General features: G+C 58.9%; 54 protein-coding genes, 3 tRNA genes and 1 other RNA gene (2 of these 58 only partly in view). 19 read left to right on the top strand and 39 right to left on the bottom strand.

Annotated features, from left to right (window positions below):
- Positions 1 to 390: the end of a transaminase gene (locus K7R21_RS06240; protein WP_224982413.1), read on the top strand. Its footprint begins 999 nt before the window's first position; the window shows 390 of its 1,389 coding nt (coding positions 1,000-1,389); its start codon lies beyond the left edge, outside the window; the stop codon is at positions 388 to 390.
- A gap of 65 nt (positions 391 to 455) precedes the next feature.
- On the opposite strand, the gene K7R21_RS06245 is transcribed toward K7R21_RS06240, so the two are convergent.
- The 6 genes from K7R21_RS06245 to K7R21_RS06270 form a co-directional block, all read right to left on the bottom strand.
- The gene (locus K7R21_RS06245; RefSeq protein ID WP_224982414.1) at positions 456 to 2,099 is read right to left on the bottom strand and encodes a fatty acid--CoA ligase; all 1,644 of its coding nucleotides are present in this window, start codon (positions 2,097 to 2,099) and stop codon (positions 456 to 458) included.
- A 26-nt stretch (positions 2,100 to 2,125) separates the two neighbouring features.
- Positions 2,126 to 2,650 (bottom strand): PaaI family thioesterase, encoded by a 525-nt coding sequence (locus K7R21_RS06250; protein WP_224982415.1) that lies wholly within the window; start codon positions 2,648 to 2,650, stop codon positions 2,126 to 2,128.
- Between the two features lie 31 nt (positions 2,651 to 2,681).
- Positions 2,682 to 3,134: an SRPBCC domain-containing protein gene (locus tag K7R21_RS06255; RefSeq protein ID WP_224982416.1), complete on the bottom strand. Its 453-nt coding sequence runs from the start codon at positions 3,132 to 3,134 to the stop codon at positions 2,682 to 2,684.
- A gap of 163 nt (positions 3,135 to 3,297) precedes the next feature.
- Positions 3,298 to 3,543, bottom strand: a complete 246-nt coding sequence (locus K7R21_RS06260) for a hypothetical protein (RefSeq protein WP_224982417.1) — start codon at positions 3,541 to 3,543, stop codon at positions 3,298 to 3,300.
- Positions 3,544 to 3,620: 77 nt separating this feature from the next.
- Complete coding sequence (locus K7R21_RS06265; protein WP_224982418.1) at positions 3,621 to 4,643, bottom strand: cytochrome d ubiquinol oxidase subunit II; 1,023 nt, start codon at positions 4,641 to 4,643, stop codon at positions 3,621 to 3,623.
- Positions 4,636 to 5,955: a cytochrome ubiquinol oxidase subunit I gene (locus K7R21_RS06270; protein ID WP_224982419.1), complete on the bottom strand. Its 1,320-nt coding sequence runs from the start codon at positions 5,953 to 5,955 to the stop codon at positions 4,636 to 4,638. The genes K7R21_RS06265 and K7R21_RS06270 overlap by 8 nt, the downstream gene beginning before the upstream one ends.
- Before the next feature lie 224 nt (positions 5,956 to 6,179).
- Between K7R21_RS06270 and K7R21_RS06275 the strand changes: the two genes are divergently transcribed.
- The 4 genes from K7R21_RS06275 (at position 6,180) to K7R21_RS06290 (ending at position 9,553) form a co-directional block, all read left to right on the top strand.
- A complete protein-coding gene (locus K7R21_RS06275; RefSeq protein WP_224982420.1) occupies positions 6,180 to 6,950 on the top strand; it encodes an MBL fold metallo-hydrolase in 771 nt (256 codons plus the stop codon).
- Between the two features lie 39 nt (positions 6,951 to 6,989).
- Positions 6,990 to 7,958 (top strand): GlxA family transcriptional regulator, encoded by a 969-nt coding sequence (locus K7R21_RS06280; protein WP_224982421.1) that lies wholly within the window; start codon positions 6,990 to 6,992, stop codon positions 7,956 to 7,958.
- An 83-nt stretch (positions 7,959 to 8,041) separates the two neighbouring features.
- Complete coding sequence (locus K7R21_RS06285) at positions 8,042 to 8,650, top strand: hypothetical protein (protein WP_224982422.1); 609 nt, start codon at positions 8,042 to 8,044, stop codon at positions 8,648 to 8,650.
- A gap of 423 nt (positions 8,651 to 9,073) precedes the next feature.
- Positions 9,074 to 9,553: a class II SORL domain-containing protein gene (locus K7R21_RS06290; RefSeq protein ID WP_224982423.1), complete on the top strand. Its 480-nt coding sequence runs from the start codon at positions 9,074 to 9,076 to the stop codon at positions 9,551 to 9,553.
- Between the two features lie 131 nt (positions 9,554 to 9,684).
- On the opposite strand, the gene K7R21_RS06295 is transcribed toward K7R21_RS06290, so the two are convergent.
- Positions 9,685 to 12,396: a PAS domain-containing sensor histidine kinase gene (locus K7R21_RS06295; protein ID WP_224982424.1), complete on the bottom strand. Its 2,712-nt coding sequence runs from the start codon at positions 12,394 to 12,396 to the stop codon at positions 9,685 to 9,687.
- 387 nt (positions 12,397 to 12,783) lie between these two features.
- A complete protein-coding gene (locus tag K7R21_RS06300; protein WP_224982425.1) occupies positions 12,784 to 14,463 on the bottom strand; it encodes a hypothetical protein in 1,680 nt (559 codons plus the stop codon).
- A gap of 294 nt (positions 14,464 to 14,757) precedes the next feature.
- Between K7R21_RS06300 and K7R21_RS06305 the strand changes: the two genes are divergently transcribed.
- From K7R21_RS06305 to K7R21_RS06315, 3 genes are all read left to right on the top strand, one after another.
- The gene (locus tag K7R21_RS06305) at positions 14,758 to 15,498 is read left to right on the top strand and encodes a response regulator transcription factor (protein ID WP_224982426.1); all 741 of its coding nucleotides are present in this window, start codon (positions 14,758 to 14,760) and stop codon (positions 15,496 to 15,498) included.
- Positions 15,495 to 16,922 carry a sensor histidine kinase gene (locus K7R21_RS20815; protein WP_224982427.1) on the top strand — a complete coding sequence of 476 codons (1,428 nt, stop codon included), beginning with the start codon at positions 15,495 to 15,497 and terminating at the stop codon, positions 16,920 to 16,922. Before K7R21_RS06305 ends, K7R21_RS20815 begins: the two co-directional genes overlap by 4 nt.
- Positions 16,923 to 17,023: 101 nt before the next feature.
- Positions 17,024 to 17,401, top strand: coding sequence for a VOC family protein (locus K7R21_RS06315; RefSeq protein WP_224982428.1), 378 nt, complete (start codon positions 17,024 to 17,026; stop codon positions 17,399 to 17,401).
- Positions 17,402 to 17,474: 73 nt separating this feature from the next.
- Here K7R21_RS06315 and K7R21_RS06320 read toward each other — a convergent pair.
- From K7R21_RS06320 to cysK, 26 genes are all read right to left on the bottom strand, one after another.
- Positions 17,475 to 17,551, bottom strand: a tRNA-Met gene (locus tag K7R21_RS06320).
- 159 nt (positions 17,552 to 17,710) lie between these two features.
- Entirely contained in the window at positions 17,711 to 18,373 is a 663-nt protein-coding gene (locus tag K7R21_RS06325; protein ID WP_224982429.1) for an FKBP-type peptidyl-prolyl cis-trans isomerase, read from the bottom strand.
- Positions 18,374 to 18,518: 145 nt separating this feature from the next.
- Positions 18,519 to 19,109: a MucR family transcriptional regulator gene (locus tag K7R21_RS06330; protein ID WP_224982430.1), complete on the bottom strand. Its 591-nt coding sequence runs from the start codon at positions 19,107 to 19,109 to the stop codon at positions 18,519 to 18,521.
- A 249-nt stretch (positions 19,110 to 19,358) separates the two neighbouring features.
- On the bottom strand, positions 19,359 to 20,339 hold the full coding sequence (gene glk, locus K7R21_RS06335; RefSeq protein WP_224982431.1) for a glucokinase: 981 nt from the start codon (positions 20,337 to 20,339) through the stop codon (positions 19,359 to 19,361).
- 60 nt (positions 20,340 to 20,399) lie between these two features.
- On the bottom strand, positions 20,400 to 20,993 hold the full coding sequence (locus K7R21_RS06340; RefSeq protein WP_224982432.1) for a PqiC family protein: 594 nt from the start codon (positions 20,991 to 20,993) through the stop codon (positions 20,400 to 20,402).
- 2 nt (positions 20,994 to 20,995) lie between these two features.
- Positions 20,996 to 22,675, bottom strand: coding sequence for a PqiB family protein (locus K7R21_RS06345; RefSeq protein WP_224982433.1), 1,680 nt, complete (start codon positions 22,673 to 22,675; stop codon positions 20,996 to 20,998).
- Positions 22,668 to 23,306: a paraquat-inducible protein A gene (locus K7R21_RS06350; RefSeq protein ID WP_224982434.1), complete on the bottom strand. Its 639-nt coding sequence runs from the start codon at positions 23,304 to 23,306 to the stop codon at positions 22,668 to 22,670. The genes K7R21_RS06345 and K7R21_RS06350 overlap by 8 nt, the downstream gene beginning before the upstream one ends.
- Positions 23,303 to 23,935 (bottom strand): paraquat-inducible protein A, encoded by a 633-nt coding sequence (locus K7R21_RS06355; RefSeq protein ID WP_224982435.1) that lies wholly within the window; start codon positions 23,933 to 23,935, stop codon positions 23,303 to 23,305. The genes K7R21_RS06350 and K7R21_RS06355 overlap by 4 nt, the downstream gene beginning before the upstream one ends.
- A 556-nt stretch (positions 23,936 to 24,491) precedes the next feature.
- On the bottom strand, positions 24,492 to 25,223 hold the full coding sequence (locus K7R21_RS06360) for a substrate-binding periplasmic protein (RefSeq protein WP_224982436.1): 732 nt from the start codon (positions 25,221 to 25,223) through the stop codon (positions 24,492 to 24,494).
- 129 nt (positions 25,224 to 25,352) lie between these two features.
- Positions 25,353 to 25,429 (bottom strand) — tRNA-Pro (locus K7R21_RS06365).
- 14 nt (positions 25,430 to 25,443) lie between these two features.
- A complete protein-coding gene (locus K7R21_RS06370; protein ID WP_224982437.1) occupies positions 25,444 to 25,782 on the bottom strand; it encodes a MerR family transcriptional regulator in 339 nt (112 codons plus the stop codon).
- A 2-nt stretch (positions 25,783 to 25,784) separates the two neighbouring features.
- Positions 25,785 to 26,063, bottom strand: coding sequence for an integration host factor subunit alpha (locus K7R21_RS06375; RefSeq protein ID WP_199393570.1), 279 nt, complete (start codon positions 26,061 to 26,063; stop codon positions 25,785 to 25,787).
- A gap of 86 nt (positions 26,064 to 26,149) precedes the next feature.
- On the bottom strand, positions 26,150 to 28,555 hold the full coding sequence (pheT, locus tag K7R21_RS06380) for a phenylalanine--tRNA ligase subunit beta (RefSeq protein ID WP_224982438.1): 2,406 nt from the start codon (positions 28,553 to 28,555) through the stop codon (positions 26,150 to 26,152).
- Positions 28,556 to 28,672: 117 nt separating this feature from the next.
- Positions 28,673 to 29,689 (bottom strand): phenylalanine--tRNA ligase subunit alpha, encoded by a 1,017-nt coding sequence (pheS, locus tag K7R21_RS06385; protein ID WP_224982439.1) that lies wholly within the window; start codon positions 29,687 to 29,689, stop codon positions 28,673 to 28,675.
- Between the two features lie 76 nt (positions 29,690 to 29,765).
- On the bottom strand, positions 29,766 to 30,119 hold the full coding sequence (gene rplT / locus K7R21_RS06390; RefSeq protein ID WP_015720525.1) for a 50S ribosomal protein L20: 354 nt from the start codon (positions 30,117 to 30,119) through the stop codon (positions 29,766 to 29,768).
- 192 nt (positions 30,120 to 30,311) lie between these two features.
- On the bottom strand, positions 30,312 to 30,509 hold the full coding sequence (gene rpmI, locus K7R21_RS06395) for a 50S ribosomal protein L35 (RefSeq protein ID WP_129128247.1): 198 nt from the start codon (positions 30,507 to 30,509) through the stop codon (positions 30,312 to 30,314).
- 28 nt (positions 30,510 to 30,537) lie between these two features.
- Entirely contained in the window at positions 30,538 to 31,056 is a 519-nt protein-coding gene (infC, locus tag K7R21_RS06400; RefSeq protein WP_224983420.1) for a translation initiation factor IF-3, read from the bottom strand.
- 11 nt (positions 31,057 to 31,067) lie between these two features.
- Positions 31,068 to 32,978, bottom strand: coding sequence for a threonine--tRNA ligase (gene thrS / locus K7R21_RS06405; RefSeq protein ID WP_224982440.1), 1,911 nt, complete (start codon positions 32,976 to 32,978; stop codon positions 31,068 to 31,070).
- Positions 32,979 to 33,072: 94 nt separating this feature from the next.
- A tRNA-Val gene (locus K7R21_RS06410) sits at positions 33,073 to 33,147 on the bottom strand.
- 113 nt (positions 33,148 to 33,260) lie between these two features.
- Positions 33,261 to 34,337 carry a glycosyltransferase family 9 protein gene (locus tag K7R21_RS06415; RefSeq protein WP_224982441.1) on the bottom strand — a complete coding sequence of 359 codons (1,077 nt, stop codon included), beginning with the start codon at positions 34,335 to 34,337 and terminating at the stop codon, positions 33,261 to 33,263.
- A 231-nt stretch (positions 34,338 to 34,568) separates the two neighbouring features.
- Positions 34,569 to 36,089: a sigma-54-dependent transcriptional regulator gene (locus tag K7R21_RS06420; RefSeq protein ID WP_224982442.1), complete on the bottom strand. Its 1,521-nt coding sequence runs from the start codon at positions 36,087 to 36,089 to the stop codon at positions 34,569 to 34,571.
- A 28-nt stretch (positions 36,090 to 36,117) separates the two neighbouring features.
- A complete protein-coding gene (locus K7R21_RS06425; RefSeq protein ID WP_224982443.1) occupies positions 36,118 to 37,785 on the bottom strand; it encodes an ATP-binding protein in 1,668 nt (555 codons plus the stop codon).
- 24 nt (positions 37,786 to 37,809) lie between these two features.
- Positions 37,810 to 38,958 carry an iron-containing alcohol dehydrogenase gene (locus tag K7R21_RS06430; protein WP_224982444.1) on the bottom strand — a complete coding sequence of 383 codons (1,149 nt, stop codon included), beginning with the start codon at positions 38,956 to 38,958 and terminating at the stop codon, positions 37,810 to 37,812.
- A gap of 443 nt (positions 38,959 to 39,401) precedes the next feature.
- Positions 39,402 to 39,980, bottom strand: coding sequence for a thermonuclease family protein (locus K7R21_RS06435; protein WP_224982445.1), 579 nt, complete (start codon positions 39,978 to 39,980; stop codon positions 39,402 to 39,404).
- 84 nt (positions 39,981 to 40,064) lie between these two features.
- Positions 40,065 to 41,318 (bottom strand): Ni/Fe-hydrogenase cytochrome b subunit, encoded by a 1,254-nt coding sequence (gene hybB / locus K7R21_RS06440; RefSeq protein WP_224982446.1) that lies wholly within the window; start codon positions 41,316 to 41,318, stop codon positions 40,065 to 40,067.
- Between the two features lie 322 nt (positions 41,319 to 41,640).
- Positions 41,641 to 42,594 carry a cysteine synthase A gene (cysK, locus tag K7R21_RS06445; RefSeq protein WP_224982447.1) on the bottom strand — a complete coding sequence of 318 codons (954 nt, stop codon included), beginning with the start codon at positions 42,592 to 42,594 and terminating at the stop codon, positions 41,641 to 41,643.
- 828 nt (positions 42,595 to 43,422) lie between these two features.
- On the opposite strand from cysK, the gene K7R21_RS06450 reads away from it, so the two are divergent.
- The 5 genes from K7R21_RS06450 (at position 43,423) to mnmA (ending at position 47,233) form a co-directional block, all read left to right on the top strand.
- On the top strand, positions 43,423 to 44,235 hold the full coding sequence (locus K7R21_RS06450; protein WP_224982448.1) for a HesA/MoeB/ThiF family protein: 813 nt from the start codon (positions 43,423 to 43,425) through the stop codon (positions 44,233 to 44,235).
- 1 nt (position 44,236) lies between these two features.
- Complete coding sequence (locus tag K7R21_RS06455; RefSeq protein ID WP_224982449.1) at positions 44,237 to 44,638, top strand: M67 family metallopeptidase; 402 nt, start codon at positions 44,237 to 44,239, stop codon at positions 44,636 to 44,638.
- Between the two features lie 118 nt (positions 44,639 to 44,756).
- Entirely contained in the window at positions 44,757 to 45,707 is a 951-nt protein-coding gene (locus tag K7R21_RS06460; protein ID WP_224982450.1) for a 4Fe-4S dicluster domain-containing protein, read from the top strand.
- 21 nt (positions 45,708 to 45,728) lie between these two features.
- A complete protein-coding gene (locus K7R21_RS06465; RefSeq protein WP_224982451.1) occupies positions 45,729 to 45,953 on the top strand; it encodes a sulfurtransferase TusA family protein in 225 nt (74 codons plus the stop codon).
- Between the two features lie 209 nt (positions 45,954 to 46,162).
- On the top strand, positions 46,163 to 47,233 hold the full coding sequence (gene mnmA, locus K7R21_RS06470; RefSeq protein ID WP_224982452.1) for a tRNA 2-thiouridine(34) synthase MnmA: 1,071 nt from the start codon (positions 46,163 to 46,165) through the stop codon (positions 47,231 to 47,233).
- A gap of 12 nt (positions 47,234 to 47,245) precedes the next feature.
- On the opposite strand, the gene modC is transcribed toward mnmA, so the two are convergent.
- The 3 genes from modC to K7R21_RS06485 form a co-directional block, all read right to left on the bottom strand.
- A complete protein-coding gene (gene modC, locus K7R21_RS06475) occupies positions 47,246 to 48,301 on the bottom strand; it encodes a molybdenum ABC transporter ATP-binding protein (protein ID WP_224982453.1) in 1,056 nt (351 codons plus the stop codon).
- Position 48,302: 1 nt separating this feature from the next.
- The gene (modB, locus tag K7R21_RS06480) at positions 48,303 to 48,986 is read right to left on the bottom strand and encodes a molybdate ABC transporter permease subunit (protein ID WP_224982454.1); all 684 of its coding nucleotides are present in this window, start codon (positions 48,984 to 48,986) and stop codon (positions 48,303 to 48,305) included.
- A gap of 324 nt (positions 48,987 to 49,310) precedes the next feature.
- Positions 49,311 to 50,090 (bottom strand): tyrosine-protein phosphatase, encoded by a 780-nt coding sequence (locus tag K7R21_RS06485; RefSeq protein ID WP_224982455.1) that lies wholly within the window; start codon positions 50,088 to 50,090, stop codon positions 49,311 to 49,313.
- Between the two features lie 153 nt (positions 50,091 to 50,243).
- On the opposite strand from K7R21_RS06485, the gene K7R21_RS06490 reads away from it, so the two are divergent.
- From K7R21_RS06490 to ssrS, 5 genes are all read left to right on the top strand, one after another.
- The gene (locus K7R21_RS06490; protein WP_224982456.1) at positions 50,244 to 51,209 is read left to right on the top strand and encodes a 4Fe-4S dicluster domain-containing protein; all 966 of its coding nucleotides are present in this window, start codon (positions 50,244 to 50,246) and stop codon (positions 51,207 to 51,209) included.
- Positions 51,206 to 52,057, top strand: a complete 852-nt coding sequence (locus K7R21_RS06495; RefSeq protein ID WP_224982457.1) for an FAD/NAD(P)-binding protein — start codon at positions 51,206 to 51,208, stop codon at positions 52,055 to 52,057. Before K7R21_RS06490 ends, K7R21_RS06495 begins: the two co-directional genes overlap by 4 nt.
- Positions 52,058 to 52,062: 5 nt before the next feature.
- Positions 52,063 to 52,812, top strand: a complete 750-nt coding sequence (locus tag K7R21_RS06500; protein ID WP_224983421.1) for an NADH-quinone oxidoreductase subunit B family protein — start codon at positions 52,063 to 52,065, stop codon at positions 52,810 to 52,812.
- Positions 52,796 to 54,067 (top strand): Ni/Fe hydrogenase subunit alpha, encoded by a 1,272-nt coding sequence (locus tag K7R21_RS06505; protein WP_224982458.1) that lies wholly within the window; start codon positions 52,796 to 52,798, stop codon positions 54,065 to 54,067. Before K7R21_RS06500 ends, K7R21_RS06505 begins: the two co-directional genes overlap by 17 nt.
- Positions 54,068 to 54,398: 331 nt before the next feature.
- A non-coding RNA gene (ssrS, locus tag K7R21_RS06510) (6S RNA) lies at positions 54,399 to 54,587 on the top strand.
- A gap of 552 nt (positions 54,588 to 55,139) precedes the next feature.
- On the opposite strand, the gene K7R21_RS06515 is transcribed toward ssrS, so the two are convergent.
- Together K7R21_RS06515 and K7R21_RS06520 are read right to left on the bottom strand one after the other, a co-directional pair.
- Positions 55,140 to 55,397 carry an Hsp20/alpha crystallin family protein gene (locus tag K7R21_RS06515; protein ID WP_224982459.1) on the bottom strand — a complete coding sequence of 86 codons (258 nt, stop codon included), beginning with the start codon at positions 55,395 to 55,397 and terminating at the stop codon, positions 55,140 to 55,142.
- Positions 55,398 to 55,435: 38 nt separating this feature from the next.
- The gene (locus K7R21_RS06520) at positions 55,436 to 56,278 is read right to left on the bottom strand and encodes an NAD-dependent epimerase/dehydratase family protein (RefSeq protein ID WP_224982460.1); all 843 of its coding nucleotides are present in this window, start codon (positions 56,276 to 56,278) and stop codon (positions 55,436 to 55,438) included.
- A gap of 177 nt (positions 56,279 to 56,455) precedes the next feature.
- Between K7R21_RS06520 and K7R21_RS06525 the strand changes: the two genes are divergently transcribed.
- On the top strand, positions 56,456 to 56,886 hold the 5' portion of the coding sequence (locus K7R21_RS06525; protein WP_224982461.1) for a tetratricopeptide repeat protein. The gene runs 136 nt beyond the window's last position; 431 of the gene's 567 nt are visible here — the first part of the coding sequence; its start codon is at positions 56,456 to 56,458; the stop codon falls past the right edge of the window.

Here is a 56,886-nt window from a genome sequence, read left to right on the forward strand (position 1 = left end):
GGCAACATGTTCGCAATCCGGGCCATGGAGGCAACCCTAAGGCACGTGGCGACCGAAGAGGCATTCGAGCGGATGATCGCCGGGCAGAACAGGCTATCTGACCGGCTCGACGCTACGCTGAAAAAGTACGACATCCCCTGGAGCGTGACCAGGAGCGGAGCGCGTTGCGAACTGCAGTTCATGCCGCGCCTGCCGGTGAACGGCTCCGAGGCAAAGGCTCATTTCGACTGGGAGCTCATCTACTACACCCACCTCTACCTGGCTAACCGCGGGGTGCTCATTACCCCCTTCCACAACATGATGCTGGTCCCGCCTATGGCGACTGACGAGCAGATCGATACCCTGGCGCAGGTCTGGAGCGACTGCATCGCCGAATTGGCAGCCAGGTAGGCCCTGCCGACAAAAAAAGGGGGCGCTTCGCCGGCGCCCCCTTCCTGCGTCTCCTATCCTATCGGTTACCCCAAGTGCTTTTCCCTGAGCGCCACCTTGTTGATCTTGCCGACACTGGTCTTGTCGATGGCATCTACGAACTTCACCTTGACCAGCACCACCTGCTTGCTGACTACCCCCTTGTCGGCGTACTGCCTGACGTGATGGGAGATGTCCTTCTCGGTGATTTTCACGGACGGTTTTGGAACGACGAGGGCCAGCGGGCGCTCACCCCACTTCTCGTCGGCCTTGCCGATCACGGCCACCTCGGCGACCGCCGGATGATGCGCGATGATGTCCTCGAGTTCCAGCGAGGAAACCCACTCCCCGGCGACCTTGATGACGTCCTTGCTCCGGTCGGTGATGCGCAGGTAGCCCAGTTCGTCGCGCACCGCCACGTCGCCGGTGTGCAGGTACCCCCCGATCCAGAGACGCTCGGAAGCCTTGTGGTCCTTGAGATAGCCCTGGGTGAGCCAAGGAGAGCGGACCACGACGTTGCCGGCGCTGGCGCCGTCGCGCGGCAGTTCGTTGAGGTCGGCGTCGACCACGCGCAGGTCGACCAGCGGCAGCGTGAGGCCGGTCTTACAGCGGATCTCGGCCTGCTCCCCGTGGGAGAGTTCCAGCATCGCGGGGGTCAGTTGCGAAATGGTGAGGATGGGGCAGGTCTCGGACATGCCGTAGCCGGTGAAGACATCCATGCCCGCCTTGAGCGCCTCGACACAGAGGTTACGGGAAAGGGCGGCGCCGCCGATGATAAGTTTCCATCCCTTCAAGTCCATGCGCGCTGCGTGCGGGTGTTTCAGGAGCATGTGCAGGATGGTAGGGACACAGTGCGAGAAGGTGGCTCCTTCCCTCTCTTTCAGCTCCAGCAGGGTTTCCGGAAGGTAGCGCCCGGGGTAGACCTGCTTCAGCCCCATCATTGTAGCGATGTAGGGAACGCCCCAGGCGTGGACGTGGAACATCGGGGTGATGGGCATGTACACGTCATCACGGTGCAGGCAGCCGTGCGCGGTGGCGGTGCCGAGCGTGGTCATCAGGGCCATGGTGTGCAACACGAGCTGCCGGTGGCTGAAATAGACCCCCTTGGGCATGCCAGTGGTGCCGGTGGTGTAGAAAGTGGTGGCGCGGGTGTTCTCGTCCAGGTCCGGGAAATCAAACTGGGGGGAGGACTGTGCCAGCAGCGATTCATACTCGCCTGCGAAGGGAACCGTGTCGTCTTCCTTGGACTCCTCGTCGCTGATCAGGATATAGGTGCGCACGTTGTCGATCCTGCCGCGGATCTGCTCGAGGATGGGAAGGAACTCGGCATTCACCAGCAGCACGTCATCTTCGGCGTGGTCGATGGTGTACAGGATCTGCTCTGGCGACAGGCGCACGTTAATGGTGTGCAAAACCGCGCCGATCATGGGCACGGCGAAGAAGAGCTCGAGGTAGCGGTGGCTGTCCCAGTCCATCACCGCGACGGTCTGCCCGGGACGAACCCCGAGGCTGGTCAGCATGTTGGCTGCCCGACCTACCCGCTCCTTGAGCTGCCGGTAGTTGCCACGGTAGAGGTCGCGATAGACGATCTCCTGCTCGGGGTTGTCGACCACCGGGTACAGCAGCATGTTCTTGATCAGCAGCGGATAGTCGTACGCGGACGGGGTGCGGGGAATAAGTAAATCACTCATCTATGGCCTCCTCATTGAAGCGATGGTCAAAGTTTTTGGCAGTCATCAAGGAACGCCTGCAGCACCCCTTCTTCGACACCAGCCAGGGCCGCGATGCGCGACAGGCGCGGGAACGACCATTGGGTGCGCCCCTCGGCGAGTCGCTGGCCGCCTACATCGTAAATGGCCATGGCCACCTCGGCCTCCGGGGGATCGAAGTTCAGCACCTGGCCGACGACGCGGATCTCGGTACCGGTGGCGACCGGTTTCAGGAAGCGGACGGTTATCTCGCGGGTCACGCCGAGCTTGCCGTGGCGGGCGAAAAGCGCGTAGGCGGCCGCCTCGTCCATGAGCGCAGAGATGATACCTCCGTGCACCATGCCGTCGAATCCGCAGTAGCCAGCGGGGACGGTGGTCAGACAGGCGACACCATCGGCGGTATGGTGAAAGCGAAGGCCAAGGCCGTGGGGATGCCCCTCGGAACAGACAAAGCAGGAGCCGGGCCAGCGTCCCTGAACCGGCGGCAGGTTAAGAACGGACGCATGCTGGTCCGCAGTGCAGCATTCCTTCATAGATCCCTCCTGGAAATAACATTGGTGACTGTCAGCACCGCATGCAGCGCACGTTTCCTTTTTCGCCCCAGCGGCGCAGTGCCTGGCTCAGTTGCTCCATCCCCTCTTCCATCGACTTGGCGAAGGCGAAACGGAACAGCGGCGCTAAGATGCCGCAAAACTCCGAGTCCAGCCGGATCTTCAGGCGCTCGGGGGCAACCGGCTCGATGCGGCAGGAAAAGGTCCAGGCGAGCATGGGACGCCCCAGGAAGGCGGTGTGCCACGACACCCCCCCCTCCCCTTTGTCACACAGGGTTGCCTGCACGGTGAACGGGTCGATGCCGGGGAGATGGACCGTGACTTCGTGGCGCTCTCCAGCCGTCCCTGGGCCGGTGACCTTGGGGAACAGGGGATTCCACTGCGGGTACAGCGAAAAGTCACTAAGTAGTTCCCATACCCTCGCACTGGTCGTCTGCAGAACTATTTCGGTGTGGAAAGGTTTCATTGAGCCTCTGGGCCTGCTCCAGTCACAAGACCAGGAATATTACAATTTTTCGGGTCCGGATGCCATATTTGTTTGTATACGAAAGGCAAAAAGTTTGACTGGATAAACAAAAGGCCGCCCTTTTTGTGGGCGGCCTTGCGTGAAGATACTGGTTGTGTATAAGCTACCTCTGGAAAAGAGATCCTTTCTCGATCTGGTTTTTGCGAATCTCGTATTCTCTCCGGTCGATCCTGCCTGCCTTGTAGTCGGCATTCAACTGCTCCATCTGCCGATGGGCACTGTATTCGTAAGCACCGACGCCAACCGCCGCGCCACCCAAGGCACCACCGACCGCACTCCCCTCTCGGGATGCACACCCGGAGGCGAACGCACTCAACACCATGCTTACTATAAGAAGTATCCTTTTCATGGTTGCACTCCTGTCGTAGTAGGCACATCGCCCAGACCAGCATAGCATAATGTTAAAAATTTCACATCCTTTCCAGGCTAGGGCTCCTTGCCCGCCGGGGGAAGCTCCGATGCCGGTTCGCCCCTGAACGTCCAGTAAAGAAACCACAGAGAAGGAACAAGTATCGCCGCGCCGATAGGGAGCACGGTGAGGTAGGCGATGAGCGTAGTGCGCGGTGCGGCGGCGGACCGAAGGGGCATCTCCTGTATGATGAGGTCCGGATGCAACGCGGCAGCGAAACCAGCCAGGGTAAAGACAACAGTGGCGCCAGTCATCAGCTGCGCGAAACGATAGTGCCTCAACAGCAGCGCAAGCTGCGTGGCGACCCCTGCCAAGACGGCCAGGCCGACGCACAGCATCGGCCACGACCCGAGTAGCCGGTGGGAGAATTCGGGGGCCGTCTGCAAAGCCAGCGGGATCATCACGGCGGTCGTCACACCAAGTACCACGCCGGCGGCTATCGAAGCATTACGGAAATCCTCCTGGAGCGCACCCTTTACCCGAACCGTCATGTACACCGGAGCAAGATAGGCACAGATGCAGAGCCCGATCACGCCCCCCATTAGGGTGAAAGGGTTGAGCCAAACCGCGGTCCCGGTGGCGACAACGTCGTTGTCGATGGTGATGCTGCCCGCAGCTGTTGCCGACACCGCCATGCCCAGGGCAAAAGGAGTCAGTATGCTGGCGATCTCGAAAATGCGTGCGGTGAAGGGGAGCTCCCGGCCCGATGACCTGCCGTAGTGCCGGAAGGCATAGGCCGCGCCCCTGAAGTTGATGCCGACCAGAGCGACCACCAGTGGCGTCATGAGCGCGATGAACAAAGCGGCAAATCCGGCAGGAAAGGCGGTGAAGAGCGTAACCACCACGAAAATGAGCCAGACATGGTTGGTCTCCCACACGGGACCAATTGCGTTGAAAAGCGCCTCGCGCTGTTCCCGTGCCCGTGGGCCGAAGGCCAGCGCGGTCCAGATGCCACCTCCGAAGTCGGCGCCGCCGAAAAGCGCGTACAGCACCAGGGCAAGCGCTGCCACCAGCGCGGCCAGCGATACCGGATCAAGCATGTCCCACCTCCTTACCGCCCGCCTCGTAACGCCCCCGGTGACGCAACAGCAGCTTCAACATCCCTGCAGTCAGGCAAAGATAGACAATGACGAAGGTGGTAAATACCGCGACCATGCCGCTGTTTGGGGTCACCGATTGCGAGGTGCGCAGGTATCCCTGCACCACCCAGGGCTGCCGGCCGAACTCGGTCACTAACCAGCCGCTCTCGAGCGCAATTATGCCGAAGGGAGAGGCGAATATGAGGTACTTCAGCAGGCGCGGCTGATCCGGCACTGCCTTGCGGCGCCAGTGTAGCCACCAGAACCATCCCAGGCCAATGGTCATAATGAAGAAAGAGCCCACCATCAGGTCGAAGAAGGGGTGTACCAGCCTCGGGTCAGGCGTCGTCCCCTGCGGGAAGGCGTCCAGTCCCTGCACAACGGCATTGGGGTCGTCCTGGGCGAGAAGGCTCAGTAGCTTCGGGATGCGCACGGCGTACAAGACCTGCCTGGTCTCCGGGTCCGGCCACCCTCCGATCACCAGTGGCGCAGCAGCGGAGGTTTTGAAGTGAGCCTCCATCGCCGCCAGTTTCGCCTTCTGGTACTTGGCCACCGAATCGGCAGCCCAGTCCCCCGTTACCAGCATCAGTGGCGCGATTACCGCTGCAACGGCTAACGATAACGCCAGCGCTTTTTTCCCCTCGACGGTATCGCGCCCCTTGAGAATCAGGGCGGCATAGTAGCCTGCAACGGCAAATGAAGTGGCAACGTAGGCAGCGAGAGTGCCGTGCAGCGCCTCGTGCGGCCATGCCTCGTTGGCGAAGGCACGTAACGGCAGTACGTCCGAAGGGGTACCGTTCACCATCCGGAAGCCGGATGGACTGTTCATCCAGCCGTTGGCGCTAATCACGAATATGGCGGAAATGGCAGCCGCAAGGGTGAGGGGTATGGTGCAAAGGAAAAGACCACGCCTGGAAAGCCGTCGTTCACCGTAAAAGTAAAGAGAGAGAAAGATCGCCTCGGTGAAGAAGGCGAACCCTTCCATGGAAAAGGCAAGGCCGATCATGGCACCGCTGAAGGCCATGAAGCGCGGCCAGAGGAGCCCCAGTTCGAAGGAGAGGATAGTCCCGGATACGGCACCGATGGCAAAGACGACCCCGGCCGGCAGCACCCAACGCCTGGCGATCCGGTGCCAGCTCTCATCGCCGGTTTTGAGCGCCAGCCCCTCGGCCAGCATGAGCAAGAACGGCAGGCCGATCCCCAATGTGGCGTAGATGATATGAAAGACAAACGAAACGCCCATCAGGGCCCTGGCTGCGACAAGCTTGTCCATGATTGCTCCGCCTATGAATTAGAATATATTTAAGTGTGCTGATCGGCGGAGTCTTGTCAAGAAACGACGACGGGGGAATTCCCCCTCCCCTTGCGTCAGGGAACATCTCCTCCTGAACCAAACCCGCTCGCTGTCCCGCATCTTGCGCAAAAAGTCCTTCGGGACACTCGCAACCAGAAAAGAAATGGGCGATAATGCGGCCATTCACTCAAGGAGGGAACGCGATGAAGTTCATGCAACTGCGCAACGCCACATCCATCATCGAATATGCCGGAAGGAGGTTCCTGATCGACCCTGTCTTGGCCGACAAAGGTGCCTACCCTCCGTTTGCCGGAACTGTCAACGCGCACCTGCGCAACCCGCTGGTCGATCTGCCGGTCCCTGTCGAGATCTTGTGCGAGGTCGACGCCGTCATCGTCACTCACACCCATCTCGATCACTGGGACGAAGACGCTGAAAAGCTCCTGCCAAAAGGCTTGCCCCTATTCGCACAAAACGAGAAGGATGCAGCAAAGTTCCGCTCGGCCGGGTTTCTCCGCGTCACCGTCCTCACCGGGGAGACCACCTTCGAGGGGATAACCCTCAGCAAGACGCAGGGGCAGCACGGCAGCGACGAGACCATGGCCAAACTGGGGGACCGCCTGGGTGAGGTATGCGGGGTGGTATTACGACATCCTGACGAGAAGACACTCTACCTGGCGGGAGATACGGTCTGGAACCGGCACGTTGCGGAATCCTTACAAAAGTACGCGCCCGAGGTGATCGTGGTGAACTGCGGCGATGCCCAGATCATCGGCTGCGGCTCGATCATCATGGGGAAGCGGGACGTTATGGAAGTGTGCCAAGCTGCGCCCGACGCGACCATCATAGCCAGTCACATGGAGGCGATGAACCACGCGGTGCTGACACGGAAAGAATTGCGTGACTACCTGGAGGGAAATGGCATGATGCGGCGAGTGCTGGTGCCCGAGGACGGCGAAACCTGCGTGCTGTGACGGCCGGGCAGACAGATACTAGCGGAAAGCGAGGTGCAGATGTCGATCCCTTCTGTCGCAGTTGTGGCATTCAACCGCTTCAGCCCCTTTCACTTCTCGGTGCCGTGCATCGTCTTCGGGGACGTATTGCCCGGCCACAGGCTCTTCGACCTCAGCATCTGCGCGGGGGAACCGGGTGAAATGCGCTCGCGCCAGGGCTTCAGCATCGAGACACCTTTCGGGCTGGAAGCGCTGACTCAGGCGGATATCGTCATCGTCCCCTACTGGCGCGACCCCGCTGAAAGGCCCAACCTGGAAATGCTCGACGCCCTGGTGGCGGCGCACAAGCGAGGCGCTGTGGTGGTAGGTCTTTGCCTTGGGACCTACGTGCTGGCTTACGCGGGCCTGCTGGATGGACACAAGGCTGGGACGCACTGGGAATTCGAGCAGGATTTCCTCACCCGCTTCCCGAACGTCCGCTTGGACACCAACGCGCTCTACGTCGAGGATGACCGACTGGTCACCTCGGCGGGAACCGCGGCGGGGTTGGACTGCTGCCTGTACCTGGTGCACAGGGTGCACGGCCGGTCCATTGCCAACAAGGTGGCCCGGCGCATGGTTATCCCGCCGCACCGCGAAGGCGGCCAGGCACAATTCATAGAGTACCCCCTCCCCGTTTCCACGCGAGACGCCAACATCAATAACCTGCTTGACTACCTGAGAAACAACCTGGACAAGTCGCACACTCTGGACGAGTTGGCGGACTACAGCCTTATGAATCGCCGCACCTTCACAAGGCACTTCCAAAAAGCCACCGGCAGGTCAGTGGGTACCTGGCTCATGGGGGAGCGCCTGCAGCGCAGCCAGGAACTCCTGGAGACCACCAGCCACTCTATCGAACGCGTGGCGGAGTTGGTCGGTTTCCAGTCCGCCGCATCATTGCGTCAGCACTTCCGGGCCAGGTTCAACGTGACCCCCACCGAATGGCGCAGAACGTTTCAAGCTGGCGACAAGGTTGTGAAGCCGTAAGTCCTCATTGTGTTGCGAAGGTGTGAAAGGGTGTTATGGTTAGCGAGAATTAATACTAACCATTTCCGAAAAGGAGGTCGTCCATGCCCCACAGCAACCTTCCCCATCCAGAGATGCTGGCGAAATCAGAGGAGATGCGTCAGATATGGACGCCTGAGCTGTACGCATATCTGCTCTCGCTTCTCGTGACACCGGAGAAGTATGGCGAACTGCATAACCGTTTCGAGAACAGTGTCACAGGTTTTCTTAAGGGTGACCCTGAGAAGGTCAAGGAATGCGAAGAGGCACGTGGCAATTTGGACAAGGCCATGTCTATCGTGCAGGGACTCGGTAAAGCCGTGAGCCCCATCGACCCGACCGTGCAGCATAAATTCGGCGTCCCCCCACCCAAAGCCCCTTCGGCGGCTGCGGAATTGACCGCTGCCAAGGATTTGAGGTTGTTTTTTGACAAGAGCGGCCAGCCTTATTGCTCGGTGTCGAAGCTGGCCGGTGCCAAAGGGTACGACCTTTGGTTTTGTGAAGGGGAACCAAGCGTTGACAGCAACTGGAAATTATTGACATGGTCAAGCAGTTGCCAAGGGATCTACCTTAACGGATTGAACAGGACCAAAACGAACTATCTAAAGCTCAGGGGCAAGCGTGGCAACGAAGTTGGGCCGTGGTCCAACATGGTGATCTTACCCCCAGTATAACCTCATTCTTGCGCCCCCCCTGGTGCGATCAAGGGGGGGCACCCTCTCGGAAGTCACTATCACTTCGTCGCATCCGCCCACCAGCCAATTCGTCGAATCCAATCTCAATTCGTCGAATCCAATCTCAATTCGTCGAATCCAATCTCAATTCGTCGAATCCAATCTCAATTCATCGAATCCAATTTCAATTCGACGAATCCAATCCCAATTCGACGAATCCAATCCCAATTCGACGAATCCAAACCAATTAAAGCATAAACCAGAGGGCTCGTTTTTTATTGTGAGGCTCAGTCGGTATCCCCTACACAGCTCATTCCGCATTGCTGTTAGAGCAGACTCCTGTTGACTTGTCTCGACCAGCCATTAGACTCAGATCAGTTACAAAGTCAACAGACTAGTGGTAATGCCATGAGGAGGTACAAGATGAACAGACGGGCTTTTCTGAAAACCACAGTTGCCGGGTCCCTTGTCGCAGGTTTCGCTGGAACGGTTGCGGCAGCAGAGCGCTATTTCCCGGATCAAGTGGACATGAAGCTCTTCGAGACAATCAACAGGGTGAAGGACCCAACTAAAAAGACTCCGCTTGAGAGAAGCCATGCGCCTGTAATCACCGCTCCTCCCTCAGTAACGGCCGGCAAACCTTTCACCGTGGAAGTATCGGTAGGGGAAACGCTCCACGGCATGGCACCTGCCCACTGGATAGGCTTTATCGAGCTGAGCCTTGGCAATGAACCGGCGGGGAGAGTGGACCTGCAGCCGCGTGGGTACCTAGCACCGAAAGTTGCTTTCACCGTTGTGGTCCCCAAAGAGGCCGCGCCGGCTGGGAAGGTGACCCTCGTTGCGAAACAGCACTGCAACCTCCATGGTCTATGGGAAGGTACCCTCGATATCGCAGTGACCTGATCACAGCAGATCAACTCTCGGGTCAGGCTTGCGTTAACTGCCAGTGCAATCAGGGATTGCAACTTCGCAAGCCTGATCCCAAATCCTCCAGATCCTCCTGTTTGCTTCAGACCCTCCCTGAATCGCCATCACTAACTCAAGGAACTCATGCACGTCCCCTCAAGTCCTCCAGCAGGTAATAGTACTCGAAACCTGCTTCCCCTCCCAGGTTCGCTTTCGACCTGAATGGCTCCTTTGTGGCCCCGTACTATGCCTTGCACTGCGGGAAGCCCCAACCCCCTGCCAGTAAACTTTGTGGTATAGAAAGGGTCAAATATTTTTCCCTGAGTCTCCTGGTCCATGCCGCAGCCACTGTCGGTTATCTCGAGCAGAACATACCGTCCTTCAGGAACTGATTCACTAAACTTGCTTCGCTCTAGGCATTGCAGATCACAGTCTTGCCAACTGGTAGTAACGTTAATGGTGCCAGCCTGATCTCCAAGAGACTCCGAGGCGTTGGCCACCAGGTTCGTGATGATCTGAGAGATTTGGTCGGGGTCTGCCTCTACCAGAGGAAGCGGCTTGGTCAAATCGAATAGGAGTTCTGCCTTAGGAGAGACGGTAGAGCCAAGGACACCTGCCAGTTTTTCAATGGTCGAGTTTAGGTCCACCGGGGTAACGAAGAACCTTCCTTTCCCCGAGTAGGCCAACATCTTCCTGGCGAGGTCCGCGGCTCTTTCTGCGGATTTTTCGATACGCACCAGGTTCTCTCGAACGGAAGAATCGGTGTCCGAATGCAACAGCGCAAGTTCGACATTGCCGATGATGGCTGTGAGAATATTATTGAAATCGTGAGCGATGCCTCCCGCTAAAATCCCTAGGCTTTCCATCCTCTTGGCGTCTTGTAATTGGCGTTCCAGTTTCAGCCGCTCTTCCTGGGCGTTCCGACGCTCAGTGGTTTCAAGCAAGGTGAACACCAGGCCAATTACGCTGCCGTTATGGCCCTGGACAGGAATGAGCGACCAGTCCCAGTACGTTACACCGCGCTCGGGCTGATCAGGAAACTCGAATGGTCGTTCTCTGATGTACGCAGGAACCCCCGTGTCCCTGACCTGACGGAAGAGATCCTCGACCTCCTCCCCAGGATAGAGTGCAAAGTGGTTCCGGCCAACCATATCCTCCGGCCGCATTCGACAAGTGGCAGCATACGCGTTGTTGACGGCAACGAAATTGAAATCTAAATCGAGATAAACCAGGCAGACATCCGTAGCATTAATGACTTCCGTCATCATGGCATGTTGGCGATCTGCTTCATCTTGTACCTTTTTCAGTTGGGTAATGTCGATCCCAAGACCGCCAACGAAACGCTGCCCTTGAGCATCCTTGAACAGGAACTTCGTAGTCAGCCACCATGACGTCTCGCCGGTCATCTCCACCACCGGTTCTATGGTTTCCAGAGTGTTACCGCTGGCAAGAACCTGATGATCATTACGGCGAAACTCCTCTGCAATATCTTGGGGCCAAAGTTCGAAATCTGTCTTTCCTTGCCAGTCATTCGGTTGAGCGCTGAATCTCTTACAAAAGGTATCATTCCGAAAGACGTGCCGGCCTTCCTCGTCCTTCATCCAGGACACGATCGAACTGTTGCTGAGGTATGAGTGCAGCAGGCGTTCGGATGCTTTGCGACCGGCTTCAGCCTGGAACCTCTTGTTGCGGTTCCAGATCAGATAGAGAATGAGTACTGCCTCCCCTGAAATGAACAGCAAAGAGATAATCACGTATTTCCAGTACTGCTCCCAGAATCCCAGGCGGTAGTTGATCAGAACGCTACCTTTGGGGAGCCGGGATTTTTGAAGTCCCCACCGTTGCATTTCATTCCAGTCAAACATCGGCCCATGACCGGTAAAACTGATTACGTGTTCCAGGTCTGCCTGCCCGGCTATAAGGGCGCCGGCCAGGCGCCCGGTCTCTTTACCCAACTTTTCGAAAGAAAGTAGATCTCCCCCTACGATACCCGCCCCCAAAAGGGAGTCGTACAACCCGAACACGGGAGATGTCGATGATTGGGATACCTTGGCAAGGGCCGCGGTTGGAAGGTAGGTGTCACCGCTGGCATCTTTTATAAGGCGGGTATAAAGGATGATGGCGTGATCTCGTGCCTTGGCAACCTCCTTTACCACTTCCGGCAATGACTCGCTGGCAAGATACTTAACTGAAAGCTTCTTCTCGTAACTTTTAAGAGCGTCTTTGGCGTTTCCGAGATAAGGTGCATCGTCTTCGGTCGCGCCTGAAACGACAAGAACCTCCCTGGTGTCGGGGAGTAATGCCAAGGCCATGTTGATTGTGCTGAACGCGTCTAAGCTGTAAACGAGTTGAACTATTCTCCTTTTTCCCTGCGGCATACTTTCCAACCGTTTTGATACAACAGCAACCATTGGCGTGTCGCTGAAAAGCTCGCGCCCTTCCGAGAGCATGAAATCTCCCGCATCTCTGTGAAGGGCGATGATGGCATCGAACCTCACACCCGAGTATTTAATTTTCAGAAACCGGGTCAATTCGCGCCGATAGTCAGGGTCGGGATGACGCGCAAGATCAAGGTACTCCTGATACTGGTAACGTTCATCGACACCGGCAACTTTCAATGCGGACAGCAACCCCTTGTTGATGGTTGTGTTGGATTGAAGATTACTCACCCTACCATAAAGGATGAGGACAGTGGGCTGAGTCTGGGGGGGAGCATTGGAGGCAGATGCTTGGTGTACGGCTATCATAAGCATCGTCATAAGGAGCAGAAAAACATTACAATAGCAGGGACGAAGAAAGGACAAAAAAACTGAAGGGTATTTGCACACCTTGCTGGTCATGACAAAGCCTCCCCCGCTATGAGGATTACTATAGCATTATCAGGGTGCACATCAACCGCTCCTTGGCATACATTGGCAATAAACACCTCGGAGTCAGGATAAGAAAGAAACAATGAGAGTAATATGCTGTGATTGCGGTGAGAGACTTTTCGATACAGTCTTTACAGTGAGATGAAGCCATGGACGGGCCTTCACAATCTGTGGGGAAAGACGTTCAGAATGTTCTGGTTAGGATAATGGACTGTTATACGGGTGACCTGGAGGTGCTTGGGGCAGGCTTGCAACGTTGCAATGTTCGGATGCGAGTGTAACAGAGATTGCAACTTCGCAAGCGTGCCCCCTTGTAATCCTCTCCTTCCCTTTTGCAGCAGCCCATTCCAAATGGCACTAGTGGAAGAAAGCCGAGGAATCGTATAGATAGGGTGCAGCAGTTGCATCGGGAATAACCGTTGAGTAAAGGTAGTAGAGCGCTGCAGACGAGAAGTCGAAAGGTGTTCCGTCACTGTAGGTTCCAGACATAATCATTTTGCGAAGTTGAGTAAGTTTTGCTCTTTGTGCATCGGTAAGACTGGCGGATACCCGTGCCATTGCACTGGCATAATTGTAATTGTTCTCGCCATCGAGTTCGCCGTACGTGGCGGAGAGCGCGAGGACTTGTTTTTTGACCGTTAACCCATCGTCAGTCCCCCCTGTTGCAATGAGGGAACGTAGGAGGATCGCTATCTCTCTGCGCAGTTGGACGATGCTGGTGCTTCCGGCATAGAGGTTGTTCCGTTGCAGATCAACAAGACTTGACATGATCGAAGCTTGCGACGCATCCACATAACCTGCGGAACTATCGCTCAGGGCCCTGCCTGCGCTCGCTGTTAGCTGTTCGTTGATGCTGTAGCCCTCGTGACCGATGGCAGGTGCGTCCTTGATGAAGAAAGAACCGTAATAGGTGCCGTGCCGCTCAGGGCAAAAGTACACATCAGCTTCGAGGGAGCCGTTGAACCAGCTATAGAGGTCACTGGCATAGGTCATAACTGCAACGGCAGTTCCTTGCGGCAGCGTGCGCATGCGTGCATCGACAGCCGACCGTATCGGGTCGACGGCGGTATCTGGCCAAGACTTCCACCCTTTGCCTTTCATGTTAGCCAAATAAGCCTTCTGACTGTCATTAAACGTGCTAAAGAGGACGGCATAGAGGACGGCACGGTCGTAGCTTATCTGCCCGTCGATGAGATAGAGGGATCTTGACGCTCCCTTAACGGCATCCAGGCTCAAAGTCGTAGTACCGCCAGGAGGTGTGTTGTCAACTAACCTGCGGAATGCTGCCATCAATGGAAAACGCTGGTAACCGTACTGGTCGATCTGGGACTGCTGGCCAACGGCAAGCTCTTTGAGCTGGTTGAACTGCCGATCGTCAAGCAGATAGATGACGTTCTCGGCCACCCGGGTCAGAAAGCTGGTGTTGTGCCCCATGTTGTCCGGATCATTGTCGCGCAAGTATTGAAACCCTGTGTAGTCTGCTACTTTGCCCGGCGGGAAGAAGGTTTGGGCCCCAAGGTTCCCCGTGATCATTGCCAGTGCAGAGAAGGCCAGCGTTGTTGACTGCGCCTGGTCAGAAAGGGTCTGCATCATGTTCATGGATAGCCCTTTTGTATTGAGGGTCACTGTTCCCGCATCGGTGGTCACTCCTGCCGCGACGCTGACCAGTGCACTGGTCCCTTGAAATGCCTCATTACCTGCCGCATCGATCCCTTTGACTGTCACGGTTCGCTGGTCGCCGACCGGGACTCCGTTTATCAGGACTGAATCACCCGCTATGCTGGCGCTGGTGTAATCTTTCTGGATGGGATTAGCCATATCGGCCGCCGAAACAATCACCCTGACGATGGTCAGCCCCGCCGGGACGGCAGAGGCGGTCTTGGCTAGGCCTTGGGCTGGCCATGCAAGTGCTACCCGTATTGAACCGCTGGGACCTAGTCCGACATTCCCACCGGCGTTGCCCCCACACCCTGCTATAAGGGACAGCAAACAGCAGATAACCAGCAGTGCTAAGCTCTTAAATGACAACCTTTTCATGGCATGTCTCCTTCCCGGATGTGTCGTTACCGCAGGGATTGAACGGCGTGAGCATTCCTAGTGGTCTCAGCTTATCTTTTTGGAACGGTAAGGTGCGTTAAGGTGCTGGTGGTAAATGTAAAGTTGTGTAAAGTATGAAAGACAAACTTTGCACATCTTTACAAACAACAGGGGCTCAATCCAGTTATAGTCATCACGCGAACCCTGCCGAATTAGTTCGCCATTGACATGCTTCAAAGACCAACGCATCTAAGATCGCCCTCCGGATTCGGCTGAACCAGCAAAGGAGTAACCGTGGCATTAGAACCTGACGATGCTGCATCGGGAAAGATACTGATCGTCGACGACGATGAGGATCTCTGCTCCCTGTTGCGGGATCTATTTCACAGGGAAGGTTTTGCCGTCGAGGCGGTTCACAATGGCGCTGCCGGGGCTGAACGGGCTATCGCGGGAAGTCATGCGCTGGTCGTGCTCGACGTCATGCTCCCGGGTATGAGCGGGTTCGAAGTGCTGCGGCGCATTCGGGCTTCGTCACCGGTCCCGGTCCTCATGCTGACGGCGCGTGGCGAAGATGTGGACCGTATCGTGGGACTGGAGATAGGTGCCGACGACTATCTCCCGAAACCGTTCAATCCGCGGGAACTGGTGGCACGCATCCGCGCCGTGCTCAGGCGTACCGCGACCTCCCCCCCCTTAACCTCTCCTGGAGTGCCTCCCGAAGCTACCCGGCTTTCTGTAGGAGACGTGGAGTTGATAGGCCGTACCCGGACGGTACTTCGTGCAGGGGAGAAGATAGAACTGACGACGGTCGAGTTCGCTTTGCTGGAGGTATTGCTGCGACTGGCCGGACAAGTAGTAAGCCGGGACGAACTGGTACGACAAGGCATGGGAAGAACGTTAAACGCCTACGATCGAAGCGTCGATGTGCACGTGGGCAGCCTCCGGCGTAAGCTTGGCCCCCTGCCTGGAGGAGGCGAGCGGATCAAGACGGTGCGCAACATCGGTTACCACTACTCGGTGGAGGATCCCCTGTGATTAGGAAGCCGAATGTGCCCGCAATTGTCCCTATCCTTGCCCTGATCGCCGCAACTGCGGCCATTTTGTCACCTGAAACGGCCCTCTCCATCGAAGAACCACGGAAACGTCCTCCCAAGGCGGCCATTGAGGCTTGTGCAGGGAAACAGGAGGGTGATCAATGCACCTTCTCCCGTGGCAACGGCGAAATACTGGCAGGAGAGTGCCTCTCTGGTCCGGAATCAGCCTTTGCCTGTCGTCCCTATCGCGGAGTAAACGGCGAGGTGCGTCCCGCGGCGCCTGAGGGGCAGGCGCCTAAAGCAGATCCCAGCCATGAATCGGACCATGCCACCATTTCCGGATCAGGTGGTCGCGACGGCACCCAGCCCAAGCTAGCTGCCCCTGCAGCTAAGAGGTTAGCCGTTCCGTCATCCACGGTCCCGGCAGCTCCCCTACCCTCCAATGTGCGGCAGGCACCGGACACGAGGGCCGCCGCACCAACCATTGCAGCGGTTTTTGCGGTGGGTGCAGTCGGTGTCGCCGCGCTCCTATTGGCGGCCGTTCTGCTCTCATCCGGACTCACCTGGTATCTATTCTTCTACCGGTCCATCCTGCCGCTGCGCCGGTTGCGGCGGGTAACCCAGCAGCTTGCCGGCGGCAATCTCTCTGTCCGTGTGGGCGAAGGCCTCGTACACCGCCGCGATGAGATTGCCGACCTGGCTCGCGACGTGGACCGGATGGCTGAGCGGACGGAGAGTCTTGTGGGGGCTCACCGGCGGCTAATTCGTGACGTGTCGCACGAGTTGCGTTCCCCACTGGCTCGCCTCAACGTTGCACTGGAACTGGCCCGAGATATTGCCGGCCCGGAGTTTGCCGCACCCTTTGAGCGGATCGAGCGGGAGTCGGACCGGTTGAACGAGCTGATAGCTCATCTTCTGATGCTGACCAGGCTGGAGAGCCCTGAGGGGATTGGGCAGAGAACCGGATTCGATCTTGCGGAACTGGTGAAGGAAGTGGCGGGCGATGTGGACTTTGAGGCGCGGAGCAGTGACAGAAGAGTCGTCGCGTTGGTGACGGAGCCTATGCCGGTAACTGGCAACAGGGAGCTCCTCCGGCAGGCATTGGAAAACCTGGTTCGTAATGCTGCCCGGTACACTGATGTCGGCACAGCGGTAGACGTTTCACTTAGAATGCGAGTATCCGGGGGGCAACAATGGGCTCACATAGAGGTTCTGGACCGTGGGCCGGGGGTGCCTGAGTCCGAACTGGTAAATATTTTCCGGCCATTTTACCGCGTCAGCGATTCCAGGGAACGCGAAAGCGGCGGCGCTGGTGTCGGTCTGGCTATTTCCGATCGGGCGGTGCGTCTGCATGGCGGGAATGTGCGAGCGTCAAACGCGCCGCCTGCCGGCCTGAAGATGGAAATGGATTTGCCGCTGCAGTAGGATGTGGGGTAGGCTTGAGATATTGACCATCCCAATTTCCTATCAGTGGTATGGATAAGCGTCTTGATCTGTGGCCGTAACCTGCGGCTTGAGGAGGCACTATGATTGACCGGATTGATCACTTGGTTTTCACGGTGGCAGACGTTGCTAAGACGTGCGAGTTCTACGAGCGGGTATTGGGAATGAGGGTTGAAACGTTTGGTGAGGGGCGTAAAGCTCTGAGTTTCGGCGGGCAGAAGATAAATCTGCATCAATTCGGCAACGAGTTCGAACCTAAAGCAAAAGCACCGGCCCCTGGAACCCAGGATATCTGCCTGGTAAGTTCCATCCCCATAGCGGAGGTCGAACGCCATCTTTCATCGTGCGGCGTCGCCATTGAAGAGGGACCCGTAAAGAGGACCGGCGCTACCGGTCCGATAAATTCCATCTACTTCAGAGATCCTGATGGAAATTTGATTGAGGTCTCAAACTACCTGTAAAAAAAACTGCAGGTGTCGTCGTTGAGCACAAAGCAAAAGAGCCTTCCGGCGTAACCGGAAGGCTCTTTTTGTATGGTGGCGGTGCAGGGACTTGAACCCCGGACAACACGGATATGAGCCGTGTGCTCTAACCAGCTGAGCTACACCGCCAAGCTCTTTAATCTAATGATGTCAAATACCTACTTCACTGACAGCAGCTCTATCGCGCCGCCTCAAGAGACACCCTTTATATTCTAAAGCGCTTTTTTTGTCAATAAAAAACTCTGCTAAAAGTTTTTCATCTCTCACGGCTGCTAACTACGACATAAACTACTTCACGATATCCAGAAGCTCGACTTCGAATACCAGTGTCGCATTGGCGGGGATGAGCCCGGAACCGCGCTCACCGTAGGCCAGGTCTGCAGGACAGATAAGCTGCGACTTGCCCCCTACCTTCATCTTCTGCAGTCCTTCGGTCCAGCATTTGATGACCTGGTTCAGCCCGAACTCGACGGGACGGCCAGAGGTATAGGAACTGTCAAATTCCTTACCGTCGATCAGGGTGCCGCGGTAGTTGACCTTAACCTTGTCAGTGGCAGTCGGGCTGGCGCCGGTCCCTTCCCTGAGGGACTTGTAGATGAGGCCCGACGGGGTCTTAACGGCATCCTTCTCTTTGGCCGCCTTCTCGAGGAATTCCCTGGTCTTCGCTGCCAGCTTCTCACCCTGCGCGTTGCGGCGCGCAAGAGCCAGTTGCTGAATCTTCGCTTTATAGGGCTCCAAGTCGAATCCCGGAGTCTTGTTTTCGACGCCGTCTTTGACTCCATTCATCACTTGGTCCAGCTCGTCTTGAGACATCTCAAAGATAGCAAGCTGGCGGGCCATGACCTGCCCGATCGCATAGAACGTCTTCTGCTCGTCCGCTTTCTTCTCGTCGGCCGCATAGGCCGGTAATGCAAAAAGCGCTACCAATGCAACAATCAAAAGCCTGCTCATAGTACTCCTCCTGTCTGTTGTTATAAGAAGGTACAACTATACCAGTTATCGCACGGTGTGCATCGAACAGTTTGTCGGGTACAACCAAACGAAAAACAGCACCCCGACTGGAGGTGCTGTTTTGTGTCGATTGTACCCGGTCGGCCTACTTCTTTGCCTTGGGCGCTGCAGCCTTAGGCGCTGCCGCCTTGGGAGCAGCCTTCGGTGCCTTGGCGGCCTTGGGCGCCTTGACAGCTTTTGCGGTTGCCGCTGCCTTGGCCGGTTTGGCTATTTTGGCCGCCTTGGCAGGCTTGGCTACGCCCTCTTTTTTGGCTTCTATGTTAGCCATGCGCACTTCACGTGCCTTGGCGAGATTGTCGGCAAGGCCGCGGTCCTGGGCCATCTTGCGACGCGCCTCGGAGTAGCTTTTTGCTGAGAGAGCCTGTTTGCTGGAAATACCGAACTGCTTTTTGTAAGCGCCGGGCTTCATGCCGTGGGCTGTGCTCAGGTGGCGTGCCAGGGTTTTGAAGCCCCCCTTGCCACAAAGAAGGCAGACAACTTCATTCTTCTTGAACGCCTCCTTGACTGAAACTGAAGGACGTGCTTCTTCGACACCTTCAATCGCCTGGCCGGCTTCGAGGTTTTTGAGTGCTGCATGTACTTTGGCTATTTCCGCAAGAAGCTCGTCCGACGTCATCGGCGTGCTGGAGGCGTGCGATGAGACGAGTTGTGCCGCTATTTCTACCAATGTCGCCATTAATCATCCTCCTCGGTAATATGATTGAGTGATTAATAGCAGAGACAAAAATATTGTCAATAATAAAATACAAATAATGTTCAGCTTCAATAAAGCTTTTCTAGAATAAGAATCATTCAGAATTGGAAAAAGGTGCTTCGATCGTGGTATCCATGCTTTGAGCTTTGCATTGATCTAAAGCTGTGTTGGAGTAAACAATGAAGGGGGGGACGGAAAAGAAAGTTATGCGAATACGATCGGTAACAAAGATCAACGGGCGTAAAACGCCGCCCGCCCCGCACCGAGAAGAGCAGTATCCTCGTTGAGGATGACGTGTACCGGGATCGACTGTACCAGCGGGCTCAGTCTTCCCTTGGCAGTAAAGGCGACCATGAAGGTGGCACTCTTGAGCAGGTCGAGGATCTTGGGGGCGATGCCACCGCCCAGGTAGACGCCACCAGTGGCGAGGAACCTGAGGGCGGCATTTCCCGCCTCCGCGCCGTAGACGCCGATAAACAGGTCTACCGCTTTGGCGCACATGGGGCAGCTCCCCTTGAGGGCGGCACGGGTGATCACGGCGGGTGGATCCTGGCTCCCCATGGCTTCGACCACGGCGGGCTGCTCGTCGTAGTAGCGCCGATCGCGCAGAAAGCGGTAGATGTCGTGCAGGCCGGGCCCGGAAAGGACCCGTTCGTAACTGACCCGGCCATGCTTGCCTTGCAGATATAGCAGCAGCTCCGCCTCCAGGTCGTTGCGTGCCGCGAAATCTGCGTGACCCGCCTCCGAGGGGAGCGGCCGGTGCGTATCGCCGTCCCAGTAGGCCAGCGATTCGCCCAGCCCGGTACCGGCGGAAACGACGGCGATGGTGCCATCGGGGCGAGGAGTCCCGGCGTTGAGGGTGAACAGGTCGTCCTGCTTCAGCGCGGCGATGCCGTAGGTGTTGGCTTCCAGGTCGTTGATCAGGCGCACATCGGAGATGCCCAGGGTTTGGACCAGATCGGAGCTGTCGATGCTCCAGGGGAGGTTGGGGGTGCGGACACGTCCCTCGATGATGGGACCGGCGATGCCGAGACAGGCGCGTTCGGCAACGATGCCGTGTTGCAGGGAAAAGTGGCGCAGTATCTCGGCAAGACTGCCGTGAGCCGTGCTTTTGTACTGTGCGTGATAAAGAACGGTGAGTCCGGCGGCGTCCGCCTCGAAATAGGCAAGTCGCGTCGTGGTCCCACCCACATCCCCTGCCAGGATCAGCATACCGCCTCCTTCCGGCTCAGCGCCGGGCACGCTTCAGCATACCATCACGTCCGGCAGGCGCTACTTGGCGCCGGCAGCCTCACTGCGCACGCTCTTCGCCACCTCGGCGCTCAAACCGGCCAGGGCACGGCTGAATGCTGCGGCCACGGCCTCATAATCGGAACCGGCCACTTTTTCCCGAATCACGGCCCGCCCTTCCCTCCTGCCGTTCCCGGCGCCGCGCACCACCCAACCCGCCTCGATGGTGACACTGTCGCCGGGGACCGTGTCCAGGCGCACGATATCCACCAGTACGCGGTATTGTGCCGCGGCGGCGGATACTTGGTCGTAGGCGAAGACGCGGCTTGAGCCGAGCAGCGGAGAGAGGTCCTGCGCCAAGAGGCGCGGGATCTCGTTTTTGAGCGGCTCTGCCCAGCGGTGCGATTCGAGGACGTCAACGCGGTTGGGCGCCAGGCGCACCACCAGTTGCGGCCGGTTGACCAGTTCCGGGATAGTGACCGGGCCGACGGCGACGGCGCTGGAGAAGTTCTGCTGCACGGCGCCAGCAGCAGCCACGGGGGTCAGCGTGTAAAAGGTGACCCGCGGCGACCTGCTGCAGGCGGAGACAAGAAGCAAGGCGGCGACGAGGGCGAAGAAGGCTGATGTCCTGCGCATGGTTACTTTTCCTCCTTTTTGCCGCGGATCAGCGCTTCCGGGTGCTGTTCAAGGTAATCCCCGAGCACCCGCAGAGACTGGGCCGCGCGGGACACCTCGCGCATGGTGTCGCGCAGATCGACCTGCACCGGGGCATCGGCGGAGAGGACCTGGCTGGCCCCGCCCAAGGTGCCTCTGGCCTCGGTCAACGTCTTCCTGACGTCTTCAAGCGTAGTCCTGGTTTCGGTCAGCACCGATTTTGCCTCCGGCACTAGCGAGCGATCCATGTTCTTGAGCAACTGGTCTGCGCTCTTTAGCGTGTCGTCCAGCGAACGCAGAGTATGACCGGCATCGCCGGCCAATTTCTCCAGGGGGAGTTTCTCTATTTTCTGGACGATCTCGGTCAGGTTCTTCTGCAGCTTCTCCATAGATCCGGGCACGGTCGGGAAGCGCGGCGGGGCAGCATTCCAGTCGATCCTGGCCGGGCGCGCGCCGGGGACAAAATCGAGGGCTACGTAGAGCTGACCGGTCAACAGGCTGCCGCTTTTGATCTGGGCCCGGAAACCGTGCGCCACCAGGTCGTCGAGAAGCTTGTGGGTCTGGACGCTGCCAGGAGACGGCAGCAGCCCTTCCCTCCCCGCGTGCAGATGGGAGAGCAGGTGTTCTGGATAAAACTGAATCTCGACCGCAACTGAAAAATCGGAGCGGGATCGATCCAGCGTCACGTCGATGTTGGTGACCTCACCCACGGTGACACCGCGCAAATCGACCGGTGCGCCAACGGCAAGACCTCGCACCGATTCGCGGAACTGCAGCGCGAATTTCTCAGATACCACCGAGTTTTTCAGCGCCTCGTCATGGGTCGCATAGAGGGTGTAGGCGGTATTGGCGGGCGCCGCCTGGGTTTCCGGCGCATTGGGGCGCTGTTCGAAAGAAATCCCCCCCAGGAGGACAGCCAGCATCGATTCCGTGTTGAGCTTGACCCCGTTGGGGGAGACGGAGAGATCGACACCGCTCGCGTGCCAGAAAAAGGTGTCGGTAGTAACGAAACGGTCGTAGGGCGAGCGGATGAAAATCCGGACGGAAACGCCCTTGCCGTCTTTGTCGAGGTCGGTGGCGATCACCTGGCCGACCTGCATGCGCCTGAAAAAAACCGGGGAACCGGTGTAGAGCGAGCCAACGTCGTCGGTGTGAAGCACGAACTGTCGACCGGGGACGTCCATGGAGACCGCCGGCGGGGACTCAAGCCCTACGAAGTGGTCACGCAGCTCGGTGGACGCACCCGCCTCGACGCCGATATAGGAGCCGCCCAACAAGGTGGTCAAACCGGTGACGTTGCCGCCGGAAATGCGGGCGCGCACAACCCAGAAACGGGTGTCCTTGACCATGAGTCCCTTGGCATCCTTGGAGACCTCGGCGGTGACCACGACGTGGGAGCGGTCGTTGGAGATGGCGATGGATTTCACCTCGCCGATCATGACGTCTTTGTACTTCAACTTGGTCTTGCCGGCTTCCAGCCCCTCGCCGGTCTTGAAGGAGATGGTGATGGTCTCGCCCCGGTCGATCCAGGCCTTGGCGGCGATGGAAAGGCCGATGATGGCGGCCACGATGGGGATGATCCAGACCAGCTGGACCGAGAAGCGGCGTCTTGGTTCGCTAACCGCTTCCGGTATGTCCTGCATCTCATTGTGTCTGTCAGTCATGAAACTCCTCTTTCTGCAGCGGGTCCCAAATCAGGCGAGGGTCAAACTCCATGGTGGCGAACATGGTGAGCACCACCACCGCACCGAAGGCCACCGCGGCAGGCCCGGCCTTGACCGTGGCCATGGAACCAAGTTGCACCAGCGCGGCTAGCAGGGTTACCACGTAGATGTCGAGCATGGACCAGCGCCCCACCGCCTCCACCAGCCGGTACAGGCGGGTACGCTGGCGCGGGCTCCAGGTCGAGCGGCGCTGCACGGATATAAGCAGCAGGGTAAGCGAAAAAAGTTTCAAGAGCGGAATGGCCACGCTCGCTACGAAAACGATCACCGCGATCATCCAGGAACCGGTCCTCCACAGGTGCACCACCCCGCTGACGATGGTGTCCTTGCGATAGCTGATCAGGGAGCCGGTTTCCATCATGACAAGGGCATTGGCCGGTATGTAGAGGATGTATGACGCGATAATCAGCGCCCAGCAGCGCTGCACGCTGCCCGGTCTGCGGAAATGGAGCCGGGCGCCGCAACGCGGGCAGTGCGCCACCTGCGCCCGCTGGTCGCGTCGCGAGACCAGCTGGCAGACATGGCACGAGCACAGCCCCCGTGATGCCGCAATGGGAGCCGGTGCGGTCACGGCTTAGCCTGCCCTTGCCACGTGGCGTCCAGTTGCGCCCACACGTCGCGGGCATTGAAGGATGCGGCCGCGGCAGCAAGAAGCAGGGTCAGGACGGCGAAGGACCAAAGCGCCATCCCGGGAATGACGCGAAAGTTGTTGGTGAGCTTCACCAGCGAGACCAGAACCCCCAGCATGAGCACCTCCACCATGCCCCACGGCTGCAGAACCTGGAGCACGCGCATGAACAGCGGATAGCTCGGGGGGACTTTGCCCAGCTTGAGCGGCAACAGCAGGTAGGTGATCGAGATCAGTTCCACGGCGGGGGCAACCATAGCGGTGAGGAACACGAGCAGCGAGATACTTTTCATATGCTGGTCCCACAGGGAAAGGACGGCCCCAAACAGGGTGATGGCGCTGCGGTCCCCCTGCACCTCGATGCTGAAGATAGGGAACACATTCGCGCCGAGGAAAACCATGGCCGCGGCCAGGGTGTAGGCGAGGGTGCGATCGACGCTGTCAGTGGCGTTGCGGTACAAAACGGCGCCGCAGCGCGGGCAACTGGCATAGCAGCCGGGGTTCAACTGTATATCGCGCTGCAACAAGTCACAGTCATGGCACGCGATGAGCTGCCGTGTATGATCGGTCATCAGGAGAAAATCTCCATCGTTTGCCTCAGCAGCGACGCACGGAAAGACACGTGGCCACCAGGGGCGCCCTCGGGGCACTGACAAGTGATAAACATACCACACTGTCGGTTAAAACTGAATCAGCCACCGGGGAAAACTCCCGAGCGGCTGATAGAACTAGTCGATGCCGATTGAATTCGAAACCAGCACCAATCAGCCGGGCACATCTATGAGGCATGGGTAGTACGAAACAATGAAGTAGCACGTTACGCAAACCAGAGGGTGCCATACTCACCCCGTCGGGACTTGCGCTGCCTGCGATTAATCCCATTGCTGTTATCAGCGCAAGCAAGCACCTGTGCGCCGAATGCACGCCAGGGGAGCAAGATATACTTAGTACGATACATAGTCAACAGCAAGTTATGGAGCAATCCCCTCAAACATCACAAGGCGTCAGCAACAGGAAAGACAATAGGACATTGTGATAGTGCCAGCCTTACAAAGAAAGAACCAGTGGTGAACAAGAATGAATGTGCGGTAGGGTTACGAAGATGAGAAGGATGCAGAGTGAAGATTGTCACTGACTGCCAACACCGCGCAGGAGGTTGCTGAGGGTTCCGTCGTTCTTCATGGACTTCAAAGCACTATCCAGCTTTCGGACAGCTCCCATCCTGTCCTTGTGCAACAGAATATGCATAGAATACGTTCCCAGAGGGGGGCTGTGGACGTGCAGTTGGTGTGCAGGATCATACCTTTTAAGTGCAGGCATCAGCAGAAAATCGGTGCCGACGCCGAAATCGGCCCGATCCCGCAAGAGCATTTCTATGATCACAGGTTCACTGCCGGAGACCTCGGTATAGCTTCCCTTTCGGGATTTCCCGTTGAGCATGGAACTGGTCAAGCGCGACCCCAAGACACCGACAACCCGTTCATCTTTCAAAGAGTCCCAGGTAACCGCCAGGTTACCTTTCGTTTTGCTGATGGCAATGATTTTAAGGGTCAGCAGCGGCTCAGGAACGAGTACCAGATTGGGATACAAGGGCAAGACTTCTTTTGCCCGCCCAAAGTCTCCGTCGGTTATTCCGTCGTTTGCGTACTGTATCGCCCGGGCCTGCGGCAGTTGCACGAACGTAATGCCGATGCCGGATCTCCTGGCAAGCTCAGCGCGGATCTTGGTGAGGACCGTGTACATGCGCGGGTTGGCTGAATCAAGCAACGATTGTGCAACCGACAGACGCAGATCCTGGTCCTGGGAATGGGCTTGGGTCGAATAGAAGAGGAACAGCACAGCGAAAACTAGAGATTTCACAGCCCCTCCATTAGTATGGAGATCATTTTAGTCAAAGTTGAAATAGAGTCAATCCGGAAGCAGGAAGGGAAGGAAGCTGCCAAAAAACAAAACAGCCACCCGGGAGATGTCCCGAGTGGCTGTTTAAAATGGTCGGTGCGACTGGATTCGAACCAGCGACCACTAGACCCCCAGTCTAGTGCGCTACCAGGCTGCGCTACGCACCGATTAAACCTGATAATTACAACTGATCCCTCAAACTGGTCAGTTCCAGCTTCACGTCATGAAGCAGCGCCGCAAGCGTTTCGCCGGAAAGGTCAGATTTTCGGTACTTTTTCTTCCCCTCCAGACGCTGCCTCGCCCCCTCTATGGTGAGCTTTTCAACGTACAGGAGTTCTTTGATCTGTGCGACCAACTCCACATCCTTCCTGGTGTAGAGCCTCTGGCCGCTGCTGCTCTTCTTGGGAGCCAGGGAGGAAAACTCGGTCTCCCAGAAGCGCAAGACCGAGGTGGGAAGTCCCGTCAGGGCGGAAACCTCGCCGATCCTCAGGTAATGCTTGTCCGGGATCCCGGTAATCATCGTTACTGGCTGTTGATCGCGCTCTTGAGAACCTGGCTCGGCTTGAAAGTGAGGATCTTGCGAGCCACGATGGTGATCTCCTCGCCGGTCTGCGGGTTCCTGCCACGACGATCGGACTTCTCTTTCACTACGAAGTTGCCGAACCCGGCAATCTTGATTTTATCGCCGTCTTCAAGAGTGGTTTTAATGAGGTCGAAGACCGTCTCAACGAGTTCGGCGGATTCTTTTTTGGAGAAACCGACCTTCTCATAAATTTTTTCTACGATGTCCGCTTTGGTCATAATCCCCTCAACAGGTGAAGCATTTCAGTGTGTTCTCAACAGCGGCTTAATCTAATACCATAGCGTTTTCGATTTCGCAACCGTTTTTATCTGAACGAAACATTTAATTTTTTCTGCAGCGCATCAATAACCCTCTGGTGCAGACGGGTCACTTCGTCGTCGGTCAGGGTCCTTTCCTTGGAGCCGTAACGGACGCGAATAGCGACACTCTTTTCATGAGACGCGATGTTGCCGCCCATGTAGAGATCGAAGATTTCCACCCCTTCCAGCTCCGGTGCCTTGACGCCATTGACGCAGGAAACCACGTCGGCAACCGGCAGTTCCCGGGGGAGCAGCATGGCGATGTCGCGGAAGGTGGACGGGAAGCGCGAAGGGACCTGGGCGGCACCCTGCTTCTTGCGGCAGGCAAGGAGCGCCTCGAAGTTGAGTTCGAGGTAGTACAGCGGCGTCGCGATGCCGTAGTTCTCCTGCACAGTCGGGTGCAGCTCTCCCAGGGAGCCCAGAACCTTCTTGCCGGAGAGGATGCGGCAGGACTTGCCCGGGTGGTAGTACGGGTCGAGATCCTCGGCGCTGAAGTTGACGCCTCCGACGTTAAGCTCGGCGAGGAGGTTCTCGGCGATCCCCTTCACGTCGAAGAAGTCGATCTCGTCCTTGCCCTGGTTCCACCCTTCCAGGTCACGCCTGCCGGTTAAGAGCGCGGAGATGTAGAGCGGCTCTTGCGGCAGTTCCTCCCCTTCCACGGGGAGGTAGATGCGGCGCATCTCGAAGATGCGCAGGTTGAGCGTGCGGAAGCTCACGTTCTTGACCGCGGTATCCAAAAGGCCAGGGAGCATGGTGGTACGCATTACCGAAAGCTCGTCGGAGATCGGGTTCAGGAGCACCATGCCGTTGCTGCGCAGATCCCCTTCCGGCAACAGGATCTTCTCGCAGGAGGACGGGGCGACGAAGCTATAGTTGATCACCTCGTTCAGGCCATGGGCAACCAGGAGGTCTTTCACCTTAGCGGCAAGACGCTGGGCGTCAGAGGGGAGATCGGAAAAGACCGAGGCCTGCGGCAGGGTGGCCGGGACCTTGTCGAACCCGTTCAGACGCACCACTTCCTCGACCAGGTCGATCTCGCGCTCCAGGTCGACGCGGAACAGCGGCACCTTGACCTGGAATACGCCCGGCTCGGCCTGGGTCACCTCGAACTCGAGGCGGCGGAAGATGTCCTCAACCTCGTCAGCACCAAGAGCGAGGCCGGATACGGCGTTGATGCGGGCCAGGCGCGCCGTGATGACGCGTGGCTCGACCGGCACCGGGTAGACGTCGATGACGCCCTTGGCCACCTTGCCGCCCGAAAGCTCGGCGATCAGCTGTGCGGCGCGATCAAGCGCACGGGTGAGGCCCGCGATGTCGGCGCCGCGCTCGAAGCGGTGCGAGGACTCGGTGTGGATGCCCAAGCGCTTGGAGGTCTTGCGGATGGCAGAGGGGTTGAAGTAGGCGCTCTCCAGGAGCACTTCGGTGGTCCCCTCCCCTATCTCGGAATTGCCGCCCCCCATGATGCCGGCCAGCGCAACAGCTTTTGCGCCGTCGCGGATGGTGAGGTCGGTGGCGGTAAGTTCGCGCTCCTGCCCGTCCAGCGTGCCGAACTTTTCACCCTCACCCGCAGCGGCGACCACGATCTTACCGCCAGCCAGGAGCTTGAAGTCGAAGGCGTGCAGCGGGTGCCCGTACTCAAGGAGCACGTAGTTGGTCACGTCAACGATGTTGTTGATGGAGCGGATGCCGGCGGCCATGAGACGGTTGGCAAGCCAGGCGGGGGAATCTGCCAGGGTGCAGCCGGTGATGTGACGCGCAGTGTAGCGCGGGCAGAGTTCGGGAGCGAGGATCTCGACGCTGGCAATGCCGTCGATAGGGGCGCCGGTCTCGTCGACATCGAGTCCCGGGTAATGCACCTTCTTGCCCAGCTTGGCGGCGACTTCACGGGCGATACCGACCACGCTCAGGCAGTCGGCGCGGTTGGGGGTGAGCCCGATCTCGAAGATGACGTCCTTGGTGCCGAGCGCATCGAAGAGCGGGGTGCCGATCTTGAAATCTTCGGGGAGGATCATGATGCCGGAGGACTCGGTGGAAAGCGCGAGTTCCTTCTCGGAGCAGAGCATGCCGCAGGACTCTTCGCCGCGGATCTTGGAGCGCTTGATCTTGAAGTCGCCGGGAAGGGTCGCACCGATCTGGGCCAGGGCGACCTTGTCGCCTGCCTTGAAGTTCTGCGCGCCGCAGACCACGTCGAGGATCTCCTTGCCGTTATCGACCTTGCACAGGGAGAGCTTGTCGGCGTTGGGGTGCTGGTTCTTCTCCACCACTTGCGCGACCACCACGTCGTCCATGCCGCCGCCCACCTCTTCCATGCGTTCGACCTCGAGGCCGAGCATGGTGAGCAGGTGCGACAGTTCCGCAGCCGGCAGGTCGCAATCGACGAATTCCTTGATCCAGTTATAGGTAACTATCATAGCGATTCCTTAGAATGGAAAATCTAGTAACAGGGATAAAAGGGATGCAGGGGATAACGGCAAAAACTAAATAAGCTTTTCATCCCATTTATCCCTTTTATCCCTGTTCAATGCCTTTTAGAACTGCTTCAGGAACCTGAGGTCGTTCTCGAAGAGCAGCCGCATGTCGGCGATGCCGTACTTAAGCATCGCGATCCTCTCGATCCCCATGCCGAAGGCGAACCCGGTGTACTTTTCCGAGTCGTAGCCGACGTGGCGGTACACCTCGGGGTCGACCATGCCGGAGCCGAGGATCTCGAGCCAGCCGGTCTCCTTGCAGACCCGGCACCCCTTGCCGCGGCAGATGACGCAGGCGATGTCGACCTCGGCGGAAGGCTCGGTGAACGGGAAGAAGGAGGGACGCAGCCTGACGCCGATGTCCTTGCCGAAGAGCTGGCTGATGAACAGGGTCAGGATACCCTTCAGGTCGCCGAAGGTGATCCCCTTGTCGACCATAAGCCCCTCGATCTGGTGGAACATGGGCGAATGGGTGGCGTCGGAGTCGCAGCGGTACACGGTGCCCGGCGCGATGATGCGCACCGGCGGCGGCTGCTTCAGCATGGTACGGATCTGGACCGGGGAGGTATGGGTCCTCAAGAGCACGCTCTCGCCGAAGTAGAAGGTGTCCTGCATGTCGCGCGCGGGGTGATCCTTGGGGAGGTTCAGCGCCTCGAAGTTGTAGAAGTCGAGTTCGACCTCGGGACCTTCGGCAACGGCAAAGCCAAGCGCTGCGAAGATGGAGCAGATCTCCTCGGTCACCAGGGTGATCGGGTGCTTGGACCCCAGGGGACGCTTGCGGCCGGGCAGCGTCACGTCGATCTTCTCGGCGGCAAGCCGCTGCGCCTTGACGGCGGCACGGATCTCGGCGCCGCGCGCGTCCAGGGTCTCCTCGAGTTTCGCTTTGACCGTGTTCACCACCTGGCCCACCAGGGGACGCTCCTCGGGAGTGAGTGCGCCCAGCCCTTTCATGACGCCGGTGATGGCCCCCTTCTTGCCCAGGTACTTGACCCTCAGTTCCTGCAGCCCCTCTTCCGTGGAGGCCTGAGAAAGCTCGGCAAGTGCCTCTTGTAAAAGTGCTTCGAGTTGTTCCTTCATTGCAATCGCCCTATTGCGGATAAAAAAAAGAAATGGGACATCGCTATCCCATTTCTTTTTATGCCCGCGGTATGTATTAAAATTTTGCTTTGGCTGCTGCCGCGATAGCTGCGAAACCTTTGGGATCGGAAACGGCCAGGTCGGCCATCACTTTCCTGTCGATCTCGACATTGGCGAGTTTGAGACCGTGGATCAGCTTGCTGTAGGAAAGGCCGTTGATCCTTGCCGCTGCGTTGATCCTGGTGATCCAGAGAGCCCTGAAGTCCCTCTTTTTCACCCTTCTGTCCCTGAACGCATAGTTCAGTGCGCGATCCACCGCTTCGGTGGCGCTCCTGAACAATTTGCTCCTTGCGCCGCGGTAGCCCTTGGCAAGTTTCAATACCTTGTTTCTTCTCTGTCTCGCTTTAAAACCGCGCTTTACTCTTGGCATACGAACTCCTTCTGGTTTTTAAATTAGCCGGATCCGCAAGGGGAGACGTTTCCTCACGGTTCTCGGACTTCGGTAAACCAGGGACAAAGGGCGACACGCTCCATCCATGGTCATAAGTGTTATTCAAGTCTCCGGTCCTAGTTCCCGGTAACCAGGTTAAGCTAGCCCCTAGTCCCTAGTCCCTGGCCCCAGTTACTTGTAGGGGATGAGGCAGCAGATGTTCTTGTGATCGGAAGCCGCTACGATGCCGCTTTTGCGGAGGTTGCGCTTGGTCTTCCTGGTCTTGGAGGTCAGGATGTGGCTGGTGAAGGCGTGGGCCATCTTGATTTTGCCTGTGCCGGTCTTGCTGAAACGCTTGGCGGCGCCCCTATGGGTCTTCATTTTAGGCATTGTTTTACTACTCCTTTGTTGGTGGTGTTTATTTTTTCACTTTGGGGGCGACGATCATGAACATGCTGCGCCCTTCCATCTTCTGCCGTACCTCTACCAAACCGATGTCGGCCAGTTCGGCGGCAACTTTTTCCAATGCGGCCATGCCGAGTTCCTGGTGCGTGATTTCGCGCCCGCGGAAAACGACGGTTATCTTTGCCTTGTTCCCTTCTTCCAGGAAACGGCGTACGTGCTTCACCTTGAATTCAAGGTCGTGCGTATCGGTCTTGGGACGAAGCTTAACCTCTTTGAGCTCGACCTGTACCTGTTTCTTCTTCGCTTCAGCCTGCTTCTTAGCCTGCTGATATTTGAACTTGCCGTAATCCATGATACGGCAGACAGGGGGAACGGCTGTCGGCGAAACCTCTACCAGATCCAATTGCTGACTCTCAGCCAACGCCAGAGCCTCGCGAAGCGGAAGAATACCAAGCTGCTCACTGTCGGCACCTACTACCCTTACCTCTTTGGCCCTGATGGTCTGATTGATGTTTACTGTAGGTTTAGCTATGACGCCACCTCCTATTTGTAGGTTTTGACTTCGTTTTCTATGAACGCGATGAACTGTTCGGGGGTCATCGCATCGAGATTCTTGCCATCGCGGAAGCGCGGGGCGAGCAGGCCGGCTTCGACCTCCTTGTCACCCACGACCAGCATGTACGGTATCTTCTGCAGCTGCGCTTCGCGGATCTTGAAGCCCAGCTTTTCGTTTCTGAAATCCTTCTGGACCCTGACGCCCGCCGCGCGCAGCTTGTCGAACGCAGCCTGTGCGTAAGGGATCTGGTTGTCGGTAACCGTGAGAACGGTCGCCTGAACCGGTGCCAACCAAGTCGGGAAGTTTCCGGCGAAGTGCTCGATGAGGACACCGATGAAGCGCTCGATGGCGCCCAGGATGACCCTGTGCACCATGACGGGGCGCTTTTTCTCACCGTCCGCGTCCACGTAGGTGAGGTCGAAACGCTCCGGGAGGGTAAAATCGCACTGGATAGTAGCACATTGCCATCTTCTGTCAAGTGCGTCGCGCAGCTTGATGTCGATCTTGGGACCGTAGAAGGCGCCGTCACCCTCGTTGATTTCGTAGGGGCGGCCGGAGTCCTTGAGTGCGTTCAGGAGGGCGCTGGTGGCCATCTCCCACGCCTCGTCGGAACCGATCGACTTCTCGGGACGGGTGGAAAGTTCCATCTCGAACTCGAAGCCGAAGATCCCCATCACCTCGGTGACGAACTGGATGACGCCCTTGATCTCGGCGTCGAGCTGGTCCGGGGTGCACAGGATGTGCGCGTCGTCCTGGGTGAAGCCGCGCACGCGCAGCAGGCCGTGCAGAACCCCTGCCCTCTCGTGGCGGTGTACGGTGCCCAGCTCGAAGTAGCGCAGCGGCAGGTCACGGTAGGAGCGAAGCTGCGAGCGGTAGATCATCATGTGGGCCAGGCAGTTCATCGGCTTGACGCCGTACCCCTGCTCGTCCACGGTGGTGAAGTACATGTTCTCGCGGTAGTTCTCGTAGTGACCGGAACGCTGCCAGAGCTCGGTCTTCAGGATCTGGGGTCCCAGAACGATATCGTAGCCGCGCTTCAAGTGTTCTTTGCGCTCGAAGTCCTCGAGGATGGTGCGCAGCATGGCCCCTTTCGGATGCCAGATCACCAGGCCCGCGCCGACCTCGTCGTTGAAGGAGAAGAGATCGAGCTCCTTGCCCAGCTTCCTGTGGTCGCGCTTCTTGGCTTCTTCGATGCGCTCCAGATAGGCGTCCAGCTCTTTCTTGTCGGCGAAAGCGGTGCCGTAGACGCGCTGCAGCATGGCGCGCTTCTCGTCACCGCGCCAGTAGGCGCCGGCGATGGAGGTAAGCTTGAACGCCTTGCAGAAGGAGGTCTTGGGGAGGTGCGGACCGCGGCAGAGGTCGGCGAAGTCGCCCTGAGTGTACAGGGAGACCTGGTCGGCACCGAGGTCCTCGATCAGCTCGACCTTGTAGTCTTCGCCCATCTTCTTGAACAGCTCGATCGCCTCGGCGCTGGAGAGCTCGGAACGCTCGATCTTGAGATCGGCCTTGGCAAGCTCGCGCATCTTGGCCTCGATCTTCTCGAGGTCCTCCGGGGTGAAAGGATGATCGACGTCGAAATCGTAGTAGAAACCGGTCTCGATGGCGGGGCCGATGGTCACCTTGGCCTGCGGGAATAAAGCCTTCACCGCCTGCGCCATGAGATGCGAGGTCGAGTGCCTGATGATCTCGAGCGCCTCAGGGCTTTTCTCGGTAATGATCTCAACCTTGGCGCCGTCGGCGAGCTTGGCGTTGAGATCGACCAGGTTGCCGTCGATTTTGCCGGCGATGGCAGCCTTGGCGAGACCCGCTCCGATGGAGGCGGCCAGATCGAAGATGGAGGAGCCTGCAGGCAAGGGCCTTTGGGAACCGTCCGGGAGCGTGACCTTAATCTCGTTCATGCAAGACCCCTTTTTGAAAAACTGTTGGCAAAACAGAAAGAGGCATCGAAACTCGATGCCTCCGTCGAACCTCGTACTGAAGGTCTCTTTTGATTGGTAGGCGCGGGCGGTTTCGAACCGCCGACCCCTAGCGTGTCGAGCTAGTGCTCTACCCCTGAGCTACGCGCCTGTTTTTGCTGCTGCTTCGTGGAACTTGGACGTTGTACCAATTCGCCATTTCAAAGTCAAGGCTTTTGTTTCGTGCACATGAATTTTTCTCATTGGAGAATGTCCGGGATGACCTCACTCTTCCCTAAGCATCTGAATTAGCGCCCGAGCCACTTCTGCGGGATCGGCGTCGATACAGCTCCCCTCGTGGGCGCAGGGGGGGATGGTGCCCCACTTGGCGCAGGGGGCACAGGGTAGTGAGGAGGCAAAAGCGCGGTGGCCCTCCCCTTTAGGAGCCCATTTCACGGCATCGCTGGGGCCGAAGAGTGACAAGGTCCGCGTGCCAAGTCCTGCTGCGATATGCAATAGCCCGGAATCGCCGGTAAGAAGGACTTTGGCGGCCGCGATCACCGCGGCTGTCTCGGCAAGGCTCGTGCGACCTGCCAAATTAATGGCACCGGTGGCCCGGGCGATGGCGTCGGCGACGTCATCATCCTCTTTTCCGCCAACGACGACCGTTGCGTGTCCCGCCAACGCAACAGACGCTGCTACCTGGCGAAACCTCACTCCACCCCACTCTTTGCGCTGCACGCTGGCTCCGGGGAAAATGGCGACGAATGGTTGCTCGCCGAGACGGGCCAAAAGGGCCCCGGCGCGCTCCTGTGCTGCGGCAGGGATGTCGAGAAAGGGGACGGCAATCTGACCCGGCGCCGGAATCCCCAGGGGGGCCAGCAGCCGGAAGAAGGAAAAGGCTTCATACTCCCCCAGGTCGTAGGGGACGGCATCTGTGAAGAGCCGCTTGCGCTCGTTGGTAGCAAAGCCGATGGAGCGGCGGCAGCGTATCAGGCGTGAGACCAACGCGGAAAGCCGGTACCACTGTTCGGTGTCGATCACCAGGTCATAGCGGTTCTTAAGGACGGCACGCAGTTCGCCAGGTTCGTCGTAGCAATGGACAGCATGGAGCCCGGGGCTGAATTCGAAGGCGGCGGAATTTCTACGCTCAGCGAGGATGTCGATGCGGTACAAGGGATAAGCGTCCTGGAGAGCACGCAGCATGGGGATGAGCAGGACAGCGTCGCCGATACCGCCGGGACGGATGATAAGGGCCGAACCGGGAGCCACGGCCGTGGCGGGCTTTTTCCGGCGCGGCAGAAGCCGGGCGAGCAGCGGACCGGCAAGTGAGTCTAGACGTTTCAGATGTTTGGCCTGCAAGACAAGGCCCCCCTGGAAAGTATTTCCGGCGGCACACGCTGCCGGCAAGCACATCTATTATCAGAAAGTGAGGGGTGTTTGCAATGGTGGGTGAAGCCCCCCCTCCCAACCTCCCCCCTCCGGGGGGAGGAGTTAATGGGCGGAGTTAGGACGGAGAAGAGGACAAGTTTAAGAGAGATGACCGGCGCGACGTCCCCTCCCCCGGAGGGGGAGGGACAGGGAGGGGGAAGACTACCGGCCGGGAAGATCCAGCTCCTTCATCTTCCTATAGAGCGTATTGCGCGCAATGCCGAGGGCCTTGGCGGCTTCGGTGATGTTGCCGTCGTACTGGGCCAGCGCCTCCTTGATGGTCTCGGCCTCAGAGTCCTTCAGGGCATGTAGCGGCGGCACGATCTTCTTCTTGCGCATCACCGCAAGCAGGTTGGACTGAGCCTGGCGCAGAGAGGCCAGCATTCCGGTCAACTCGTCCGCACCCAGACGGTCCAGGCTGTCACAGCTTCTGCACTGCTCGAGGAGGTCGGTCCCGGTCGGGGACGACTGGGGCTCGGCAAAACGCTGCGCCGGCTGGGCGGACGAACGAACCGTAGCGGAGGGTCCCGCCAGGAAGGTCCCCCCCAGGTGCTCGGGAAGGATGGTGTCGCCGTTACAGATAACCACCGCGCGCCGCATTACGTTAGCGAGCTCGCGGATGTTGCCCGGCCATGAGTACCCCTGCAACAGGCGCACGGTGGCGGGTGACAGCCTGAGTTCACGGTTCAACTGCTGCACGAAGTGCTCGGCCAGAAGCGGGATGTCCTCGTGACGTTCGGCAAGGGACGGTATCTCCAGGCGCACCACATTGAGGCGGTAAAAGAGATCCTCGCGGAAGGTCTTCTCCTTGATGGCCTGCTCCAAGTCGACGTTGGTGGCGGCTATCACCCTCACGTCGGTCTTGATGGGGCGTTCCCCCCCTACCCTCATGAACTCTCCGGTCTCCAGTACCCGCAACAGCTTCACCTGGATCTGCGGGGTGGCGTCGCCAATCTCGTCCAGAAGCAGAGTACCGTTATTGGCCAACTCGAAGATGCCGCGCCTGGTCTGGTTGGCACCGGTGAAGGCGCCCTTCTCGTGACCAAAGAGCTCGCTCTCCAACAGGTTCTCGGGAAGTGCGCCGCAGTTGACCGGGATGAAGGGTTGTCCTGCCCGCGCGGAGGCGGCATGAATGAAACGCGCCAGCACTTCCTTGCCGGTGCCGGTCTTCCCCTGGATCAAGACGGAGATATCCTTGCCGGCCACCTTGTAGGCCAGCGACACCATGCGCTTCATGGGCGGAGATACCCCGACGCGGAAGCCTACCCCCTGGGCGACCTCGGCCCACTCGTCGGCTGCGGCGAGACCCCGGCCGAGCACGGCGCCCGCCCCGGCGGCCCGCTCGATCATCGCTTCGATCTGGTCGATGTCGTCGAAGGGTTTTTCGAGGTACTCGTAGGCGCCCAGTTGCATGGCGGTGACCGCGGTCTTGACCGTCGAGTAGCCGGTCATGATGATCACTTCGCAGGAAGGCTGCCTGGCCTTGATGATCTCAAGGAGCGTGATGCCGTCCGTGTCCGGAAGCTTCAGGTCGACCAGGGCGACACTGAAATGCTCCGCCTCCAGCGCCGCCAGGGCCTCGGGCTCGTTGGCCGCGGTGACCACCTGGTACCCTTTGCGCGTCAGAAGGCGCCGAAAAAAGGTGCATACGTCCCGTTCGTCGTCAATTATCAGGATTTGCATTTGAGATTCTGTCACGGCCTGCTCCCAACTAATTATCGTTACTTTCATCTACCGGCAGTACGAGACTGAAACGACTCCCCTGCCCCAAGGTGCTCTCCACCTCGATGTCACCGTGGTGCGATTCGGCGATGCCCAGGCTGACCGAGAGACCGAGTCCGGTCCCCTTGCTTGCTTCCTTGCTGGTGTAAAACGGGGTAAAGATCTTGGAGACGTTCTCGGGCGCGATACCGATGCCGTTGTCGCTGACGCTCAGGATGGCCCAGCGCCGCGTGCCATCCACCCGCAGCGACGTTGACACCTCGATCACCTTCTCCTTGCCGTCCACCTCGGTGAGCGCGTCCCGAGCATTGATCAGGAAATTGGTCAGCACCTGCTGGATCTGCGGGCCGTTGGCGTTGATCTTGGGAAGGTCCCGGTCGAAGTGCTCGAAGATCGCTATCTGGCTACGGTTGATCTGGTACTGAATCATGTCGAGAACCCGCTCCGCCTCGGCGTTCAAGTCCACCGGCGAGAATGGGGCCTGGTCCTGGCGCGAGAAGGTGAGCAGGTTCTGGATGATGCGCTTGCAGCGCAGACCGCAGTTGATGATATCGGAGAGGGCCTCGGCGTGTTCGGAATCCTCCTCACCCTGCAGGTCCCGGGCGAGCATCTGCGCCGTACCGATGATGACGGTCATGGGGCTGTTCAGCTCGTGCGCCACGCCGGCAGCCATGACGCCAAGCGCCACCATCTTGGCCGACTGCACCAGCTGCGCCTCCATCTTAAGTTTCTTGGTCACGTCCTTCATGATGATGGTGACCGCGGCGAGCTGCTTTTCCTCGTTGAAGACGGGGTAGTAGGAAAGTTCGAGAAACTCTCCTTCTGGGGTATTCCACTGCTGGAACACCGGCTTGCCGGTCTCCTTGATCTCCTGGATCGGGCAGTTCTGGCAAGGCTCGGTGCCGCCCCTTAGCTTTGCGAAGCACTTGTTGCTGATGGCCTGGTTAAAGGCGTCGCTCATGCCGGGGGGAAGCTGACCGTTGTGCAGCAGCACGTTATAGTCGGTGTCGATCAGGAAGATGGGATCGGTCACGGCCCGGAAGGTAGCTTCCCATTCTTTCTTGGCGCGGGAGACCTGTTTGTACAGCCGGGCGTTTTGCATGCTGATGGCAAGCTGGTCGGCCAGGTGCTGCACGAAGTTCAGTTCGGCACGGGCGTAGGCCGCGTCGATGGTGCTCCCCAGGAGCAGCAGGCCGGTCACCGAGGAGCGCTCGAACAACGGAGCCGCGGCAAGGGAGCGCAACGGCTCCACGTGTTTTTTGGTGACCTGCGCCAGGCAGAGCGGATCCAGCATCGGGTTGTAGCTGGTGGCCCCCTTGTCCCGGAAAGCGTTCCAGAGGATGGACTGCTTCGGGATGTAGCCGAGGTCCGTGAAGTCGCGCGGGGCGACGGCGATCAGCTTGAGCTTCCCATCCGTCAACTTGGCCAGCGCCAGGAAGTCGCAGGGTAATGCCTCGGGAAGCTTTCGGAAGGCCCTCTCGATAATGTCACCGATGGACATGTCGATGTTGATGTCGCGGGTCAGCTGCTGCAGTATCTCCAGGCGACTGTTTTGTTTCAGCACGTCCTGGTTCCTCTTCTTAAGCTCAACGTAGTAGTTGAGCTTGGAGGAGTCGACGCCGGTCAGCTGTTCGAGGAGTTTGCCCCTGTTTTTCACGGCATTTCCTTTGCGGCCCCAGGCCTACATTGCGTTGCGATAGATCTGTTCGATCTGCTCGCGGGTTGCATAGCGCGGATTGGTGACCAGGCAGGCATCCTTGGTGGCATTCTCGCTCAACAGCGGGATGAACTCCTCCTTGAGTCCGAGTTCCGAAAGCCCCTTGGCGAGCCCGATGTCCTCGATCAGGCGCTGTACCGCCACGATGGAACGCTCGGCGGCAGCGGTAACGTCGAGACCGGTGACATCCTCACCCATGGCAACCGCGATGTCGCGGAAACGCTCGGGGCACGCCTGGAGGTTGAAGCGCATCACGTGCGGCAGGATCGAGGCGTTGGTTTCGCCGTGGTGCTGGTCGAGCAGGCCATCGACCTGGTGGGTCATGGCGTGGGCGGCGCCGAGGATGGCGTTGGAAAAGGCCAAGCCTGCAGTAAGGCTTGCCATGGCCATATTGGTGTTGGCGTCCATATCGCTTCTTTCACTAACGGCCCGTCTTAGGTTCTGCGAGATGAGGGAGATCGCCTTCAGGGCGTGAATATCGGTGAGCGGCGTTGCGGCCAGCGACACGTAGGACTCGATGCCGTGGGTAAGTGCATCGACCCCGGTGGCGGCTGCCAGCTTGGCGTCCTTGGTCTTAAGCAGCTCCGGATCGACTATGGCGATGTCAGGTATGAGGGAGCGCGAGATGATCGACATCTTGAGCTTGCGGTCAGTGTCGACGATGATGGTGAACTGGCTCACCTCGGAACCGGCCCCCGCCGTCGAGGGGACGATGACCATGGGAGGAAGCGGGGTGGAGATTTTGTTGATCCCCTCGTAATCCTTGAGGCGCCCGCCGTTGGAGGCGATGGTGGCGATAGCCTTGGCCACGTCGGTGGGGCTCCCCCCGCCGACCGAGACGATGCCGTCGCAGCCGGAGGCGAGGTACTTGGCCGCCCCTTCGGTGACTTCGCAGTCCTTGGGGTTGGTGGTGAGGCTGGAAAAGATGACCGTGTCGAGCCCTGCAGCACGGAGGTAATCCACCGCGGTATCGACCCACCCCGCCGAAATGACGTCGTTGTCGCTGACCAGGAAGACCTTGGAAACGCCAAGACGGACGACGCTCTCCCCGATCTGGCTCAGGGAGCCACGGCCAAAGATGATTTCGGGTGCTACGAACTTACTGATTTCCATAGTACTGTGACTCCTGAAACTGGTTCTACACCGGTGCTGTTGCGCCGGCTGATACCGTATACACAGGCAAGATCGATACCAAAACCGGCACGAAAGGACCTCCGGGCGGCAAGATTTCTAATGAGGAATACGGGTATCCCGTTGAATACAAAACAATGAGACACTTTTTTACGAGATGCGAAAAAAGACGACTCGATTTGGAACAGTGCGCCGCCCCACCGCGCGAGAATGTCACTATATCTAACAACTGTGCCATTTTGGAACAAGAAAAACGTCTTATTTTGTAACACTACCGGTTTTTAACAGCGGCATCGCATGTGGAACTGGATGACAAAGCTTCGAGAGTAAGGGTGTTTAGGCAGTTTGGCAGGAGCAGAGAGACACTCCACAGCCCGTCAGGGCGGGAGCATTCTATTCAGGTGTAAACAAGGGGGACGGGAGGATCAGTTCTGTTTGTTTTTTATCTTCAGGTGCGGTTTGAACTCCCAGGGGGGCTGAGGGCTGCCTTGGCTCCAGAGGCCGTTGTGTTTGGCGCGTGCCATGCGCTCGATGCCCATGTAGTGCGGATGATCACTTCTGCTGAGCAGCCTGCGGTAGGCCCATGCCCAGCCGTCGTTGAGCATCTCAAGGTTGATGTTGCGACCGTCAAGGTAGACCACGGCAACGGCGACCTGGGTGGGTTCGGTCTTGAATACGAGGGTTTCCCGGATCTCTATGCGCACTACCTGGTGCAGTACCTTCAAGGAGAGAGCCCGGAAGGCATCGTCGGCGTAGGGTTGGCCCGGCCTGTACCAGCCGGTAAACTTGTCGATCTTTGCGGTCTGGGGAGCGGCGATGCCATAGAGCCGGACCGGTATTTCGGTGCCGTAGGAATTGACGGTGATGCGATCGCCTTCGCTGACACCCACCACCAGCCCTTCTATGATATGAGGATCATGATGGGGATCGTTCTGGGCCCAGGCCGGCACTACCAAAAGGAGCAGGCACGACCAGAACACCAATAAACAGCCAGCTTTTTTCAACAACAGCCCCCTTCCCACCATCACCACCGGTTGATTTGCAAATGCGTGCGTCATGTTAACAAAAGAGAGTGGGCAAAGCAATGCTCAATAGCGCGCCTGCTGCGCAGGGAGCGGAGGAAGAAACTTGATCAGCAACTGGTAGGCGAGGATTTCGAGGGAAACAATGCCGACTGCGATCATGACTTCGGCAAAAGAAGGGAAGTAATGCCAGCCGTTGCCCGGATTAAACCCGATCAGATAGACGTTGAAACGGTACAGTCCGCCCCCAACGAGCATAACCACCGCGGCGAGAAACAAACGGCGCGGCGAGTGCCTGGTACCGACCCCGAAAAATGGAATGGCCCCGATCCCCATCAGGAAGCACTCGGCCAGAAAGAAGATGGAGTAGAAGTCGCCATGAAAGACGGCGGGGACCTGGTCGCGGCGCATGACGTCGCCGATGCGGATCACTAGCCAGGCCGTGGTGAGCCAGGGAACGATCCTGCCCACCGCAGCGAGTTGGGCGTTGTAAAAACCGCGCTCAAGGACGAAGGAAGAAAGAACGGAAACGAAGATGACGATGGCGTACCCGAAATAGATGCAGTTGATCAGGAATAGCAGGGGAAGAAAAGGGCTGTGCCAGAGCGGATGCAGTTTCGTGGAGGCGATCAGCATCAGTGACCCGAGCGCGGACTGGTGCATGGTGGGCAGGATGATTCCGGCCACGGCCGAGCAGATCAGGGTGCGGTTGATAATGGTCGCCAGCCTGGCAGATGCGACCGGCCTGCTCCCCTCCCCGTCAGGTTGCCAGGAGAGTAGGCCCTTGCGCAGGAGGGTATTGAACACGATGGTGCGCAGGGACGTGGGTCTGCCGCACCCAATGAACGCGAGCAAGTTAGGGAGATACTCCAGGCACAGCGCGATAAGGTAGCCGAAAAGGCAGAGCATGAGTTCGAAAAAGGCGGACTTGGGCTGCCAACTGGTGGCGGAGATAAGTCCGTGGGCGTTCCAGGGACGGCCGATTTCGACGACGATGGAGGAGGCAGCCAGGAAGGAGCCGAACAAGCTGGTCAGTATGGCGGACTTGACCAAGGTGTGGTAGCGGCCGCGGTTGATTATGTAGCTTAAGAGGGCGACTGTGTATCCGCCGCAGGTGACGCCGGTGCCGATGGCGACGTCGTAGGCGACCCAGATTCCCCAGGGGTAGCCATCGCTGAGATTGGAGACAGCTCCGATCCCCTTGGCAAAGCGGACCACCGTGAAGAAGATGCCGACGAGGGATAGGACAGACAGGACGAAAAAGGATTTCGTTAAGATTTTTCCGTTGCCGCCAGGATGGCGTGTACTGTCACCGATCATCTCTGTCCCTGTCGTCTTACGCTGATGGAGCGTCGCAAGTGTAAGGGGAGGAAGGGGTAACTGTCAACAGTTGCGTATACCGGGAGCACTAGATTCAATCCCGACTCCCCTGCCCTTCATTGAGGTTCTCAAGAAAGCCCAGCAAGAGCTCATTGCTGTTCACGAAGCGCAGCACAGGAACTAAGCAAATCTCCCCTGCCCCCCTTCGCAAAAGGGGGGCAGCGTTCCACCACTCAACCACTCCCCGACATATCTACAGGATGGACAAAAAAAGCCCCGGGGGGAACCCGGGGCGAGGGACAGACTTGAGGTTGTGTGACGGTTACGCTTCTTCGAAGAGTGCTGTGGAGAGGTAGCGCTCGGCGAGGTCCGGAAGGATGACCACGATGGTCTTGCCGGCAAATTCATCGAGGTTGGCAAGGCGCACGGCGGCAGCCACGGCGGCGCCGCTCGAGATTCCAACCAGGAGTCCTTCCTCCTTGGTCAGACGCTTGGCGAATTCGAGCGCCTCGTTGCTGTCGACCTGCTCGACGCGATCGACTAGGGAGAGGTCGAGGGTTTCCGGGATGAAGCCGGCACCGATGCCCTGGATCTTGTGCGGACCGGGCTTGAGCTCCTGTCCGGCCAGTTTCTGGGTAATAACCGGGCTTTCCTTCGGCTCGACAGCGACGGCGATGACCGGTTTGCCCTTGGTGTGCTTGAGATACCTGGCGATGCCGGAAATGGTACCGCCGGTTCCGACGCCCGACACGATGACATCGACGGCGCCGTCGGTATCCGCCCAGATTTCCGGGCCGGTGGTCTTCTCGTGGATAGCCGGGTTGGCCGGGTTCTTAAACTGCTGCGGCAGGAAATAACGTGCGGGATCAGAAGCGGCAATTTCCTCAGCCTTGGCAACAGCGCCTTTCATACCGGCGGAGCCAGGGGTAAGGATCAGGTTGGCGCCCAAAGCGGCCAGTACCCTGCGACGCTCGATGCTCATGGTCTCCGGCATCGTCAGCGTAAGCTTGTAGCCGCGCGCGGCGGCGACGTAGGCGAGAGCGATACCAGTGTTGCCGCTGGTCGGCTCGACGATCTCAACCCCAGGCTTCAACACGCCACGTTCCTCGGCGTCCCAGATCATGTTGGCGCCGATACGGCACTTGACCGAGTAGGCAGGGTTGCGCCCTTCGACCTTGGCAAGGACAGTTGCCTTGGCCCCCTTGGTCACGTGGTTCAGCCGCACCAACGGTGTGTTGCCAATGGATTGGGAGTTATCTTGGTAGATACGGGACATGTTGGTTGTTCTCCTTTCGGGTGGATGACCTTCGTTGGCAACGCCAACTTTAACATCTGCGAAATTCTCGGCAATCTCTCAGGGTTTCGCTAATTTTTATATTTAACCTGCAACATTGTCAACTATTTTATTTTAGTACTTGATCATAGCTATGTGTTTTATCCAAATTCGAGACGCATCACCTCTCGATACAGCAGACATGTCGCCCGGAAAAAGGTAACACATCCGGCGGCCACGACGTTCGCATTCTCGCACGACCTGGTCAATAACGCCTCCACACTTACCTGCCGCAGTGGGTTCGTCCGTTCGACGACAGCACCTAACCAGTCGAAAACTTGGTTTTTTAATAAACTAGCAGCGGTCGTGACACAGGTGGGGGCGGCTGCATCTGCAGCAGCCACACGCCCCACCCTGACCAAGAACGCACAACACATACAACACACAACAACTGTGACAATAGTTATTTATTTCTTGACAAAATAACTTTCAAAAATTACCCTCCCGCATCAATTGGAACAGTGATCACACCGGACTTTGCCGGTTTGCCGTGCATGGGTAAACCGTGTTTAAAGGCTGTTTTTTGCCAATCATCTATGCTACTAAACTACGAGCACATCTAATGAATCTTACGGTGAACGGCAAGCCCGCACCATCGCCGAGGTGACTCCTGTCTCGCGCAACTACCTGCCCGATGCCCTCAAGGCGGAGCAGCGCAAGTATGTCACCGTGGAATTGAACGGCGATACCAGATCGCGGTGATTTCGAGACGACTACAGTCACAGTCGGCGACAGCATCGAATTTCTCTATTTTATGGGCGGAGGTAGATAGTGAAGCTCACCGAAGAGCAGATTAACCGCTATTCCCGGCACATCCTTCTCAAGGAAGTCGGCGGCAAGGGGCAGTTGAAGCTGATAAACGGCAAGGTGCTGGTGATCGGCGTCGGCGGCCTCGGTTCTCCCATCGCCCTCTACCTTGCCGCGGCAGGGGTAGGCACCATCGGCATTGCGGACGCCGACCAGGTCGACCTCTCCAACCTGCAGCGCCAGATCATCCACAGCACCCCGGACGTGGGCAAGGCAAAGGTGCTCTCAGCCAAGGAGAAGATGCTTGCCATCAACCCAAAACTGAACGTGGTAACCTACGAGACCTGGGTCAACGCGGACAACATCCTGCCGATGATCGCCGACTACGACTTCATCATCGACGGCACCGACAACTTTGCGGCCAAGTTCCTGATCAACGATGCCTGCGTTCTGGCTGGCAAGCCCTACTCCCACGGCGGCATCCTGCAGTTCGACGGGCAGACCTTTACCGTGGCCCCGGGCGAGTCCCCGTGCTACCGCTGTGTCTTCCCGGAGCCGCCGCCCAAAGAAGTCATCCCCACCTGCTCGCGGGCTGGCGTGATCGGCGTCCTCCCCGGCGTTATCGGCACCCTGCAGGCCACGGAGGCGATCAAGTTCCTTCTTGGCGCCGGCGACCTGCTGCACGGTCGGCTGCTCACCTACAGCGCGTTGCGCATGCGCTTCCGCGAGGTGCCCATCCGGAAAAACCCGAAGTGCCCGATCTGCGGCGACAACCCGACCATCACCGAACTGAAGGACGAACTCGATGCCCTGACCGTCTGCGATCTTGGGCACTGAGATGCTGGAGATCCCTAGGGAGGTACTGGTCGCGGTGATCGCCCAGGCGCAGGAGGGCTTCCCGTTGGAAGTGTGCGGGCTCATGGGAGGTACCGGGAACCGCGTGGCGTCCCGCTACCCGATGACCAACACCGATGCGAGCAACGAGCACTTCATGATGGACCCGAAGGAGCAATTCGCCGCGGTTAAGGCGATGCGTGCCGCTGGCGAGGAGATGCTAGCCATCTACCACTCGCACCCGGAGTCCCCAGCCCACCCCTCGCTGGAGGACATCCGCCTCGCTCTGACCCCCAACGTATGCCACCTGATCCTGTCGCTGGAGAACCGTGAAGAGCCGGTGGCCAGGGCGTTCAGGATCAGTGCTGGCAACGTGGAGCCGGTGGAACTGATCATAGCAGGGTGAACCCAAAGGCATTCGAACAGGGATAAAAGGGATACGGCAACATTGGGAACCTATGTCCCGGTTTTGTCCCTGGTATCCCTTTTATCCCTGTAAATGTTTTTGATTCAGGAGAGAAAACGTGGCTGAACCGAAGATTGATCTGAAAAACCTGAAGGCCGGCGGTTTCATCAAGGAGCGCGGCAAGGACCTGTTCACGGTGCGCCTGCGCGTGCCCGGCGGCAGGATGTCAGTGGACCGCCTGGCAAAGATCGCAAGGGTTGCACAAAAATTCGGTAAAGGATACGTGCACCTGTCGGTGCGCCAGTCCATCGAACTGATCAACATAAACTTCGCAGATTTCGACGCGGTGGTCGCCGAACTGGGCGAGGAACAACAGAAAGTCGCCTCCTGCGGTGCACGCGTGCGCGTCCCCACCGCCTGCGGCGGCTGCGAATACAACCCCAACGGCCTTGTCGACACGCAGAAGTCCGCGCTAGAGGTGGATCAGAAGCTGTTCGGGACTGCCACCGGCCACCACAAGTTCAAGGTCTGCTTCGCAGGCTGCCCCTTCGACTGTCCTAAGTCGGCCATTAACGACGTCGGTTTTCAGGGTGCGGTCTGGCCCAAACTCGATGTCGACGGCTGCATCGGCTGTGGCCTGTGTGCCAAGTCCTGCACGGAGGGGGCGCTCAGCATGGGCGCGGACAAGAAGCCGGTCTTCGATGCGGTCAAGTGCATCTACTGCGGCGACTGCATCAAGGTCTGCCCGACGGGCGCATGGAGCGCTGAGAAAAAGGGGTACACGGTAAGAATCGGCGGCAAATGGGGGCGTCGTCCCTTGGTCGGGACCCTCTTCGCCACCTTCGTCCCCGAAGAGCGCGTGGTGGACTTCATCACCTGCGTCCTCACCTGGTACCAGGAGAAGGCGGAGGGAGCCGGGCGCGTGCGCTTGGGAGACATCATCATCCGCGAAGGGTGGCAGTCTCTGTTGGAGCGCCTGCGTAGCGAATTCCCTCAGTACGTGGTTCAGCAAACTATTGCTCCGCAAGTCATCCAAACTCAGCTGCCGCTGCCCGGCCAGCAGGCTTAAAGCAAAAAACGAGGAAACAGCATGCAAACCATTGACCTCAGGGGTGTTACTTGCCCTACCAACTTCGTCATGGCTAAGCTGGAACTGGAGGACATCGAGACGGGCACCACCATCGAATTCCTGCTGGACGACGGCGAGCCGGCCAAGAATGTCCCCAGGAGCCTGAAGGACGAAGGGCACAAGCTGCTCGGCTTACAGGAAAGGGATGGGTACTACGTGCTCACGCTGGAAAAAGGCGAGGATTAACTGGTTTGTCCTCGCTGAGAGTAGAAGTGGTCCGTCCCCATCGCCCTCCAGGAGAGGGTGCCCGAAGGGCGGGTGAGGGAAGCGCCACGGAGTGAGACATTCGTCTGATGCACAGTGCCCTCACCCCGCCCCTCTCCCGGAGCGTGGACAGGCGATATATGAATGATTCGGCGTTGTGCGCTAGGATCCGGATCGACGGGAAAAGAAAAATGTCAGGTAAAAAACGAGTTATTGTGGCAATGAGCGGCGGCGTCGATTCATCGGTGACCGCCGCTCTTCTCAAAGAACAGGGACACGACGTCATCGGAGTCTCACTCCAGCTCTACGAGCGCCCCGAAAAGACGCCATCCGGCGGCAAAACCTGCTGTTCCCTAACCGACGTCATGGACGCCGCCCGCGTCGCCAAACGCCTCGGGATCCCATTCCAGGTAGTGGACCTGCGCCAGCGCTTCAAGGAACTGGTGATCGACGATTTCGTCTCGGAATACCAGGCGGGCAGAACCCCGAACCCCTGCGCACGTTGCAACGAGAGGATCAAGTTCGGCCTGCTCCTGGAGATGACCGCCTCCTTCGACGCCGACCTCCTCGCCACCGGGCACTACGCCCGCATCGAGCAGGACGCGACCAACATCTACCGGCTACGCAAAGGACTGGATCCCCGCAAAGACCAGACCTACTTCCTGTTCGGCATGAACCAGCAGCAACTGGCGCGCACCATCTTTCCTGTGGGACACCTGGAGAAGCCAGAGGTGCGGCAGCTCGCCACGCGCTTCAACCTCCCCGTGGCCCAAAAGCAGGAAAGCCAGGAGATCTGCTTCATCCCCGACAACGACTACGTCCGCTTCCTGGAAGAAAGCGGCGTCTCGCCGCGCGAAGGCGAGATCGTGGACCACGACGGCAAAGCGTTGGGGCACCACGACGGTATCCACCGCTACACCATCGGGCAGCGACGCGGATTGGGCATCGCCTGGAAGGAACCGCTCTACGTCACTGGTCTCGATCCCGCGAAGGCGCAGGTTGTGGTCGGGCCGAAAGAGGAACTGCACCGGAGCCACCTGCTGGCCAACCAGCTCACCTGGACCGACACCCCCATCACCGGCAGTTTCCGCGGCACCTGCAGCATCCGCTACCGGCAACAGCCGGTGCCTTGTCGTGCCGAACTGTGCCAGGACGGCAGGCTGCGGGTCGATTTCGACACGCCGCAGACAGGGGTGACCCCGGGGCAGGCCGTAGTTTTCTACGACGGCGACAGCGTGGCAGGCGGCGGCTGGATCCTCTAATCAGCCGCCAATTCAACTAAGGCGGCGGAAGGAAGAGGCCTTGATGACCGCGTAAACTTGGGTTCTCGCCTGGATAGCAAGATCATCAGCTGCCTGAACCACCACTTCCGCGATCAGCGTTTCGTGCCCACAACGCAGCTCAACACCCACCTTGTTTCCTGAGGGAAAGGTGTCCATCACGGTGCACTTAAGGAGGTTGCGGGCGCTGACCGCCTCGGGATGCCTGGTGAACAGGATGATGTCCCGCGAGGAAAGCTCGAACACCGCCATCGGCTCGTCGTTGCCCGCAGAAACAAAGATCTCCTCCATCCCCCACCGGTACACGTACAGCCCCCCCATCTTGCGCAGTTTCTCTACCTGCAACACGTTGATATAGCCCACCTGGCTCTGCCCCATCCGTTCGCGGGCCAGTTGTTCAGGCGTAGTCTGCCCGAGCACCCTCCCGCCCCCCATGGCCAGCACCTGGTCGGTCAAAAGCCGTATCTCCAGCAGGGAATGAGAAATGAAAAGGTAGGGAATCCGGAATCTTTCACTGGCACGTTTCAAGTAGTGGATGATCTGCAACTTGAGGGCGTCGTCGAGCGCGGACAGGGACTCGTCCATGAGCAACAGGCGCGGATTGGAGAGTATCGCCCGCCCCAAGGCGACCCGCTGCTTCTCGCCGCCGGAAAGACGGTTCACCCCGCGGTCAAGCAAACCGTCCAGTTTGAGCACGGAGACCAGTGCCTTGACGTCGATCTGCCGGTGTCGGGACGGACAGCGCCGGTAGCCGTAGAGCAGATTTGCCTCAACGCTAAGGTGCGGAAACAGGCAGCTGTCCTGGAACACGATGGCAACCCGGCGTTCCTGCGGGGGGAGGTTGATGCCGCGCTCGCTGCTGAACAGGCAGGTACTGTCGAGGACGATCTCCCCCTGGTCAGGCTCGAGCAGCCCGGCGATCAGGCTGACCAGGGTTGATTTGCCGCTCCCGGAGACACCGAAGACGCCAACCTGCTCCCCCGTCACGGTAAAGTCCGTGTTCAGGTCGAAGGCCCCGAAGTCCTTGGCAACCGCCATACTCAATTCCATATCACTGCCTCCTGGCAAGCTTCCTGGTAAGGCTCTCGTGCACCAGCAGTACGAGTACCGAGAGGACGATGGCAATGGCACACAGCACCAGCGCGGCCTGCTCGCCTCCCGGGGAACCGGCATAATCGTAGATGGCAAGCGGGATGGTGCGGGTAATACCGGGTATGTTCCCGGCAACGATGACAGTCGCCCCGAATTCGCCCAAGCTGCGCGCGAACATGAGCGACGATCCGGCCACGACGCCGTTCCGGGACAAGGGGAGGATGACGGTCAGCAGCGAGTCCAGGGAGCCGGCGCCCAAGGTGCGCGATGCCTGTATCAGGCGGGTGTCGATCGATGACATGGCAAGGCGAATGGAGCGCACCAGCAGGGGGAAGCCTACCAGCGCAGAAGCCAGGACGGCTGCCTTCCAGGTGAAGATGAGGCGCACGCCGAGAGGCTCCAGCACGGGGGCAAGCAGGCCGTTGTTACCCAAGGCCACCAGGAGCAGGTAGCCCATGACCACCGGGGGCAGCGTGAGCGGGAGGTTCACCAGCACTTCGAGGAGCACCTTCCCCCTGAACTGGAAGAAGGTCATCAGATAGGCGTAGAGGAAACCGAACGGGAGACTGAGCAGGGTCGCGGTGAAGGCGACCTTGAGGGAGAGGCTGATAGCATCGAAATCGGGACTGCTCAGAACCGGCATGGCTCACCTCGCTGTGATGTCATCCCGGTAGCAGGTTTTGTTCCAGATACGGTAAACGGCGCAAGTGGCGGGGGAATGGGAGGTTTGGTCGGGATGGTGTGGGGGAAACGCAGCGTGTTCAGGCGGGACTGCTCAAATTTGGGGCAGGTTTGGGTGAGGTGCAGGCAGAAATAGCCAAAGCAGATCCCCCTCCCCCCGCGCTAAGGGGGGTGACGCCCGTGCCGGTGAACAGGGATGAGGCATTTAGGGGCGCAGCTTTAGATGTCAGCAAACATTCGCTAGCTACAGTCTGTGAAGAGAGGTGAGGAAGGGGGGTGCAAAAGGTCAGGCCCCGTTGGCAAGGGGGACGCCGCGCATCAACTCGCCGGTCTCTGTTTCGCCCAGAACCGATTCGATGGCGGCGTATCCAGCCACCAGCATCTCCCACAGCTTCTCGCTGCGGTGTCCGTCGCTGCCAACGCAGGAATACAGGCCGTGCCTGAGAAACAGTAGTGCGCGTTCGCGCACCTCGTAACCGTAGTACCCGGCGAAACTGCCGATATTGCCCTGGAACCGACAGCCCAGTCGCTTGAGTTCCACGATCTCTGCATGCTCCAGGTCGAGTTCGGGCTCTTTGCCGAGCACCAGGGAAAGCACGCCGCGCAGCCCCACTGCCGGCCGAACCGGGTCGAAGGCGCTGCAACGCTCGGGGTGTGCGATGAGTGGGGAGAGGCCGTGTCCGGCGAAGGTTTGCACCATGGGCCGCAGCAGGTCAGGACCGGAATGGAATGGAACTTCAACCAGCAGGTAGCGGGAGCCCCCGGCCCTGAGCGCCTTCGGGAGCATCTCCGGCAGGTACTGGTCCAGGTAGTGTTCGTTGCCGGGAACAAGGCGCAGGGAGATTCCCTCGTCATCAAGCCGCCGCTGCATGAGGTGCACGGCGCGGACAACGCGACCCGGATCATTCTCATAGCCGCCGCGAATGAGGTGCGGCGTGCAGTGCACCGTACCGAAGCCGAAACTTGAGAGTGTGCGCGCCATGTCAAGCGACTCTTTCACATCGACAGCGCCGTCATCGAGCGCGGGAAGCAAATGGCAGTGATAATCAACGAAGTCTGACCCCATGCAACATTCTGTAACACCTGTACGTCAGTAAGTCAAAGCAGGGTTCAATTACAAAGCTTTAAAGGTATCCGTCAGCAGTGAGAGTATTCCCTTCCCCACGCCTTGCCATCAGCGGCGCCCCCGGTAGAATTGTTTCTTGTGCAAGGAGGTATTGTGGCTGACAACTTCCTGAAGACCTCACGACTGGACCAGTTCCTGGAGACCCTACGTCTCTTCGGTGAGCTGCACGCCCCCACCATACTGGAAAGCGGGGTGGTCTCTTTCGCACCACTTGACGACCCCACCCAGCTGCACCTCGACTACCGCCGCACCCAGATCCCCCCCAAGAAATACCTGCTCCCCTTCAGGGAAGAGATCCTGCACTGCCACGGCGGCAACTACCGTGAAGGTCAATCGGATGCCGGCGACACGGTGCTTTTCGGCATCCATAGCTGCGACCTGGAAGGCATCGCCTACCTGGACCGGGTCTTCATGGCCGACGCGGCCGATCCAAGCTACGCCGCGCGTAGGGCCCGCCTGACACTGGTCGGGGTCTCCTGCGAGCCAGACGACTTCTGTTTCTGCCCGGAAGGGATGCAGTCCACCTCCTGCGACCTATTCCTTAACGCCTGTGCTGATGGGTTCCATCTCGCCGGCTACAGCGCGAAAGGGCAGGCGCTGCTGTCCGCAGCGGCGCACCTGCTGGAAACAGGGGAGCCTGTTCCGCCACCTGCCCTCTCAGCCGTCTGCCGCGCCCCTGAGGACCCCGAGCTGCGCTTTTCCGACCATCCGCTTTGGCAAAAGTACGCCTCCACCTGCGTCTCGTGCGGGGCCTGCTCGGTCTGCTGCCCCACCTGCTACTGCTTCGACGTGCGCGAATACCCTGTACTTTCGGGGGGGGGAACGCGAATCAGGGAGTGGGACAACTGTCTGTTCGCCAGCCACGGCGAGGTATCCGGCGCCAACTTCCGCCCGGACCGGCTGGATAGACTGCGCTACCGCTTCCTGCACAAGTTCTGCGGCTTTACGCCGCTGCAGGGAGTCAACTCCTGCGTCGGCTGCGGCCGGTGCAAGGCGGTCTGCCCGGTGGGCATCGACCTGCGCGAACTGACCGTCGCGCCCGAACAGGTGCAGCCATGAGAGAGCACCGCCACTCGCCCCACGTTCCCTACGCGGCGCAATTGATCGATCGTCGCGACCTCTCCGAGGACACGTCACTGTTCCGCATCGCGCCAGAGGCGAGCGCGCTGGCCGAGCTTGCCTCCTTCGTTCCCGGGCAATTCGTGCAACTTTCGGTCCCCGGCGCGGGTGAAGTCCCGATTTCACCGGCGGACCTTCCCGCCGCGGATGGAACACTGGAGTTATGCGTGCGGCGCGTTGGGCACGTCACCGAACTGCTGCACAAACTAAAGCCTGGAGCCCGACTCGGGCTGCGCGGCCCCTTCGGCTGCGGGTTCCCGCTTGGCGACATGGCCGGCCGACCGGTCCTGCTTCTCGCCGGGGGGCTGGGGATAGCCCCCTTGCGATCGCTGCTCATACACCTTTTGCGGCAGCGAGACCGGTACGGGGACATCACGCTGATGTACGGCGCCAAGCAGCCCAGGCTCATGCTGTTCCGCGAAGAACTCGCTGCACTTGCGGCCGGCGGCGGCATGAGGCTCTACCTGACCGTCGATTTCGCGCCGGAGCAGCAGGAGGGAGACTATTCCTGCGCCGTCGGTTTGCTGCCCGACCTCCTGAAGGGATTCCGCTTCGATGCAGCCGCCACCTATGCCGCACTCTGCGGACCGCCTCCCCTGTACCGTTGCCTGGTCGCCGACCTGGAGCGCGCCGGGGTCGCGGCGGAACGTATCCTGCTGAGCCTCGAACGCAGGATGCGCTGCGGCGTGGGCCGCTGCTGCCACTGCGCGATCGGGCAGAAACTTTGCTGCATGGACGGCCCGGTGTTCCGTGCCAGCGACCTTAAAGGGATACCGGAGGCACTGTGAAACCGATGAAAGTTGCCATAACCGGCCTCACTGCCTGCTCGGGGTGTCAGTTGACCCTCTTGAACTGCGAGGATGAACTCCCCGAACTGCTCGCCCTGTGCGAACTGGTCTACTTCCCCCTCGCTGAAAGCGGCAACGTGCTTGACGTGCAGTTTGACGCCGCCATAGTGGAGGGGGCCGTTTCCACTCCCAAGGACCTGGAACTATTGTTCAAACTTAGAAACGCCAGTAGTGTGCTGGTCGCCTACGGGACCTGTGCGCTCTTTGGTGGCGTCGCCGCCATGAACAACACCACGAGCGCCAGGACAGACCTGCTGCACACGGTGTTCGGGGATGCGCAGAAGATGCCGGACAGCTTCGCCCCCGCCCCTTTGCACAACTACGTCAGCGTCGATGCGGCAGTCACCGGGTGCCCGCCGGAAAAACAGGAGATCCTGGAGATGGTGGCGGCGCTCGCAGCGGGCACAACTCCTCCTACCCGATCCTATCCCGTCTGCACCGAGTGCCGCAGCCGCGAGAACCTCTGTCTTTTGCTTGAAAAAAAGGAACTCTGCCTGGGTCCCGTGGTGCAGGGCGGCTGCAACGCGCGTTGCCCCGCCACCGGGATCGTCTGCGAGGGGTGCCGGGGTCCGGTGCGCGAGGCCAACGTGGCCCAGGAGCTTGAACTGTTGCTGGAGCGGGGTTTCGGCAGGGATGAGATCGAACGCAGGATGAGCCGTTTCAAGCCGGAGTGGAATTATGGGCAGCGTCGTTGAGATAGCGCCTCTTACCAGGCTGGAAGGTCACGGCAGGCTCCGGGTCTACCGCGAAGGTGGGCGGGTCGAACGGATCGAGCTGCAGTTCGTCGATTCGCCACGCCTCTTCGAGGCCCTCCTGGTCGGCAAGGGTTTCGCCGAGGTGCCGGAAATTGTCTGTCGCATCTGCGCGCTCTGCTCCACGGTGCACAAGGTGACCGCGCTCCTCGCGGTGGAGGACACCTTCGGTGTCGAGGTGTCGGAGGTGACCGCGCTCACCAGGGAACTCGTGCTGCAAGCCGGCATGATCCAGGACCACGCACTGCACCTGTACTGTCTGGTGCTACCCGATCTCCTCGGCGTGCGGGGGGTGGCCGAACTGGCACGGGTCGCGCCGGAACTGCTGAAGACCGGTCTGGCGATCAAGAAGGCCGGCAACATGATCCTGGAAACTGCCGGGGGACGGCTAATCCACCCGGTCAACATCTGCCTCGGTGGGCTCGGTCGCTGCCTCAACAAGAAGGAGCTGACGCGGTTGCGGGACGAACTGCACAAGGTGCTCCCGGCAGCGCAAGAGGCGCATCGCCTGTTCAGCACCCCCTTCCCCTTCCCCGAACTCCCCAAGCCCGATTTTCTCGCCCTACAGCCATCCGAACGCCCGCTCGCAGGGCGTCTGTGCCAGATGGCCGACGGATCCTCCTTTCCGCTGCCGGAGTACCGCCAGCACATTAAGGAGACGGTGCTCGACTACTCCAACGCCAAGCTCTCACGCGTGCTGGGCAAAGAGGCCACTGTGGGCGCGCAAGCCCGACTTCACCTTGCCCCGGACCTGGAGCCGTTCGCGGCACAGCTTTTCAGCGCCCACCGGCACGAGCTGATCGGCAAGGACATGCGAGGCAACAACCTGGCCCAAGCGATCGAGATGTGCCACGCAACGGAACGAGCCCTGAGTTTGGTCGACCGCCTTATCGAGCTTGGACCGCAGCGCGCGGAGGCGCCGCAAATCCACCCGCGTGCCGGCACCGGTTGTGGCGCCTGCGAGGCACCGCGCGGCACCTTGATCCACAGCTATTCATTCGACCCGCAGGGGATATGCACCAGGGCCGACGTGATCACCCCGACCGCGCTGAACCAGGGGGCCCTGGCCCGCGATCTCTTCGCCTTGGCACGCGGCATGGAGGGAGAAGAAACAAACCGCATGACCACGGCGCTGGAACGGCTGATCCGCTGTTACGATCCCTGCATATCCTGCTCGGTCCATATTCTGTCACTCTAGCAGGGCAACCCGCTATCCAACCATCACACTACCTGGCCGGCATCGCGTACCTCAATGTGGCAACTTTCGTTGCACCTGCCCTCCTCAGTGCACCTGAAGAACGAAAGGCAACTGTCATACCAACAATCAATAAAAGTGGTCAGACAGGCTTGTGGCAGGGATCACTGAACCCTGCGAAACAGGCGAAATGACAGCAGCTTTGCGAGGCTGATAAAACAAATAAAGCTGCTATTTTTCAACACGTTAGATCAGATGAAATTAATTTCATGTCTGTCTTGACAGTCATAAGCAGGTTGCTAGACTTGGGTCAAGCTTTAGCATGTCAATGCGAGCGGCTCTGGAATACTCGTTGCGCATCTGTTTGGGTCCCTGACTACCTTATTTATCAAGATGTCCCTGGTTTCAGTCGTGGTGAGCAAGCCCTCAACAAGGCAGAGGGAAGCCTAAAGCGTCTTACCGGGGTATGTTGCGACACCGGTCAGTAATCCAATCTTCCTCGTGGCGGTATTCCGGAGCAAAAAAAATTGGCGTTACTCGGGACAACGCTGAAAGCGACTTATCTCATCCGCCAGGCGCCCGCGCTTGAAAAAGGGAAGCCGACCGGTACACGTTGCGAGGAGGCACCGACCACGCAGCACCCGGCCGTGAAGCTTTACCGACGGATTGGAAGAAAGTGCCCCGATCTAACGCCAATGCAGGGAAAAGGCCCATGGAATCCATGGGCCTTTTTTAGTGTCCGTAAAAAGCTGGCAGCGGCGCACTTCTCATAAAGCACCCAATTTCCAGCTATTGCAGCAGTTGACTCTCATTGTGTGGCGGCGCTGGCAACCTGCCGAACGTACGCTCGAAAGACATTGTCTAACTACTTATATTGTTGAGATAAATAATGTCAGCGGTCTTCCACAAGAGCTGTGGATAACTCTGTGGGTAACGCCCCTTGTAACGGAAAAAACCAGTGTGGCGATCGCTAATGATAGCGTTTTGCTCATTTTTTAGGCAGCTTTGATTTTGGCAATAAAAAAGGCGTGACAGACGCCACGCCCCTTCCCTTTCGCACCGCCCCAGGTAATGATCATTCCACCTGCAGCTTCCTGAACCGGTCCTTAATCACCTCTGTTTTCTTGAGCGCCCGCACCTCGAGGATGCTGTCCCTGAAGCTCGCCCTTGAGGTATCGGTAAGGATCGCCACCGGAAGCCGGCAGGTCCTGACGAACGAGCCATAGGAGCGCTCCATACGGTAGTAATCGCTCTGGTCGATGCGCTGCTCCTTGCTCTTTTGCCCGGAGATGGTGATGCTCTCCGGGGAGAGCTGCACGTCGATGTCTTCCAAATTGTCAAGAACGCGCAGCTTTCAGGCGAGCAGCTTTATCAACCCTTGAGCCCGGCCTCCAGGTTGGGGTAGAGCAGCGTGATGCCCAGGTCCTTGAGCATCTTGTTGCTGTCGACGATGCGCCCCTCGGAGAAGTAGGAGATCATGAGCGGGGTCATGAGCTGGCGCGCCTCTGCCATGGTCACCTGCCGGGGCCGGGGGAGCCCGAGCTTGTCAGCCGCTGCGTTGAAGTACGCGGTCATGGTACTAGGGGAGCCGTCGCTCACGTTGAAGACGGCGCCGTCCTTGCCACGCTCCAGCGCCGCCAGGCAGATGCGGGAAAGATCGTCGGCGTGGATCCTGTTGCTGGGGAGGCATTGCTCTTCCAGGAGCACCGGCTGCCCGGTAGTGAGCTGTGTGACCGGCAGGCGGTCGGCCGCATAGATGGCAGTAACCCTGAGAACGACCACGGGGACCCCGCGCTCGCGCCCCCACGCCTGCAGCAGACGCTCGGCATGCAGGCGCCTCTTGCCGCGCGCCGTCTGCGGGTCGGGTTCGGTCTCCTCGGTTACCACTTCACTCCCCCCACCGTAGACGCCGCTGGTACTGATGTAGACCACCTTGGCGGGCTCATCCGCGGCGGCAATGCTGGCCAGGAAGTTGCGCATCCTGGAGTCTTCGTGGCCGCCTCCCGGCGGGGGAGCGAGATAGATCACCCCCGCGCCGCGAGTGGGGAGCCCGTGCAGCGTGTCAGGTTCATCCAGGTTGCCGGCATGGTGTGTCACACCGGCCAGCGGGGCTTCCCCCCTGTTGAAGGTGCAGACGCTCGTTCCCTGTGCAAGTGCCAGTGCGGCTACCCGACGGCCGACGGCGCCACAGCCGATGATCAGTAATGGTTGCATGTAGAAGCCCTCTCGCCATGGAGTTGCGCTGCTGCAGGCGCGGCAGCCTTCCTTTTCTACCAGAAACACCGCCTCGATGTCAGCAAAAAACCCGGAAGAACTGTTCGTCTTTGAGTCACCTTTTTTTGTAAAAATAATTTAATATGCTATGTTTTTGCTTTCCACGGAGGAGAGCCTATGAGATACCGCACCGGCACCTGCGTTGCGCTGTTGCTGTTCACAGGATTGGCTACCGGTGGGCTGATCCCTAAGCAGCAACCGATCCACATCGAACAGGAGGAATACCTGGAAGCCGACGACTGGTTCCAGGCCGGGGTGGAACTGAACAGCGAAGGGAACTACCTGGAGGCCACCGAGGCGTTCAGCAGGAGCGTATCGATAGCGCCGGGCAATGCCCTTGCCTGGTTCAACCTGGGCACATCCCAGGCGCTTACCGGTGACTATATACGCGCCATCGATTCTCTCAAGAAATCGGTGCTGTTGGACAATTCGCTGGCGCTTGCCTATTCCAATCTTGCTGAAGTCTGCTTCAAGGCTGACAGGTACCAGGAAGCTGCCGATGCCTACGTCACCTTGCTTAAACTGTGGCCGGGCAATGCCAATGCGCT

The sequence above is a fragment of the Geomonas agri genome, from assembly GCF_020179605.1.
Lineage (GTDB): Bacteria > Desulfobacterota > Desulfuromonadia > Geobacterales > Geobacteraceae > Geomonas > Geomonas agri.

Coding starts and splice junctions, on each gene's coding strand:
- K7R21_RS06245 (WP_224982414.1), bottom strand. CDS start 2,099: ATGAGTGATTTACTTATTCCCCGCACCCCGTCCGCGTACGACTATCCG.
- K7R21_RS06250 (WP_224982415.1), bottom strand. CDS start 2,650: ATGAAGGAATGCTGCACTGCGGACCAGCATGCGTCCGTTCTTAACCTG.
- K7R21_RS06255 (WP_224982416.1), bottom strand. CDS start 3,134: ATGAAACCTTTCCACACCGAAATAGTTCTGCAGACGACCAGTGCGAGG.
- K7R21_RS06260 (WP_224982417.1), bottom strand. CDS start 3,543: ATGAAAAGGATACTTCTTATAGTAAGCATGGTGTTGAGTGCGTTCGCC.
- K7R21_RS06265 (WP_224982418.1), bottom strand. CDS start 4,643: ATGCTTGATCCGGTATCGCTGGCCGCGCTGGTGGCAGCGCTTGCCCTG.
- K7R21_RS06270 (WP_224982419.1), bottom strand. CDS start 5,955: ATGGACAAGCTTGTCGCAGCCAGGGCCCTGATGGGCGTTTCGTTTGTC.
- K7R21_RS06275 (WP_224982420.1), top strand. CDS start 6,180: ATGAAGTTCATGCAACTGCGCAACGCCACATCCATCATCGAATATGCC.
- K7R21_RS06280 (WP_224982421.1), top strand. CDS start 6,990: ATGTCGATCCCTTCTGTCGCAGTTGTGGCATTCAACCGCTTCAGCCCC.
- K7R21_RS06285 (WP_224982422.1), top strand. CDS start 8,042: ATGCCCCACAGCAACCTTCCCCATCCAGAGATGCTGGCGAAATCAGAG.
- K7R21_RS06290 (WP_224982423.1), top strand. CDS start 9,074: ATGAACAGACGGGCTTTTCTGAAAACCACAGTTGCCGGGTCCCTTGTC.
- K7R21_RS06295 (WP_224982424.1), bottom strand. CDS start 12,396: ATGACCAGCAAGGTGTGCAAATACCCTTCAGTTTTTTTGTCCTTTCTT.
- K7R21_RS06300 (WP_224982425.1), bottom strand. CDS start 14,463: ATGAAAAGGTTGTCATTTAAGAGCTTAGCACTGCTGGTTATCTGCTGT.
- K7R21_RS06315 (WP_224982428.1), top strand. CDS start 17,024: ATGATTGACCGGATTGATCACTTGGTTTTCACGGTGGCAGACGTTGCT.
- K7R21_RS06325 (WP_224982429.1), bottom strand. CDS start 18,373: ATGAGCAGGCTTTTGATTGTTGCATTGGTAGCGCTTTTTGCATTACCG.
- K7R21_RS06330 (WP_224982430.1), bottom strand. CDS start 19,109: ATGGCGACATTGGTAGAAATAGCGGCACAACTCGTCTCATCGCACGCC.
- glk (WP_224982431.1), bottom strand. CDS start 20,339: ATGCTGATCCTGGCAGGGGATGTGGGTGGGACCACGACGCGACTTGCC.
- K7R21_RS06340 (WP_224982432.1), bottom strand. CDS start 20,993: ATGCGCAGGACATCAGCCTTCTTCGCCCTCGTCGCCGCCTTGCTTCTT.
- K7R21_RS06345 (WP_224982433.1), bottom strand. CDS start 22,675: ATGACTGACAGACACAATGAGATGCAGGACATACCGGAAGCGGTTAGC.
- K7R21_RS06355 (WP_224982435.1), bottom strand. CDS start 23,935: ATGACCGATCATACACGGCAGCTCATCGCGTGCCATGACTGTGACTTG.
- K7R21_RS06370 (WP_224982437.1), bottom strand. CDS start 25,782: ATGATTACCGGGATCCCGGACAAGCATTACCTGAGGATCGGCGAGGTT.
- K7R21_RS06375 (WP_199393570.1), bottom strand. CDS start 26,063: ATGACCAAAGCGGACATCGTAGAAAAAATTTATGAGAAGGTCGGTTTC.
- pheT (WP_224982438.1), bottom strand. CDS start 28,555: ATGATAGTTACCTATAACTGGATCAAGGAATTCGTCGATTGCGACCTG.
- pheS (WP_224982439.1), bottom strand. CDS start 29,689: ATGAAGGAACAACTCGAAGCACTTTTACAAGAGGCACTTGCCGAGCTT.
- rplT (WP_015720525.1), bottom strand. CDS start 30,119: ATGCCAAGAGTAAAGCGCGGTTTTAAAGCGAGACAGAGAAGAAACAAG.
- rpmI (WP_129128247.1), bottom strand. CDS start 30,509: ATGCCTAAAATGAAGACCCATAGGGGCGCCGCCAAGCGTTTCAGCAAG.
- thrS (WP_224982440.1), bottom strand. CDS start 32,978: ATGAACGAGATTAAGGTCACGCTCCCGGACGGTTCCCAAAGGCCCTTG.
- K7R21_RS06420 (WP_224982442.1), bottom strand. CDS start 36,089: ATGCAAATCCTGATAATTGACGACGAACGGGACGTATGCACCTTTTTT.
- K7R21_RS06430 (WP_224982444.1), bottom strand. CDS start 38,958: ATGGAAATCAGTAAGTTCGTAGCACCCGAAATCATCTTTGGCCGTGGC.
- hybB (WP_224982446.1), bottom strand. CDS start 41,318: ATGATCGGTGACAGTACACGCCATCCTGGCGGCAACGGAAAAATCTTA.
- cysK (WP_224982447.1), bottom strand. CDS start 42,594: ATGTCCCGTATCTACCAAGATAACTCCCAATCCATTGGCAACACACCG.
- K7R21_RS06455 (WP_224982449.1), top strand. CDS start 44,237: ATGCTGGAGATCCCTAGGGAGGTACTGGTCGCGGTGATCGCCCAGGCG.
- K7R21_RS06465 (WP_224982451.1), top strand. CDS start 45,729: ATGCAAACCATTGACCTCAGGGGTGTTACTTGCCCTACCAACTTCGTC.
- mnmA (WP_224982452.1), top strand. CDS start 46,163: ATGTCAGGTAAAAAACGAGTTATTGTGGCAATGAGCGGCGGCGTCGAT.
- modC (WP_224982453.1), bottom strand. CDS start 48,301: ATGGAATTGAGTATGGCGGTTGCCAAGGACTTCGGGGCCTTCGACCTG.
- modB (WP_224982454.1), bottom strand. CDS start 48,986: ATGCCGGTTCTGAGCAGTCCCGATTTCGATGCTATCAGCCTCTCCCTC.
- K7R21_RS06485 (WP_224982455.1), bottom strand. CDS start 50,090: ATGGGGTCAGACTTCGTTGATTATCACTGCCATTTGCTTCCCGCGCTC.
- K7R21_RS06495 (WP_224982457.1), top strand. CDS start 51,206: ATGAGAGAGCACCGCCACTCGCCCCACGTTCCCTACGCGGCGCAATTG.
- K7R21_RS06500 (WP_224983421.1), top strand. CDS start 52,063: ATGAAAGTTGCCATAACCGGCCTCACTGCCTGCTCGGGGTGTCAGTTG.
- K7R21_RS06505 (WP_224982458.1), top strand. CDS start 52,796: ATGGGCAGCGTCGTTGAGATAGCGCCTCTTACCAGGCTGGAAGGTCAC.
- K7R21_RS06520 (WP_224982460.1), bottom strand. CDS start 56,278: ATGCAACCATTACTGATCATCGGCTGTGGCGCCGTCGGCCGTCGGGTA.